This is a genomic window from Microcoleus sp. w1-18aA5 (genome assembly GCF_036701705.1).
GTDB lineage: Bacteria > Cyanobacteriota > Cyanobacteriia > Cyanobacteriales > Microcoleaceae > Microcoleus.
Window position 1 is genome coordinate 54,346 of sequence record NZ_JAUPTE010000002.1, and the last position, 57,671, is coordinate 112,016.

At 46.3% G+C, this 57,671-nt stretch carries 39 protein-coding genes and 1 pseudogene (1 of these 40 running past the window's edge); 22 read left to right on the forward strand and 18 right to left on the reverse strand.

The annotated features are described in order from the left end of the window. The 3 genes from Q5691_RS01325 to Q5691_RS01335 all read right to left on the reverse strand — a co-directional run. On the reverse strand, positions 1 to 198 hold a 198-nt coding region (locus Q5691_RS01325; RefSeq protein WP_333311721.1), incomplete at its 3' end, for a hypothetical protein. Between the two features lie 34 nt (positions 199 to 232). Then, positions 233 to 3,469 (reverse strand): Ig-like domain-containing protein, encoded by a 3,237-nt coding sequence (locus Q5691_RS01330; RefSeq protein WP_333212186.1) that lies wholly within the window; start codon positions 3,467 to 3,469, stop codon positions 233 to 235. A gap of 377 nt (positions 3,470 to 3,846) precedes the next feature. Then, complete coding sequence (locus Q5691_RS01335; RefSeq protein WP_333343776.1) at positions 3,847 to 6,057, reverse strand: recombinase family protein; 2,211 nt, start codon at positions 6,055 to 6,057, stop codon at positions 3,847 to 3,849. Positions 6,058 to 6,109: 52 nt separating this feature from the next. Between Q5691_RS01335 and Q5691_RS01340 the strand changes: the two genes are divergently transcribed. Continuing rightward, positions 6,110 to 7,474, forward strand: coding sequence for a proton extrusion protein PcxA (locus Q5691_RS01340; protein ID WP_333311725.1), 1,365 nt, complete (start codon positions 6,110 to 6,112; stop codon positions 7,472 to 7,474). A gap of 470 nt (positions 7,475 to 7,944) precedes the next feature. Here the strand turns inward: Q5691_RS01340 and rodA are convergent, their stop codons facing one another. From rodA to Q5691_RS01355, 3 genes are all read right to left on the reverse strand, one after another. Further along, positions 7,945 to 9,204 (reverse strand): rod shape-determining protein RodA, encoded by a 1,260-nt coding sequence (gene rodA / locus Q5691_RS01345; protein ID WP_333212181.1) that lies wholly within the window; start codon positions 9,202 to 9,204, stop codon positions 7,945 to 7,947. Between the two features lie 330 nt (positions 9,205 to 9,534). Continuing rightward, positions 9,535 to 9,882 (reverse strand): VOC family protein, encoded by a 348-nt coding sequence (locus Q5691_RS01350; protein WP_190661613.1) that lies wholly within the window; start codon positions 9,880 to 9,882, stop codon positions 9,535 to 9,537. 61 nt (positions 9,883 to 9,943) lie between these two features. After that, positions 9,944 to 12,355 (reverse strand): tetratricopeptide repeat protein, encoded by a 2,412-nt coding sequence (locus Q5691_RS01355; protein WP_333343777.1) that lies wholly within the window; start codon positions 12,353 to 12,355, stop codon positions 9,944 to 9,946. Positions 12,356 to 12,569: 214 nt separating this feature from the next. Here Q5691_RS01355 and Q5691_RS01360 point away from each other — a divergent pair, with 214 nt between their 5' ends. From Q5691_RS01360 to Q5691_RS01370, 3 genes are all read left to right on the forward strand, one after another. Further along, positions 12,570 to 12,782: an NfeD family protein gene (locus tag Q5691_RS01360; RefSeq protein ID WP_333311323.1), complete on the forward strand. Its 213-nt coding sequence runs from the start codon at positions 12,570 to 12,572 to the stop codon at positions 12,780 to 12,782. Positions 12,783 to 12,811: 29 nt separating this feature from the next. Then, on the forward strand, positions 12,812 to 12,994 hold the full coding sequence (locus tag Q5691_RS01365; protein WP_333212176.1) for an NfeD family protein: 183 nt from the start codon (positions 12,812 to 12,814) through the stop codon (positions 12,992 to 12,994). Between the two features lie 545 nt (positions 12,995 to 13,539). Continuing rightward, positions 13,540 to 14,241: a polysaccharide deacetylase family protein gene (locus tag Q5691_RS01370; protein ID WP_333212174.1), complete on the forward strand. Its 702-nt coding sequence runs from the start codon at positions 13,540 to 13,542 to the stop codon at positions 14,239 to 14,241. 441 nt (positions 14,242 to 14,682) lie between these two features. On the opposite strand, the gene Q5691_RS01375 is transcribed toward Q5691_RS01370, so the two are convergent. Further along, positions 14,683 to 15,897 (reverse strand): lipid-A-disaccharide synthase-related protein, encoded by a 1,215-nt coding sequence (locus tag Q5691_RS01375; protein ID WP_333343778.1) that lies wholly within the window; start codon positions 15,895 to 15,897, stop codon positions 14,683 to 14,685. 122 nt (positions 15,898 to 16,019) lie between these two features. Here Q5691_RS01375 and Q5691_RS01380 point away from each other — a divergent pair, with 122 nt between their 5' ends. The 9 genes from Q5691_RS01380 to Q5691_RS01420 all read left to right on the forward strand — a co-directional run bounded on the left by Q5691_RS01380 (position 16,020) and on the right by Q5691_RS01420 (position 35,650). After that, positions 16,020 to 17,183: a GuaB3 family IMP dehydrogenase-related protein gene (locus Q5691_RS01380; protein ID WP_333085617.1), complete on the forward strand. Its 1,164-nt coding sequence runs from the start codon at positions 16,020 to 16,022 to the stop codon at positions 17,181 to 17,183. A 777-nt stretch (positions 17,184 to 17,960) separates the two neighbouring features. Further along, on the forward strand, positions 17,961 to 18,284 hold the full coding sequence (trxA, locus tag Q5691_RS01385) for a thioredoxin (protein ID WP_006631199.1): 324 nt from the start codon (positions 17,961 to 17,963) through the stop codon (positions 18,282 to 18,284). 189 nt (positions 18,285 to 18,473) lie between these two features. Next, positions 18,474 to 19,541, forward strand: coding sequence for an LOG family protein (locus Q5691_RS01390; protein ID WP_333212171.1), 1,068 nt, complete (start codon positions 18,474 to 18,476; stop codon positions 19,539 to 19,541). 360 nt (positions 19,542 to 19,901) lie between these two features. After that, entirely contained in the window at positions 19,902 to 21,107 is a 1,206-nt protein-coding gene (locus tag Q5691_RS01395; RefSeq protein WP_333212170.1) for an urease accessory protein UreH domain-containing protein, read from the forward strand. Beyond that, complete coding sequence (locus tag Q5691_RS01400) at positions 21,082 to 21,555, forward strand: hypothetical protein (RefSeq protein ID WP_333212168.1); 474 nt, start codon at positions 21,082 to 21,084, stop codon at positions 21,553 to 21,555. Before Q5691_RS01395 ends, Q5691_RS01400 begins: the two co-directional genes overlap by 26 nt. A 273-nt stretch (positions 21,556 to 21,828) precedes the next feature. Next, complete coding sequence (locus tag Q5691_RS01405; RefSeq protein ID WP_333343779.1) at positions 21,829 to 23,271, forward strand: cytochrome ubiquinol oxidase subunit I; 1,443 nt, start codon at positions 21,829 to 21,831, stop codon at positions 23,269 to 23,271. A gap of 8 nt (positions 23,272 to 23,279) precedes the next feature. Beyond that, positions 23,280 to 24,293, forward strand: coding sequence for a cytochrome d ubiquinol oxidase subunit II (cydB, locus tag Q5691_RS01410; protein WP_333212164.1), 1,014 nt, complete (start codon positions 23,280 to 23,282; stop codon positions 24,291 to 24,293). A 435-nt stretch (positions 24,294 to 24,728) separates the two neighbouring features. Continuing rightward, complete coding sequence (locus tag Q5691_RS01415; RefSeq protein ID WP_333343780.1) at positions 24,729 to 30,110, forward strand: AAA family ATPase; 5,382 nt, start codon at positions 24,729 to 24,731, stop codon at positions 30,108 to 30,110. Between the two features lie 164 nt (positions 30,111 to 30,274). Beyond that, positions 30,275 to 35,650, forward strand: coding sequence for an AAA family ATPase (locus Q5691_RS01420; RefSeq protein ID WP_333343781.1), 5,376 nt, complete (start codon positions 30,275 to 30,277; stop codon positions 35,648 to 35,650). Between the two features lie 86 nt (positions 35,651 to 35,736). On the opposite strand, the gene Q5691_RS01425 is transcribed toward Q5691_RS01420, so the two are convergent. Together Q5691_RS01425 and Q5691_RS01430 are read right to left on the reverse strand one after the other, a co-directional pair. Beyond that, positions 35,737 to 37,959: a PAS domain S-box protein gene (locus tag Q5691_RS01425; RefSeq protein WP_333343782.1), complete on the reverse strand. Its 2,223-nt coding sequence runs from the start codon at positions 37,957 to 37,959 to the stop codon at positions 35,737 to 35,739. A 409-nt stretch (positions 37,960 to 38,368) separates the two neighbouring features. After that, positions 38,369 to 39,847 carry a leucyl aminopeptidase gene (locus Q5691_RS01430; protein WP_333343783.1) on the reverse strand — a complete coding sequence of 493 codons (1,479 nt, stop codon included), beginning with the start codon at positions 39,845 to 39,847 and terminating at the stop codon, positions 38,369 to 38,371. A gap of 337 nt (positions 39,848 to 40,184) precedes the next feature. Between Q5691_RS01430 and Q5691_RS01435 the strand changes: the two genes are divergently transcribed. Next, a complete protein-coding gene (locus Q5691_RS01435) occupies positions 40,185 to 42,383 on the forward strand; it encodes a transglycosylase SLT domain-containing protein (protein WP_333343784.1) in 2,199 nt (732 codons plus the stop codon). A gap of 186 nt (positions 42,384 to 42,569) precedes the next feature. Here Q5691_RS01435 and Q5691_RS01440 read toward each other — a convergent pair whose 3' ends face one another. Continuing rightward, positions 42,570 to 43,067, reverse strand: a complete 498-nt coding sequence (locus Q5691_RS01440; RefSeq protein ID WP_333343785.1) for a pentapeptide repeat-containing protein — start codon at positions 43,065 to 43,067, stop codon at positions 42,570 to 42,572. 109 nt (positions 43,068 to 43,176) lie between these two features. Between Q5691_RS01440 and Q5691_RS01445 the strand changes: the two genes are divergently transcribed. Further along, positions 43,177 to 43,545 (forward strand): phage holin family protein, encoded by a 369-nt coding sequence (locus tag Q5691_RS01445; protein ID WP_333083388.1) that lies wholly within the window; start codon positions 43,177 to 43,179, stop codon positions 43,543 to 43,545. A gap of 4 nt (positions 43,546 to 43,549) precedes the next feature. Here the strand turns inward: Q5691_RS01445 and Q5691_RS01450 are convergent, their stop codons facing one another. Beyond that, a complete protein-coding gene (locus tag Q5691_RS01450; protein WP_333343786.1) occupies positions 43,550 to 44,347 on the reverse strand; it encodes a cobalamin biosynthesis protein in 798 nt (265 codons plus the stop codon). 120 nt (positions 44,348 to 44,467) lie between these two features. On the opposite strand from Q5691_RS01450, the gene Q5691_RS01455 reads away from it, so the two are divergent. Continuing rightward, positions 44,468 to 44,830 (forward strand): hypothetical protein, encoded by a 363-nt coding sequence (locus tag Q5691_RS01455; RefSeq protein ID WP_333212150.1) that lies wholly within the window; start codon positions 44,468 to 44,470, stop codon positions 44,828 to 44,830. Positions 44,831 to 44,880: 50 nt separating this feature from the next. Here the strand turns inward: Q5691_RS01455 and Q5691_RS01460 are convergent. Next, a pseudogene (locus Q5691_RS01460) lies at positions 44,881 to 45,102 on the reverse strand (TetR/AcrR family transcriptional regulator); the annotation flags it as partial. A 98-nt stretch (positions 45,103 to 45,200) separates the two neighbouring features. Between Q5691_RS01460 and Q5691_RS01465 the strand changes: the two are divergent. Further along, positions 45,201 to 45,563: a hypothetical protein gene (locus Q5691_RS01465; protein WP_333212148.1), complete on the forward strand. Its 363-nt coding sequence runs from the start codon at positions 45,201 to 45,203 to the stop codon at positions 45,561 to 45,563. An 84-nt stretch (positions 45,564 to 45,647) separates the two neighbouring features. On the opposite strand, the gene Q5691_RS01470 is transcribed toward Q5691_RS01465, so the two are convergent. Beyond that, positions 45,648 to 46,265, reverse strand: a complete 618-nt coding sequence (locus Q5691_RS01470; RefSeq protein WP_333212146.1) for a helix-turn-helix domain-containing protein — start codon at positions 46,263 to 46,265, stop codon at positions 45,648 to 45,650. 312 nt (positions 46,266 to 46,577) lie between these two features. On the opposite strand from Q5691_RS01470, the gene Q5691_RS01475 reads away from it, so the two are divergent. Together Q5691_RS01475 and Q5691_RS01480 are read left to right on the forward strand one after the other, a co-directional pair. Next, positions 46,578 to 48,173: a pitrilysin family protein gene (locus tag Q5691_RS01475; protein ID WP_333343787.1), complete on the forward strand. Its 1,596-nt coding sequence runs from the start codon at positions 46,578 to 46,580 to the stop codon at positions 48,171 to 48,173. A gap of 137 nt (positions 48,174 to 48,310) precedes the next feature. Then, the gene (locus Q5691_RS01480) at positions 48,311 to 49,792 is read left to right on the forward strand and encodes a pitrilysin family protein (RefSeq protein ID WP_333343788.1); all 1,482 of its coding nucleotides are present in this window, start codon (positions 48,311 to 48,313) and stop codon (positions 49,790 to 49,792) included. Positions 49,793 to 49,887: 95 nt separating this feature from the next. Here the strand turns inward: Q5691_RS01480 and asnS are convergent, their stop codons facing one another. Beyond that, positions 49,888 to 51,279 (reverse strand): asparagine--tRNA ligase, encoded by a 1,392-nt coding sequence (gene asnS / locus Q5691_RS01485; RefSeq protein ID WP_333343789.1) that lies wholly within the window; start codon positions 51,277 to 51,279, stop codon positions 49,888 to 49,890. 109 nt (positions 51,280 to 51,388) lie between these two features. Further along, complete coding sequence (locus Q5691_RS01490; RefSeq protein ID WP_333212137.1) at positions 51,389 to 51,754, reverse strand: DUF2203 domain-containing protein; 366 nt, start codon at positions 51,752 to 51,754, stop codon at positions 51,389 to 51,391. A gap of 204 nt (positions 51,755 to 51,958) precedes the next feature. On the opposite strand from Q5691_RS01490, the gene Q5691_RS01495 reads away from it, so the two are divergent. Further along, entirely contained in the window at positions 51,959 to 52,234 is a 276-nt protein-coding gene (locus Q5691_RS01495) for a DUF6439 family protein (RefSeq protein WP_333212135.1), read from the forward strand. Between the two features lie 272 nt (positions 52,235 to 52,506). On the opposite strand, the gene Q5691_RS01500 is transcribed toward Q5691_RS01495, so the two are convergent. Beyond that, complete coding sequence (locus tag Q5691_RS01500; RefSeq protein WP_333083403.1) at positions 52,507 to 52,995, reverse strand: anti-sigma regulatory factor; 489 nt, start codon at positions 52,993 to 52,995, stop codon at positions 52,507 to 52,509. A gap of 696 nt (positions 52,996 to 53,691) precedes the next feature. On the opposite strand from Q5691_RS01500, the gene Q5691_RS01505 reads away from it, so the two are divergent. Both Q5691_RS01505 and Q5691_RS01510 read left to right on the forward strand, forming a co-directional pair. Further along, positions 53,692 to 54,585: an alpha/beta fold hydrolase gene (locus Q5691_RS01505; RefSeq protein ID WP_333212133.1), complete on the forward strand. Its 894-nt coding sequence runs from the start codon at positions 53,692 to 53,694 to the stop codon at positions 54,583 to 54,585. Positions 54,586 to 54,728: 143 nt separating this feature from the next. Beyond that, positions 54,729 to 55,715: an aldo/keto reductase gene (locus Q5691_RS01510; protein ID WP_333343790.1), complete on the forward strand. Its 987-nt coding sequence runs from the start codon at positions 54,729 to 54,731 to the stop codon at positions 55,713 to 55,715. 351 nt (positions 55,716 to 56,066) lie between these two features. Here the strand turns inward: Q5691_RS01510 and Q5691_RS01515 are convergent, their stop codons facing one another. Both Q5691_RS01515 and Q5691_RS01520 read right to left on the reverse strand, forming a co-directional pair. Then, the gene (locus Q5691_RS01515) at positions 56,067 to 56,207 is read right to left on the reverse strand and encodes a hypothetical protein (protein ID WP_006631167.1); all 141 of its coding nucleotides are present in this window, start codon (positions 56,205 to 56,207) and stop codon (positions 56,067 to 56,069) included. A gap of 108 nt (positions 56,208 to 56,315) precedes the next feature. Then, a protein-coding gene (locus tag Q5691_RS01520) for a transglutaminase domain-containing protein (protein WP_333343804.1) crosses the window boundary here: on the reverse strand, positions 56,316 to 57,671 show its 3' portion. 336 nt of this gene lie beyond the right edge of the window; the window shows 1,356 of its 1,692 coding nt (coding positions 337-1,692); its start codon lies beyond the right edge, outside the window — the gene reads right to left on this strand; its stop codon occupies positions 56,316 to 56,318.

Below are 57,671 nucleotides of genomic sequence, written 5' to 3' on the forward strand. Positions count from 1 at the left end.
CGGCTCCGTCCCCGTCATCATCGGCTCCGTCCCCGTCATCATCGGCTCCGTCCCCGTCATCATCGGCTCCGTCCCCGTCATCATCGGCTCCGTCCCCGACGACGGCGTAGGCTGCGGCACCGTGCCACTATCCAAACTATCCGCGTTCTCATCGGGTAGCCGCCCTTCGAGAAAAATTAGTGGTACTGCACTTGGCATTGTTCCGACTCCTTGCGACGCTACTCAAAAACTACTAAATAAACTTAAAGTCAGATGCAGTAATGACGGTGCTGAGCGCTCCCGGCACTGTAGGAATAGAATTCAACACTGCCAAATCGAAAGCTGGGAGACTGTCATCTGCCACATTCGGGTCGAAGCCGAGAACGTACTTGTTAAAAGTATTGTTCAGGTACACGAAGAAAGCTCCCGTTTTGCTCGAACCCTTTTGATTCTTCAACACTGCATTTATGGCTTGAGCGTTATCAAATTTAGATTCAAACAAAATGACTGATTGCTTGCTGATGTCGTCGCCGCTAGACCCGATATTCCTGACGATAAAACTGGTGAAATCGAGAGTAGTTCCTGAATTGGTTAAACCTGCGAAATTTGACGACCTGAACAAAAATCTGTCGGTCTCGCTGCCGTTAGCGTTAAAGTCAGCAATCACGTCCACGCCTTCGCTGGGAGTTTCATAGTAGAAGAAGTCATTGCCAGCATCGCCCGTGAGCAAGTCAGAACCGTTGCCACCGCCCAAAATGTCATTGCCTGCACCACCGGAAAGCGAGTCGTTGTCATCGCCGCCCAATACCAAGTCATTGCCGAAGGCGCCGCTGAGACAGTCACTGCCGGCACCGCCGTCGAGAGTGTCGTCGCCCGCTTGGCCGTCGAGGGAGTCGCTGCCGGCCTCGCCCAACACGTAGTCATTGCCGGAACCTCCTAGTCCCGTGTCGTTGCCTTCTCCACCCAACATCGTGTCATCGTTGTCGCCGCCCAAGATGGAATCGTTATTGATACCGCCGTCGAGCAAGTTTCTGCCCAATCCACCGTCTAGGATGTCGTCGCCGGCACCGCCGTCGAGGGAGTCGTCGCCAATGCCACCAAGTAAGGTGTCAATCCCGGCGCCACCAAGTATCGAGTCCTCGCCGGATTCTCCCAATATCGAGTCATTGCCTGTTCCGCCGTCAATGGTGTCGTTGTTGTCACCGCCGCCTAGGATGTCATTGTCATTGCCACCGAACATCAGGTCGTTGCCCAGTCCGCCGATCAGCGAGTCTATGCCGTCTTGGCCGTCAACAGTATCGTTGCCCAGTCCGCCGTCAAGGGTGTCGTTGCCGATCGCACCCACCACCGAGTCGTTGCCTGCTTCACCGAATTCGAGGTCGTTGCCGCCACTGCCATCGATGATGTCGTTGCCGTCGCCCCCAGAGAGGGTATCGTCGCCGGCCCCGCCGAGGATGAAGTCGCTGAGGTTGCTGCCTGTAAAGCTGCTGGCCGGGAGTGCGCTGCGATCGACAATATTATCTACCACCGTAATGCTGAAGGATGCCGGCCCGATAGTTGCAGACCCGTCGGAGGCTGTAAACGTGAAAGTGTCGCTGCCACCTGCTGCCAGCAAGTTGTATTTGACGATGTTGTTGTTGATATCGTCTTGCGTGAATTTGCCGCCCACGTTGAGAAAGGTGCTACCCCTTTGGACAAAACCTCTGGTAGCATCGGGGGCTTTAGTAATCGTGTAAACGATTTCCAAGGGGCTGTTGTCGGGATCTGTGATTAACAAATCGGCGGCAGTAATTGTCTGGGTAGGATTACTTTTGGCAACCACCACACCGTCGTTAATTATTAGCTGCGGGGGGCTACTGACGTTGATGGTTACTACCGCCTTACTTGTGCCGCCGCTGCCGTCTGAGATCGAGTAGCTGAAGCTGTCAGTACCCGAGAAGCCCGGATTCGGGGTGTATTTGAATACGCCGCCGCCCACGGGAACCAGGCTTCCTTTGCTTGCTGGAGCAAAAGTCGTGACAGTCAGAGCGCTTTGTTCCTGGTCAGTGTCGTTCAACAGAACGTTGAAACTGAGTTCTTGACCCGCAACCGTGGTGAAGTTGTCGTTAACTGCTCTTGGAGGTTGGTTAAAGATGGGCGTCGGGAACGTCGGCGTCGGACTTCCTGTCGGCGTCGGACTTCCTGTCGGCGTCGGCAAATTCGGCGTCGGGAACGTCGGCACCGGCTCGTCTGGTGTCGGACTGGTTGTCGGTGTCGGACTGGTTGTCGGTGTCGGACTGGTTGTCGGTGTCGGACTGGTTGTCGGTGTCGGTAGGGGAAGCGGAGTTGCGCTGCCGGGAACTGTGGGGGCAATTACAAATGAGCTTCGCCCTAGGGTTCTGCTGTCTACTCCGGGCAATACTGCTAAAAAGTCGCCGCTGACACCGTTGCGAATAATCGTACTGCCGGCTTTGGTCTCGGTGCTTTGGAAGATTACCAAATCTTCAAACTTGAGGTCGCCACTTAACCCGATTAAATCTTCGCCTTGGCGAAAGTCTGTGAAAATGTCGGCATCAGCGAGATCGGGGCCGCCTGTGGTGATAAATGCCGCGTTAGTGCCGTCGCTGCTGCCGCTGGGGGAACTGAATGCACCGATGACGAAGACATCTCTGCCTTCGCCTCCTGCCACTACGTCTTTGCCTGCTTCGCCCCAAATAACGTCGTTGCCAGCACCGGCGTCCACGATGTCGTCGCCGTCACCGCCGAATACTATGTCATCGCCGTCGCCGGCAAAAATTGTGTCCCCGCCGGCGTTTCCGTAGAGCCAGTCGCCTCCTTCGTTGCCAAATAGCAAGTCTTCGCCGTCACCACCGAAGAGCGAGTCGTTGCCTTGGTCGCCCCACAGAATGTCGTCGCCTCGATCGCCCAAAAAGCTATCGTCGCCAGAACCGCCACGCAAGCTGTCGCTGCCTTTGCCGCCGTAAGCCGTGTCTCTGCCTTCGCCTCCGATTACCGTGTCGTTGGCGTCATTGCCATACAGCAGGTCAGGGTTATTTCCCCCATCGAGGGAGTCGTTATCTTTGCCTCCGTACAGGGTATCGAGTCCTGAACCGCCATCAAGAACGTCGTTGCCCTCATTGCCGAACAGCACGTCGTCATCGTCGTTGCCAAATAGTAAATCGTCGCCTCCGACTCCTTGCAAGGTGTCGTTGCCTTGCAGCCCGGAAATCACGTCTGGGCCGGGACTGCCAGCTAAGGAGTCGTTGCTTTCTGTGCCGCGGACTACGCCGCCGATGATTCCGGGCGAGGTACCTTGGCCTCCGCCCCCTGTGTCGTCTATGTCGCCAATTGTGTCGTCCCCGGAGGGAGGTGTTGGAGGTGTTGGAGTCGGAGTCGGAGTTGGTGTTGGCGTCTCTGGTTCTGGCGTCTCTGGTTCTGGCGTCTCTGGTTCTGGCGTCTCTGGTTCTGGTGTTGGAGGTGGTATAATTACTAATGGCACTGCACTTGGCATTATTTTGGCTCCTTTAAACGACGATCCCGATTTACTTTAAGAACTGATTAGTATCAGTTTGTTGCCACCAATCTGGCTTAAAATTGATTAATAACCCCATCATTTCTAACATACTAAATCAAAACTGCCACGGCTATAGATATTTTTTAAGCCGGGCATCTTTTGATCTCAAAATATTAATGATTGCACGTTTTGATGCCTATGTTGGGTATACTTTAATATCGCGCCAGTTCGAGAGAACCTAGAAGTCGCGCTTGGAGTGAGCCCGGTGTATTTATCCAGAATCAGAAAAAATAAAAATCTTCGCCGTCATAATTTTTTCTTTCCGAATGTCGAATGCTGAATACAGATTTGCCTTTTGCCTGCAGAAGCGAAGGTTATGCTGACTGCTGACAAGAAACAGAGCTGTTAATTAGGGGCAGAAGCGGCCCGGTTTGTTCTTGTCCACTGACGGATAGTTCGCTGTGGCAAAGGTAAAGCAGGGAACAGCGACTTAACAAATCTAGCAGAATTCGCCGCAGTCGCTGTTGGTCGGCCGCCGTTTCCTCTTCGGTTTCCCAGGGACGCCCCTGTTGCGATCGCAAAAATAAGGGAGCGCCAAACAATGTCGCCGCACCGCCGCTCAGCCACAGGGGCGAGCCTGCATCCAGCCAAAAGTGCCATTTGTGGGCGCGGCGGCTGCTGCGGTATTGGAAGATGTTGGCGAGGGTGACGGCTCTAGCTGCTGGGCCTTCTGGACGCACTGGAAAGGGGTTGGCGGTGACTGTTCCTTGGCGCAACAACTGGATGAACCGGGCGATCGTTTCTGAGTCGCCGCCATTTGTTGGTTCTACGCGCTGCATTCGCCCGTTGATTTCCCAGTAGTGGGTGGCGGTTTCCATTAACTCTCGCAGGGCTGCTAGCCGATCGTAGGGGAGGTATCTGTCGTTCATGAGAAATTTCTGGATGGCTCGATCGAGCAGGGCAATTGGGCTCGGCAACAGCCGATCCTGCTGTTGCGATCGCTGTTGTTCGATCCACTCGACAATGTGCTCGTAGGCCCTGGCTGCTCGGTGTCCCAGTCTGTCCCACCGGGGAAAAGCTGTAATTGGCAGCAGTTGAGGTCGATCGATATCTGGACAAAAACAGTGATCGGCGATTAAACCTGCTCTCACTTGGTCGATCGATTTTTGATGGTGAATTTGAGATGTTAGATTGAACATCGAGTTGGAATCTTCTGTTTCCAATGAACGGTGTTTCTGGCTGCCCAACACTACCAGCATTTCGGCTGTGCCGTCTCGATCGACTAAACGGCCGAGTCCCGGATAAACTAAGGCTAACAAAGTGAGTAAAGCTCGAATCTCTGGGGTAGTCGAGAGGGGACGTTGATCGTTGAGAGATACGGTGGCGATACCATCTCGCGCGAGAATTTCCGTTAAACTGTAACGGGCGATCGCATCCATCCCAGGGGCAATTACAGCGATTTCCTGCGGTTCCACGGCTTGTGACTTCACCGCATCGACGATGATTTCGGCGGTTTCTCGCAGCAGTTGAGCCCGGGAAGTGGTTTGGAGCGATCGAACTTTACCGGGCAAACTCAAGCCTAAAGGATAAAAACCCTCAGAATTAACTGCTAAACTTACCGCTAAATCTCCAATCTCTGGGGCTAAACCTGCTGTTGCGTCCAAATTTTCCACGCTTTGACAGCGGCTTTCGAGTCGGGCTAGGTATTCCGTGTCAGCCCCCAAGCCCAAACGCACTCCTCCATCCTGATTGTAGGAGAAAGCCCCCACTGCACCTTGGTCGAGCATTCGATCGAACAAATGGCGACTTATCGCCGGATAATCGTCAACATCGTCTGCGATCACAGCTTGGTATCTAGAGGCCAAATGCTTCTGGTAACTAACATCCGGCAACAAATAGCGCCAGTAGAGTTCGCAAACAATCCCGTAAGTCAGGAGCCCCCGCGTCAAGCACCATTCCCGCCACCTTTCCAGCAACTCTCCCATGCTAGTCCACAGGTTGATCGAGCCACCGTCACCAGCAAATCCCTGTTCCAGAATGCTAGGAATCTCTTCTCTCGGTGTACCGCTGACAGCAGCAAGTTGTAATAAGTCTAGTGTTCGACGCACCATTCGGTTTGGACTTACCCCTGTTTTTTGCAAAATCCCTTCGTCTAATTCGCGACGCCAGAGTCTCGCGGCAAGTTCCAGTTCTGTTTCAGGTTGCAGTCGCAAGGGAAATTGAGCCCTCAAATCCAGCGACTGAACTAGCAGGGGCCAAAATAACAATACCTCCTGCTCAAAAAAACCGAAGGGCGTTGTCGAGTGAAAGGTATATTTTCCTTCGGTAGCGACGGCGATGCGATCGGCCAATTCTAGCCGGTTGTCTCCGTTAGCTGCTAAGACTAAAATTGCTGGGGCAGTTTGTCCAGCCCGCCGCCGCCCGGAACTCGATCGCCCTGAAACTGTTGCAGGAAGAGGCTTGACAGTTTTGCTCCAAATGCAGAACTGCTCGACTAAACGAGTGGTTTTGCCGCTTCGGGCAGATCCTACAATCCAAATTGAATCTTCGGTGGCCGTTCTCAATTTATGTAAATTTGTTACCATACCGTGAATACTTTAATCACTAATGTCTACAGCCAACTAACCAGCTTTAGCTATGAATACTTCTCCGTGGAACAGGATTGTAAAATATCTCTACAGCCTTCACCAATGGTATCGAGAAACCCCTGAGAGGGCTCTAGAACAGGCCTACGATGCTGCGTTAGCAATTAAGGCGATCGAAGACGAGCATTTTGGCGGCCAAGGAATCTCTGAGCGATCGGGAGATTACGGACAAAGCACACTGTCTTACTTTAAATCCGAACTGGAAAAATACCTCAAGGTCATCCAAACCCGAATGGTTGAGTTTAATGCTAGCCGTTCTTTTTTAGAACTGCCGGAGCGAGTGGGGGCTAAACCCAAAACGGGGCGCAGCGCTGATTATTACCAGCACGGATTACATCTCAACAATAAAGATAGAGCCTCCCTTATATTTGAGAAGCTAGAGTTTATTGATGGAGTCATCGACAAGTATATTAATAATAGTAGATCAACGGCAATTGTTCCGGTTGTCAGTTCGGTAAATGTGCAGGCAAAATCTACAAATAGCAGTTCTCCACCTGACCCCAAAAATAAAGGTTCAGCTAATTCTGTTCAAATTCACGATGGTGAGGTTGACACTAACTATGAAGAAGTCAATTTATTACCGCGATCGCTTTTGGGGACTTTGAATCGAATCACTAAAGATTTAGACCCGGGAGCTGAAAAAGAAGTAGTCAAGAATTTTCGCAATTCCAAAGTCAAAACAATTATTTCTCTCAGATTTATTTTGCTTTTGATTTTGGTTCCGCTGTTGACAAATCAAATTTCAAAAAACTTTCTAGTCGGTCCGATCGTTGATCATTTGAGAGGTCAAGAAAATGCTTCACTTTTCATAAATGTTAACCTGGAAGAAGAAGCATTCCAAGAACTGGAGAGATTTGAGCAGCGCCTCAAATTTGAAAGGTTAATAGGCACGGCTCCCTCGCTTTCTTTAGAGGAAACGGAAAATAAGATTGCCGAAAAAGCAGTTGAAATAGCGGAGGAATACCGCGCTGAAAGTGGGGGAGCTATTAAAAATATTTTTGCTGATTTGATTTCCTTGATTGCCTTCGCTTCGATTATCGTCACTAACAAGAAAGAGATTGAGATTTTAAAGTCTTTCATGGACGATGTGATTTACGGTCTCAGCGACAGTGCAAAAGCTTTCGTAATTATTTTGTTTACAGATGTGTTTGTCGGATTTCACTCGCCTCACGGTTGGGAAGTAATTCTCGAAGGTTTATCGAGGCATTTGGGACTGCCAGAAAATAGGCAGTTCATATTTTTGTTCATTGCAACTTTTCCAGTGATTTTGGATACGGTATTTAAGTATTGGATCTTCCGTTATTTAAACCGGAGTTCGCCTTCGGCTGTTGCTACGTACAAGAATATGAACGAGTAATCAGAGGCGAAGGAAGTTCGGCAACGAGTAATGTACGGGATGTAACGGATGTAACGGATGTCAGAAAGAAGGAAGAAGGAAGAAGGAAGAAGGAAGAAGGAAGAAGAAAAAAAGATGTAATAATAGCAATGGTTTCAGGCATTGATAACGTCCTCATGAGGGCGTCCACTGCACAGATAGTGGCTTACCCATAGCGCATAAAACCATTTATTTTTTGCGTCAGGAGTGGTTTAATTAAGTTGATCTACTTAAGCTGTTAGGACTCTAAATTTTATTGTTGGGCGGGTTCTCGCCGCGCGCGCCAGACAATAATTGTATCAAACTTGACACTCATCAAGGCTCCGCTCAGGAAGCGTAAAATTTAGATGCGCCTTGGCAGATCAAAAAAAAATGCGATCGCCCGCAGAATTTCTCGAAAGAAATCAAAAGGGCGATCGCATTCCCAAAACTCATTAGCCATTACCAATGACCTAATTCCAACGCTTCTTGCGCTGTCGTTGGCTGGCCACCGCCTCCACCAGCCCCAGGGCGAGAAAATTACTCAGCAGCGACGCATTCCCGTAACTTAGGAAAGGCAGCGGAATGCCCGTAACCGGAGCCAAGCCAATGTTCATCCCAATATTGACGAATACCTGAAAAATCAACATTGACAGTACGCCGATTGCCAGCAAAGAACCAAAATTATCGTTAGCAGTTTGAGCGATCGTCACCAACCGGAAACAAATTATCCAGAATACCAACAACACGCTAATACAGCCAATAAAACCCAATTCTTCGCCAATAGCTGAAAAGATAAAGTCCGTATGCTGTTCGGGAATAAAGTTAAGCTGAGTTTGCGTTCCCTGAAACAAACCCCGGCCCTTCAGTTCTCCAGCGCCAATAGCAATCCGAGATTGAATCAAGTGATATCCGCTGCCTAAAGGGTCTTTCTCGGGGTTTAAAAACCCTGTCAGACGCATTTTTTGATAATCCTTGAGCACATTCCAAAAAATATGTCCGAGGTGTCCAGAAACAACGTTCACCAACACAGCACCGAAAGTGCCTAACCAAGGCCAAGGCAGGGTTCGCCAAGCAATAATACCCGCAACAACTACCCAGGCTATCCAAATCGGTGTAGACAGGTTATTGAAGAGAACTGAGATGAGAGGAGAGAATAGCAATATTAGCCAGCCGGGATTGACATTACCCCAGTAAAACATCCCCATTGTGATTGCGCCGAAGACTAAGGAAGTACCTAAATTTGGTTCGGCAAAGATCAATCCCCAGGGTACAGCCATAATCGCCAGCATCCTCAACATATTACCCACCGTGGGGACAGCCTTGTCGTGCAGGAGAGCTGCTAAAGTGACAATCATGCCTACTTTGGCAAATTCTGAGGGTTGCAGGTAGAAGCCGCCGATGTTGATCCACCGCTGGGCACCGAGCCCGGTAGTACCGATAAACCGCACTGCGATCAGGGACAAATTGATTAATATGTAAATCAGCCATTTCCACTCAAGCAGTATTTGGTAGCGACAGCGGGAAATGATGATGGCGAGGAACAAACCGACTGCCCCAGTTACCCAGTGTCGCCACCAGTCGATCAGCCCCTGGTTGATTTCGACGCTGCGGATCATGACTCCCCCGAAGATGGTGAGGGCGATGCAAGCGCCAAACAGCCAAGGGTCTGCTTCTTCCCAGGGTTTGAAGATTGATTTCCAGCGGTTTCTGACTTGTATTCTCTGCAACATGAGGATTTTAGATTTTAGATTTTAGATTTTAGATTATCGAGCCGATTTTCGGAAGTTGTGGATATATTTCGGATTCACAGCCTGCACCTTACTTGAGAAGCCTCGGTGTTAGTACCTCAGATTATTCGGGGAGTTGTAGGGATGTTCCGGGAACGGAAGAAGGAACGCCCAACCGGGTATCTGGTGTATTCTATTTTTTTCTGGGCGCTTACTTAATTTAGTTCGCGCACGTGGTCAGAAACCGGGTTTTTGTCGAGAAGACGCACTGCAACTTGCAGAAACCGCTAAAAACCCGGTTTTTTGGGTTTTGATTCGTAAGCCCTAGAATCGTCAGGCCGGTTCGTAAAGGTATTCAAAACCGTTCCCATCTGGATCTCTGCCGTAAAAAGATGCAGTACCGTCGCGGTGTTCGTGGATGTGGGTGACGGAAACACCATCGGCTTTGAGTTGTTCGTAGGCGGATTCCATTTCGGTACGATCGTCAAATACAAACCCAAAATGCGGCCCTGCTTGGTCGTAACTCGGACTCAACAGCGCCAGTCCGTCCTCTCCTGCTTTCAAATAAGCCCAGTCTGCATCTTTCCAAACTAACTCCATACCCAAGTTGCGGTAGAATTCAGCAGACTTCTCTATGTCTTGCACGCAGACGGCTACGTGTCCCAATCGTTTTAGTTTCATATCTACAAAGTTTATGGTTGTTCTTTCATTTATTGTATCTATTTTATGATTTTTTGCTCGATTAATTAGCTATTTTTTCTGTTTTTTTTGTTGCGGCTAACTGTACTTTTTCTACTTGTTTGCTGGCGTCCATTTCGCTGAACAGTTGAATGGCGCACTCAAAATTTTCTTGACTTTTCTCGATGTTACCAAGTTTTTGTTCTGTTAGTGCTAGTTGATAGCAAGCTTCGGCTCGGTCTAATTTAGCGCTGGTTCGATCGAGTATTTCTATTGCTTCTGTATGGTGCTGCAGGGCTTGGTCAAATTCTCCCTGTTCTCGGTACAGTGCTGCTATACCGCTGAGAGCCTTGGCTTTGATGGTGCTGTACAGGTTTTGGTCGGCTTGGGCGATCGCTTGGCGGTACAAGCTCAAAGCTTTCTCTGTCTCTCCCAGGTTTTGATAGGTGGCGGCGAGAAAAACTAACTTGTATCCAGTACCCACCAACTGACTGTTTTCCCGCTCGGCATAAAGTTTTTCGGCGAGTTCTTCCGCCTCTTTTTTTGCTCCCACACAGGAGTTGAGGAAAGCTAAGCCGACATTGATTGAATAGCTATTAATCCCGATTTCGTCCCGCGAAGTTTTCAGCTTGACAAATATCTCCATAGCAGATTCTAATTCGCCCATTTCTATTTGACAAAAACCTATATTAATTGCAGCGTTAACTTTCCAGAATTCCAGATTAGCTTGTTTGCCGTTTTCAGGCTCGCTGCTTTTCGCTATAATTTGCAAAGATTTAGTTGCTTTTATTTCTGATATTTGATGGCATTCTATGGCTTGATTTATTTCGCCTAAAATCCGGTAGCAAATGCCTAAAATACTGTATAAGCCACTCAAATAGTAATCAGAAGTCACATTGTTGACGATGCGAGTAGTGGCTGAAATTATGGGGTGCAAGAAACCTAATTTGTATAGTGCTCTACCGAGCTTGTAATCTTTGGCAAACTGGATATGGATTTTTTTGAGGATGACGCTAGCGGCCTGCTCGAAACAGCTAATTGCCACATAATGATAGTAAGCTTCAAAAGCTTTCAGCGCATCTTCTACAGTCTCAATATTGTCAACACTCTCTGTCCAGAACTCGGCGGCTTTGCGATTGGCAGTCTCCCAGTCTCCGGGCGATAGCCGATCAACCGCTTCTTCCCGAATTGCTGGATGCAGCCAGTATTCGCCCTTCTGAGACTCAACTAGCGATCGGTGCAACAGCGATTTAATGATTTGTCGGCGTCCGGCTTCGGGCACGTCCCACAGCAAACACAAAAGTCCGTCAGTAGGGACTGTCGGCACGTCTTGATAGCGGTAACAGCCCAAGCGACACAGGAGTTGATAGGCTTCGGCATCGAGTTCTTGCAGGCGGTTGAATTGACTGGTAACTAAATTTTTTAAGTCTGTTTCAAGGAGGGGATCTTCGCTGTTTTCTAGCCAGTAAGCTGCCATATCTCCGTCAAAATCTTCTCGGATCGTGCCGCAAATAATGCCCATTGCTTTGGCATTACCGCCGTAAACTTTGTGCATTTCCTTGAGGGCGACATCATCTATATTGATATTGCGGGCGCTAAAAAACTGCCGCCAAACTTCAACTTCCAATCCTGGAAGCAGGTAGTGTTCGACGGTGACATCAGAATCGCACAGTCGATCGCGACTGGTAATCAGCGTTACTGACTGCACCGCTGCGTCAGCCAAAACTCGCAACAGTTCCACGTAAAGCCGATGGGGTTCAATAAACTTACCTTGTCCGTCGAGTGCGGCTTCCAAATTGTCAATCAATACGCCGACTTTGTGAGTCTGAAGCTGCCGCTTCAGTCGCCCCAGGGTGACGCCAAAGTCTGGCCCTGGTTCTTCCTGAAAGTCTTGCTTGAGCCATTCTTCGATCGCGCTTTCCAAAGCTGTGATATTCTCTGTCTCTTTTGCCATCAACAGTTCAATTACTCGATCGAACCCTTGAGATTTGAGATACTGTCTGGCCAAAGTCGTTTTGCCGATACCGCCGGCACTTTGGATGACAATCACTTTTGCACCTTGATCGACAAGAGTATTGAGATCTTCGATCGCCCCGAACCGGCCCAAAAAATTCGGGTTTTCGATTTCCAAATCCGCATCAAGTCCGAGAGATACTTGTGCCGGAACAGTTTGTCCCGACTGCGGTTCTACTTTCGAGTAGCTACGCCAATAGCGCTCTACAACCGCCTGAAGGTTGTCTCTTTTGACTTTTTCTCCTTCTCCAAACAGCGCTGAAAGCCGCTTCCACAAATTAGAGGCAGCATCCTTAACAGTCCCTACTCCATACCCTTCACTATCTGCAACCTGTTGGTACGTCCTGCCTTGCACTCCCATCCAAGCTTCGCGAAATATCGCGCTGTCAAGGTTGTCGAGAGTTTTCAGGTTTCGAGCCACAAGTAACGAGTTGGTAAAATCCAGTGCACGATCGGCTTCCATTGAGTCACCAGGTTTAGCGTTACCAATATGACACAACTTTAACAGACTTTTTCCGACTCGCTTACACGCTCAAACAGTGGACTTGTATAGACTTTTACCGACTGACACGGCCGAGGTTGGCCGGGGATACTGTTGAGTGTGCAGGGGAAGTTGACAGACAAGCTTCTAACTTACACACCGATCGAGTCGAGTTTATATTTGGGAGCAAGCAGCGATGTCTATTAACGATGTTGATGTTGAAACAGCGATCGTAGATGAACAAATTCGCCCTCAAGAATGCGGCCGGGTTCGTTTCCAAAACAGTTGGTGGCCGGCGAAGTGCGATCGAGACATGACTTTTGAACCCGGTGAGGTGGTTCGCGTCGTGGGGATTGAAAATATTACTTTGATCGTTGCAGCGTCGTTTGCGATCAATGCTGAAAGTTAAGGCAAATCTACAATCGGGAGAAAGTAATCATGACTGTCAGCCATTTGGAAAGAGCGATCGTTGAAGAAGAAATTAAACCCAATCAGTCCGGCAGTGTGCGATTTCAAAGCAGTTGGTGGCCTGCCAAATGCGTTCGAGAAATAACTTTGCAACCGGGTGAAATAGTTCGCGTCGTGAGACTTGAGAACATTACTCTGATAGTTGAAGCGTAGTGGGGAAGTAAGGAGTTAGCGAGTCGAGCTATAAGTTGCTCGCATCTCCAAGTTCCGCCAAACTGGGTATTATGAACCCAAAATCATGATTTTCGGCTATTTGGAAAAAGCGATCGTAGAAGAAATTCCGTCTGACAAATGTGGCTTCTTTCGCTTTTAAAGCAGTTGGTGGCTTGATTGGGTGCGATCCTCTTCGAGGGCTTCGCTAACGAGGCATAATTTTTACACTGGCGAAACTCGTTTAGGTGGTGGGAATTGACAAGATTACCTTGCTGCTGGAGGGTATGGCTTAAAGTGTCGGAATTTGCGATTGCGCTGCCATTTAGGTGGATATCTCTTCAAATCTCTTCACAGGCGCGATCGCTCTTCTCACCTCTGTTTGCTTTGATATTTTAGCGTAGAAACTCAACAAGGAATCTCCGTCGGCAGTAGTGCTGACATTTTTTTGAAGACGGGACAAGCGCGATCGATATTAATGCCATCCGCCGCAAATTGTGATAATCTGACAACAATCCAATTTCATTCTCGATCGAGTGCGTGCAGCTATGCGAATCGGTAAAAATTTACAAAACTTTCTGCTTTTCACAATAGCATTATTTTTCGCAGTATCGCTGTTGATTAAAGTTACTAAATTTCATAATTATTTCGGCATCAACCGCGCCGATACCGACGTGAAAGTTGTTGCCCTCACCTACGATGACGGGCCATATCCTCCATATACAAATCAGCTTTTAGATATCTTAGACCGCTATCAAGTTAAAGCAACTTTTTTTGAAATCGGCCGCAATATTGAGAAACATCCAGAAATCGTAAAAATGATTGTCGCGAGGGGAGATGAGTTGGCAAACCATTCCTACTCTCACAAAGACATGATGTTTAAACCCCAGGAATTTTTGCTGTCTGAGATTGAAAAAACAGACAAACTTTTGCAGGAAGTTGGGGTTAAGCAAGACAGTATTAGTTTTCGGCCACCTTGGGGTCGGCGATTTGTAGTTTTGTCTTATTTGCTATCCCAAATGCACAAAAAACTGATTATGTGGGATGTGGATTCCCACGATTATGAAAAAACACTCACGGCGGAAGATATCGCAAATCGGGTGATTGACAATGTGCGATCTGGTTCGATTGTGGTGATGCACGACGGCGGGGGCGATCGCTCGAAAACCGTAGCAGCAACTGAGATGATTGTCAAGGATTTGCAGTCGAAAGGTTACGAATTTAAAACTGTTTCTGAGTTGTTGAAATAGCAGTAGGGTGCGTCAGCCACAATTATTTTTGCGACAACAAATCAACACTCTCGTACTGACGCACCAGGAAATAAATAGTGCGTCAGAATTAGACTTTTCGTGGCGCTTGAAAATTTTAAACCTGACCGAAAGCATCCAGGATACAAGCCCCCGGATTCATTCCGAAAGCAGACTCAGAACCCAGAAATAAAAAACCTGTATCCGATGAAACTTACCCCCCGAATTTATCCCTGGGGTCAGTCGGTTTTCGATTTTAGATTTTCGATTTTCGATTCTCGATTTACCCCACAGATAAATCTGGGAGCTTGAACTAGGGTCGAAAATTTTTATCTTTCCACGACTCCTGTACGTGGCAGCGTATCCGTTTTTGGGCTGGGTCAATGCTTCAATCTAAAATCTAAAATCTAAAATCTAAAATCTAAAATCGATTGACGCACCCTACTACAATCCATAGCGAAGATAGTTTGCCACATAATTAGCAATTTTTATGCTGCCGCCCGATCGCCCCATTCTCTCTAAACCATTTTGAATGCAACTGGCTAAATATTTATCATCTTGTAAAGTGCGATCGACTGCCAAAGCAGCTTCCTTGAGAATATCAGAATTTGCTGGTTGTGTGCCAATAACCTGCACCGAATCACCTAAAAGCCGATTTTGAGCCTCCGCAAATCTATAGGTAAAGGCAGGGCCGTTTCCCGGTACTGCAATTACAGGTTTTCCCAAGCCCACAGCTTGTTCGACAGCAGTTCCCGTCATCCCAATTACTAAACTCGACTGCTGCAAAATATCGGCAAAAGCATCGGCTGAACACATCACTTCGACTAAGTTTTGTTCATAAAAAGACCGTTTGATTGCTGGAAACATGAGCTTGCCCGATCGCATTTGCCATGCGGATAGCGCCGCAATATCATCTAATTCAGGCATCAAAGCTGGAACTAAAGCAGCCCGAAACTGCACCGGTAAAGTAGAGTTACTAGCAATTTCTTTAACCAGTTCCAGCAGCAAAACGAGGTTGTCGGTGGCTTCCGGGAGGCGAGAACCGGGGAGAAGGGCGATCGTCCGAACTCCGGGTATTAACTGCAAATCTTTGCCCGTAGAATTGATGTTGTCCATGACAGGATTGCCAACAAACTGAGCTTTCTTTAAACCCTGTTGGTTTAAGTCAGCAGCAGTCAAAGCATCTCTAGTAAAAACCGCCAGACATTTCTCTGAGCAAAGCAACTGCCACAAGATTAAACCCAAATTGACTCGCCCCTCGTAATAACTAGAATGAGCCGATAGAAAAATTATATAGGGGCGGTTGCTGGCATGGGCGATCGCCCCGGCGACAATATCCCCAGTCGCCACCACCAAATCGCAGTGGCGCGAATGCGTCCAAACAGCTTGCAATTGCTGCCAAGTCAAAGCAATCAGCCCCGCCCCAATATCTTTGAGGAAAAACAGGGGATTCATGTAAAAAACTCCCCCAGACGGCATTTGACTGGTGGGCCCAATAATTGGCACGGTCGATCGGCGGTAAGCAGCCCCGTCACCGACAACCGGCATCGCCGAAACATCAACATCCGCGCCAGATCCTCTCAAAGCTTTGATAATTTGACAGTTAATCGCGTCTTCCCCGTGTCCGTTGCTGAGGAAAAGTATCCCCTTCGATTTCATATAATCAGAATACAATCAGAATCAGTGCCGAGCTTTTTTTAAAGACAGCCGTGCGATCGCTAAACTCGGGCGGGCTAACTTTTTGTTAGTCTAATTTAAATACATTGTGGAAGTGAAACAGCGTGAATATTGAAATTGGGCGGGGCAAAAGCGCTCGCCGAGCTTACGGCATAGATGAAATTGCGCTTGTACCCGGACAGCGCACCCTCGATCCGAGTTTGGCAGATACCAAGTGGCAGATTGGCGGGATCGATCGAGAAATCCCGATCATCGCCAGCGCCATGGATGGAGTAGTCGATGTCCGCATGGCCATTTTGCTGTCAGAATTAGGAGCAATGGGCGTTCTCAACCTAGAAGGAATTCAAACCCGCTATGCCGACCCCCAGCCAATATTAGAGCGCATCGCCAGTGTGGGGAACCACGAATTTGTTTCTCTGATGCAGCAACTCTATGCCGAACCCATCAAGCCAGAATTAATCGACCTGAGAATTAAAGAAATTAAAGCAGGAGGAGGGATTGCCGCCGTCAGCGGTACACCAGCCGGCGCGAGCAAATACGGCCGGACGGTTGCTGAATCTGGAGCCGATATATTTTTTGTGCAAGCAACAGTAGTCTCGACAGCTTTCCTTTCCCCTGAAGCGATCACGCCTCTAGACTTAACTCAATTCTGTCAAGAGATGCCGATCCCAGTAATTTTGGGCAACTGCGTGACCTATGAAGTCGCCCTGAATTTAATGAAAACTGGCGCTGCGGGCATTCTCGTGGGCATTGGGCCGGGGGCTGCTTGCACATCTAGGGGCGTATTGGGTGTCGGCGTGCCCCAAGCCACAGCGGTAGCAGACTGCGCCGCCGCGCGGGACGACTACTATCGCGAAACTGGCAAATATGTGTCGGTGATTGCTGACGGCGGTTTAATTACCGGCGGCGATATCTGCAAGTGCATTGCCTGCGGTGCCGATGCAGTGATGATTGGTTCGCCTTTTGCCAGGGCCGCCGAAGCTCCTGGCCGCGGCTTTCACTGGGGGATGGCGACTCCCAGCCCGGTTTTACCGCGCGGCACTCGCATTCGCGTGGGGACTACGGGTACTGTGGAGCAAATTTTGCGGGGGCCTGCGGTGCTAGATGACGGTACGCACAACTTGCTCGGAGCTCTGAAAACTAGCATGGGTACCTTGGGTGCTAAGGACATTAAGGAGATGCAGCAAGTGGAAGTGGTAATTGCTCCTTCTCTGCTGACTGAGGGTAAAGTCTATCAAAAAGCTCAGCAGTTGGGCATGGGTAAGTAGATTTACCGATCGAATACCAGCATACCTTGACAAAATTTGTTCCACAGTCTCGAAATTTACAGAATTATTGTGGAATTATCGAGAAGGAGATGTCACAATAGAAGAAGCGGAGACGCATGTTTCCGTTCACTCCTCACACCACACTCCGCCCGGACTACTGTTCGGGCGGTTCCTTTTTTGCCGGAAATCTTGGCTCTTGCTTACTAGATACACAACTGAGGCTTTTACCTCCGGAGAGGGGGAGAGGGGGAGAGTGGGAGAGTCTGGGGGTGGGAGAATTTTTTTTCTACATAAGTGCATTCTGCCTTGGGAAACATCAGTGCCTTGGGAAACATCAGTGCCTTGTTCCTTCAGGAATGAGAATTAAATAACTTCCACTCTTGAAAGTGGGATGGGCCTAAGAGCCCGTCCAAAAAAGACGGGCTCTTAGGCCCATCCCACAATAACAATTAAAATTGTAAGTTATTTAATTCGTGATCCTCAGAAACCTTGTGCCTTCTTCCTTATACCGTCTTCCCTCTTCCTTCTTCGTTCAGAAGCCTTCTCTTAAAATCGTTGACCGAAAGCAGACTCAGGACCCAGAAATAAAAAACCTGTATCCGAGGAAACTTGCCCCCCGAATTTATCCGTGGGGTCAATGCTTCAATTCTAAAATCTAAAATCTAAAATCTAAAATCTAAAATCTAAAATCTAAAATCTAAAATCGATTGACGCAAGTGGTTACATTTTTTGCTAGACTTGTTATCCGAGAAATAGTATTTACAAGGATGGCTAGGGATGTCAGCAGCCGCGCAAGTAACCGACTCTACCTTTAAGCAGGAAGTGCTCGATAGCGAAGTTCCAGTTCTAGTGGATTTTTGGGCTCCCTGGTGCGGGCCCTGTCGGATGGTGGCACCCGTCGTAGACGAAATTGCCCAGCAATATGAAGGGCAGGTCAAGGTAGTAAAAGTTAATACCGACGAGAATCCTAACGTGGCCAGCCAATACGGTATCCGCAGCATTCCGACGCTGATGATATTTAAGGGGGGTCAACGGGTGGATATGGTGGTAGGGGCAGTTCCGAAAACTACTCTAGCCAACACTCTGGAAAAGTACATTTAACTGAATTGCGAGCGGTTTCGCGCTGTTCTTTGTGGGCCGCGAAAGCTAACTCGCTTCAGAACCGGGGCAAAGCTACGGGAAAAGTTATTAGTGGTCAGCAGGGCAATTTGCTGGTGGCTATTGACTTCTAACTTTGGCTTGCCCCTTAATTTTTAGTAGCGACAATTTGTTACCGTTTCGGAAAAATTCATGATTCGTTCTGGGTCTGGTCAAGGTTTTGAGTCCCTCCAAGCTGAATTGATCGATTTGCTCGATCGCTTGCCAATGTTGAAGCACTCTGAGTGGATCGAACGATCGCTCTCTACTATAGTGCAAATGGCCGGAGAGGATCTCGATCGCCTAGACTGGAAAATTATTGCGGCGTCGCTCCGAGATATGGAGAGCGCTTTTGAGATGTTTTATCCTTACCGACACGTTCGCAAAATTGTGATTTTTGGTTCGGCGAGGGTGTCACCGCAATCGGCAGAATATTTGATGGCCAGAGATTTTGCGCGGGCGATCGCCCAGCAGGGGTTTATGGTGATTACTGGCGGCGGCGGAGGAATTATGCAGGCGGGGAACCAGGGGGCGACTGCTGAACGTTCTTTTGGGCTGAACATTCAGTTGCCTTTCGAGCAGAGTTCTAATCCTTTCATTGCCGGCGATCCCAAATTGCTCAATTTTAAATATTTTTTCACTCGTAAGTTATTTTTTCTCCGGGAGAGCGATGCTTTAGCTCTGTTTCCGGGCGGTTTTGGCACTCTGGACGAGGCTTTTGAGTGTCTGACTTTGACTCAAACTGGCAAGTTCGGACCGGCTCCTGTGGTATTGATCGATCGACCGGGAGGAGATTATTGGCACGATTGGAATTATTTTGTACAAAAACAATTGCGCGGCCGGGGTTTGATTTCAGCCGACGATCGCAGCCTGTATACGATTACTGACGATATAAATGTCGCTTGCGAGGCGATCGGTAGTTTTTATCTGGTTTATCACTCCTGCCGCTACGTGCGCGAAAAACTGGTAATTCGCTTGAAGACACAGCTTTCTGATGAGAATGTCGATCGGATAAATACTGATTTTAGCGATATTGTTGTCACCGGAAAAATTGAAAAAAGTCAAGCTTTGCCGCCGGAAATTGGAGATGAAACTTTCGATATGCCGCGCCTGACTTTGCATTTCAACCAGCGGGATTTTGGGCGGCTTTATCAGCTAATTGCTGCTATTAATCAAATGGGTGCAGCTTCGCCGACGGCGGCCCATCCAGAACAAAAGTAGTTATTAGTCATTAGTCATTAGTCATTAGGGGCGGGTTTCACGAGAAATATTTGTAACTAACTCAGGGGATAAATAAACCCGCCCCTCTGATTGAGATAAATTTGACCACGAAATTCAAAGGTGATACCCGCCACGTGATTTATCCGTGGAATCAATCCAAAATCGAAAATAGAAAATCCTCAAGCCCCCGCATTTATCTCGCGCAAGTCAATCTAAAATCTAAAATCTAAAATCTAAAATCGATTAACAGACTGTCTTTTGACAAAATCGATAGGCTACATTTATGATATTCAACACTCATCAATAATCAATCAGCAGTAAAAAAACTAATAACTAATGACTGCTGACTACTGACTCCAGATGCTAGACCTGCTGCTAATTGCAATTTTGGGATTTCTCGGCAGTTTCGGTCACTGCGCCGGGATGTGCGGCCCGCTGACAATGGCGTTTTCTCTTTCTAATTCCCGCAACGATAAATTAGCTGCTTTCCGCTTTCATTTGCTGCTAAATTTGGGGAGAATTACTGCTTACGCTTTGGTTGGTGCTGCAATTGGCGGGCTGGGTTCGGTGTTAATTGCTGGCGGACTTTTGGCCGGTACGGGTAGCGAATTGCGGCGGGCGATCGCACTTCTGACGGGCACGATGCTGATTTGGTTCGGAGTAGTGCAAATTAAACCGAACTTGCTGCCGGAATTGCCGCGGTTGCACCCGCTGTCGCACGATCGAGTCGGACAAGCAATGAGCAAGCTTTCGGCACAAAAAAACTGGTGGGTGCCGGTTGCTTTGGGTTTGCTTTGGGGTTTGATCCCCTGCGGTTTCCTCTACGCGGCGCAGATTAAGGCGGCGGAAACGGGAAACCCGGTTTTGGGTGCGGCGACGATGCTGGCTTTTGGACTCGGCACGCTGCCAACTATGCTGGGAGTGGGTTTTTTTGCTGGCAGATTGAGCGCGGACAAGCGCAGTCAACTGTTTCGTGCGGCTGGTTGGGTGACGGTGGCGATCGGGATTCTTACCTTGTTGCGAACCGATGAAATGGTTGATTTTACTGGCCACGCAGCGCTGCTGTGCTTGATGCTAGCACTGTTGGCGCGTCCGGTTAGCAAGTTTTTGCCGCAACTGTTGCGCTACCGCCGCGCTTTGGGTGTGGGCGCGTTTTTCCTCGCAGTCGCCCACACGTTTCATATGCTGGATCATACGCTGAAATGGAATTTTGACGCGCTATCTTTTATGTTGCCGCAGCATCAGTTGGGAATGGCGGCTGGGATGCTGTCGCTGCTGTTGATGTTGCCGGCGGCGGTTACAAGTTGCGATCGTATTCAAAATTATTTAGGCCCACTGTGGCGAATGTTTCACCTGTTAAGCGTTCCAGCTTTCTTGCTGTGCGCTGTACACGCGGCACTCATCGGTTCCCACTATCTCGGCGGTTTTGAATGGAAGTTGCACAATCAACTGCTGACAGCGGTGTTAGCGGTGGTTGTGGTGTTAGTTATGTTTGTACGATCGCGCTTCTTTTGGTCAGTTTTATCACTGGAGAATTTCTATGTTTCGCCTGTCAAACAAAAGTAAAAGTTTGGGATTGTTAGTTTTTTTAGGATTGCTAATTGAAGCAACAATTCCCAATGCGCCGCAGTTAAACTCGATTTTAGTTTTGGCGCACGAAGTCGAAGTATCGGGAGATGTCGCCGCTACCTTTCACCTAGAACCCAACCACAATCCCCGCGTCGGACAGCCTGCGAGAGTGTGGTTTGCGCTCACTCGCAGGGGCGGTCAAATTATCCCGCTAGAGCAGTGTAATTGCAAATTGGCTGTTTATCCTAAAAATCGTAAAGAGGGGGATAAGCCGCTGATGCAGCCGCTTTTAACCGCCATATCTGCCGAGAAATATCAAGGGATTCCGGGAGCTGATATCGTGTTTCCCAAGGCTGGAATTTATGAACTAGAATTGAGCGGAACAGCCAAAAATAAAGCTAACTTTAAACCCTTTAAACTGACTTATACAGTCACGGTTCGCTAAGATAATCTTTCCCTCACCGAACATAAATCTTGTAGGGCGGGTTCACCAACAATAAATGCCTCAAACCCACAATCTCATAAACCCGCCCCCACCCAAGGGCAAATCCTAATCTACCTATTTTAACATACAAAAAAATACAACCGAAATCTGTATAAAACCTTAAAAGTTGCCCACTCTACAAAATGTCACAAATTTTTACACTACATTATAACCAGTGTCCCTTATGGAATTTGTGCAAGCTAACCTCTCTTGAACTGAGCAAAAAATATAACGATGGATATCTTATCTAACACCGTGGCGCTATCGCGGATGCAATTTGCGCTAACCGCCATATTCCATATGCTGTGGCCAGTTCTGACTACGGGAATGGGAATTTATCTGGTAATTGTTGAAGGAATGTGGCTGAAAACTCGCAATCCCGACTACTACCATCACGCTCGTTTTTGGTCTAAACTCTACGTCCTCAACTTCGGTATTGGAGTAGCTTCAGGAATTCCGATGGAATTTCAGTTTGGCACAAACTGGGCACCATTTTCGGAAGCGGTTGGTGACTTTTTTGGCAGCATTTTAGGCTTTGAAGCTTCCATGGCATTTATGCTAGAAGCCGGCTTTTTAGGCATTATGCTGTTTGGTTGGGAGCGCGTTCACCCGATCGTCCATTATTTCGCTACAATCATGGTAGCCTTCGGCGCTAACCTATCCACAGTCTGGATTTTAGTCGCTAACTCTTGGCTGCAAACTCCTGCGGGTGGAGAAATGGTCAATGGCAAGTTTATTGTCAGCGATTACTTTCAAGCAATTATGAACCCGTTCGCATTAAACAGCATTCTCCATATGTTTTTTGCGACGTTAGAAACTTCGCTGTTTGTCATTGGCGGAATTAGCGCTTGGTATATTCTTAATAAGCGCAACCAAGCGTTTTTTTCCAAGTCTTTAAAAATTGCCATAGCGACAGCAATCGCCGTTGCACCTTTGCAGATATACATCGGACATTTGAGCGCCGAACAGGTTTATCACTACCAACCCACTAAATTAGCAGCAATCGAAGCTAAGTGGGAAACTTCACCAGCGGGAGAGTCAGCCGATTGGACTTTGCTAGCTTTGCCTAATGAAAAAGCCCAAAAAAATGACTGGGAAATTAGCGTACCCAATGGCTTAGGCTACGTTCTGGAATTCAAGCAAAAACTCTCCGAACCCGTACTCGGATTGAAGGAATGGAAGCCAGAAGATAGACCCCGGATGGTGGGTTTAATCTATTATTGTTTCCGCATCATGTCCGGGATTGGGTTCTTCTTTTTAGCACTGATGCTGTTCAGTATAATTCAGTGGATGCGAGGCAAACTTTCTGCTGAAAATATTAGCAGTCAACCTTGGCTGATGCGCGCTTGGGTATTAGCTGCTCCTCTGGGATATATTGCTGTAGAATCCGGTTGGATTGTCCGCTGTGTCGGCAGACAACCGTGGGCTTTATACGGCCAAATTCGCACTGCTGACGCGGTGTCAAACATCCCCGCCAGCAATGTTTTAACTTCTCTCAGTTTCTTTGCCGTTATTTACAGCTTTTTGTTTGCTTGTGCCTTGTATTTTGGCAGCAGAATTATCCGCCAAGGGCCTAATTTAAGTCTGCCGGTACCGGGATTAGACAATGAACCTGCAATCGAAAGTCAACCCATAGAACACATTCCCGATCAACGTCCCTTGGAAGCACAACAATAGGAGATTTTATGCAAGCTTTGGAGCATTTTCTCCCACAAGTTTGGTTTGTTGTTTTGGCTTTGTTTCTCCTGCTATATGTCATGCTAGACGGTTTTGACTTAGGAGTAGGCATCCTGTCTCTGACTGCTTCCGATGAGGAACGCCGGGGCATTTTAATGACGAGTTTGGGTAACGTTTGGGACGCTAACGAAACTTGGCTGGTGTTAATGGGTGGCGCTTTATTTGGCGCATTTCCCCTCGCTTACGGTACGATTTTGACAGCGCTGTACATACCGATTTGCATGATGCTTTTTGGTTTGATATTTCGGGCTGTAGCCTTTGAATTTCGCGAGCATTCTAATCGCAAGTTATTCTGGAATTATGCCTTTGGTGCTGGCAGTTTTTTAGCAGCTTTAGCTCAAGGATTTGCCCTCGGTGCGGTGCTCGAAGGCATTGCGGTTGATGAAGCTGGTCACTTTGTAGGTTCTACTTGGGATTGGCTGGATTGGCGATCGATCTTGGTTGCTTTGACGCTGATTCAAGGCTATGTTTTGATCGGTTCAACCTATCTAATTATGAAAACGGAGGGCGAACTGCAAACAAATCACTATCGCACGGCTAAAATTGCGGCGGTGACGACTTTAATCGGAGCAGTTTTAATTACGATCGCCACTCCGATTTTTTACGAAAGTGCTAGATCCAGGTTGTTCGATAAACCGCTAGTTTATGTGTTTGCCACGATTCCTTTGTTGGGAGTGCTGTTGGTGGGGCTACTGCTGAAAAGTCTCGCAAACAAAGAAGAACGCACGCCGTTTGTCTGGACGATTCTGATTTTTTTGCTTACTTTCATCGGCTTGGGATTGATTGTTTTTCCCTACATTATTCCCTCACAAATCACGATTTACCAAGCCGCAGCTTCGCCCAGCGCCCTGGTATTTATGATTGTGTTCATGGGCGTTCTGCTCCCGATTATGATTTTTTACAACATCTACAATTATGTTGTGTTTCGGGGTAAGGTTGTCGGCGGCCACTACGGGGAATAAAACATAATACAACCGCAGATGCAGGCAAATATACGCAGACAGTATCAAGTTTATATACTGGTTAATCTGCGTATATTTGCGGTTAAAAATTACAAATAATTGTTTTATGATACCATCACAACTTACGAAACTATACTATACATACCATAGAGCCAATAGTGCAGAATAGAGAAAAGAACAGGTTGAGAATTAGCGATCGCACCTCATGCGATTTGAGATTTGAAATTTGAGATTGAACTCACGGATGAGTCCGGGGGCTTGTCACCACATTGCTTGGTTGTCAAATAATAGTTGATAAACATAGGGAAAAAATTACAGTTAATTCTGTACCTAGCGAGGGTGCAGAGTGTGCGATCGCTATCTTTGTCAAATAATAAAATACAATGGAATAGAAGGTTTTAATTTAACTGTTTTATAATAAAGGGTTAATAAGTTATGGATGCGATCGCAAATTTGTCAGGTTATGAAATTACAGAGAAACTTTATGTAGGTACACGTACCTTAGTCTATCGAGGCATCCGTACCCGTGACCAGTACCCAGTCGTCGTCAAACTGCTGCGAAACAAATACCCCACCTTCAACGAGTTCGTCCAGTTTCGCAACCAATATACCATTGCCAAAAATCTCGACTTCCCTCACCTCGTCAAACCCCTGACGCTGGAAGTATACCAGAATAGCTATGTCCTAGTAATGGAGGACTTTGGCGGAGTCTCCCTATCTACTTATCTCAAAACCGCAACAAATGAAACCGAACCATCTCAAGTTTTACCTTTAGCAGAATTTCTCCAACTCGCCATACAACTAACAGACATTATCCACTATCTATACCAAAAGCGAGTCATTCACAAAGATATTAAACCCGCTAATATTCTCATTAATCCAGACACCAAACAAATCCAACTAATTGACTTTAGTATTGCCTCCCTCCTACCGCGAGAAACGCAAGAAATACAGAATCCCAATATCTTAGAAGGAACATTAGCCTATCTCTCTCCCGAACAAACAGGGCGGATGAATCGAGGCATTGACTATCGGAGTGACTTTTATTCCCTGGGTGTGACTTTTTATGAATTGTTGACAGGAAGGTTGCCATTTATCTCCGATGATCCGATGAAATTGGTGCATTTCCATCTCGCCACACCGTCGAAACCGATCCATGAAATAAATCCAGAGATACCCGTAATTTTATCGCAACTTGTCAGTAAGCTGATGGCCAAAAATGCCGAAAAACGCTATCAGAGTGCATTAGGACTCAAGCACGATTTAGAGATTTGTTTAGGTCAGTTACAAAAAACAGGCCAGATAGAATATTTTGAACTCGGAAATCGAGATATTAGCGATCGCTTTACTATCCCTGAAAAGCTCTACGGTAGAGAAAAAGAAGTTGAGCAACTATTAGCTGCCTTTGAGCGAGTCAGCACAGGTAGCACCGAAATGATGCTAGTAGCAGGTTTTTCGGGAATTGGGAAAACCGCCGTTGTCAATGAAGTTCATAAACCGATTGTCCGTCAGCGCGGTTATTTTATCAAAGGCAAATACGATCAATTTCAACGCAACATTCCCTTCAGTGCCTTTGTGCAAGCTTTCCGCGACTTAATGAGTCAATTGCTATCAGAATCGGATACCGAACTGCAAACATGGAAAACCAAGATTTTAGCAGCAGTAAGAGACAACGGACAAGTCTTGATTGACGTGATTCCTGAGTTAGAAGGTATAATTGGCGCTCAACTTCCTGCAACAGAATTGTCAGGAAGTGCCGCCCAAAATCGCTTTAACCTGGTAATGCAGAAATTCGTGCAAGTTTTCACGAGCAAAGAACATCCTTTAGTGATGTTTTTGGATGACTTGCAATGGGCGGATTCAGCATCCTTGAATTTGCTACAATTATTGATGAAGGATACAGGATATTTATTAGTATTGGGGGCCTATCGAAATAATGAAGTTTCGCCAGCGCATCCATTTATCTTAACAGTGGATGAGATAGTTAAAACTGGGGCAACAGTTAATACGATTACTTTGCAACCCTTAAGCGAAACTGACATGAATTTGTTGGTGGCGGATACGCTGAATTGCGAATCATCACTTGCCCAACCTTTGACAAAATTAGTCTATCAAAAAACTCAGGGAAATCCTTTCTTTGCCACTCAGTTTCTCAAGGCATTACATGACGATCAGCTAATTAGCTTTAATTGGGATATTCGGCATTGGCAGTGTAATATTGCCCAAGTTAAAACCTTAGCTATCACTGATGATGTCGTTGAATTTATGGCATTACAGTTGCAGAAGTTTCCCAGAGAAACTCAGGATGTTCTCACATTAGCTGCTTGTATAGGAGCGCAGTTTGATTTGAATACCTTAGTAATTGTCAGTGAGAAATCTGCTGGAATGACGGCTACCGCTTTATGGAAAGCATTGCAGGAAGGTGTGGTGATTCCCACAACCAAAATCTATAAGTTCTTTACCCAATCGGATAATGATGAAGTTTTCCAGGCTTCAGCTAATCCAACTTATCGATTTTTACACGATCGCGTCCAGCAAGCCGCATATTCACTCATTCCCGATTCACAGAAAAAAGCAACTCACCTCAAAATCGGACAATTACTTCAGCAAAATTTTTCAAAAATAGAGCAAGAAGACAAACTGTTTGATATTATCGGGCATTTAAATCGAGGGATTGAGTTAATTACCCAACCTAGCGAACGAGAAGCCTTAGCTAAACTGAACTTGGCAGCCGGTTGTAAAGCCAGAAATTCTACCGCCTACATGGCAGCTAGAGTTTATCTGCACACAGGCATTGATCTACTAACAGCCAACTGCTGGCAAAGGCAGTATGAATTAACCCTGAACCTCTATGTTGCTGCTGCTGAAGCTGCCTATTTGAATGCTGACTTTGACGGCATGGAAGAGATAGCAGTACAAGTGTTGCAAGCATCCCAGACAATCTTAGACAAAATCAAAATTTACGAAATTCAAATCGCTGCCCAGACAGCACAAAGCAAGTCACTAGAAGCCATTGCAGTAGCAAGAGATGCACTCTGGCAATTGGGGATTGAACTACCCACTGCACCTGACGAAGCCTTGATTAGCCAAGCGCTACAAACCGTTGCTAGCCAACTCCAAGGTAGAACGATTGAGGAACTGGTGGATCTGCCTGTGATGAGTGATCCTCAGACTCAGGCAGCTATGCCAATATTGGCCATGTTATTTGCACCCATTCTCCAGGGAATTCCCGGCTTAGTGCCCCTACTTAGCTCCACGATGGTAAGTTTATCGCTCTCGTTTGGGAATGCACCCGCATCGACGGTGGGCTATGCGATTCACGGACTTGTATTAAGTGCTTTTTTGGGAGAGGCAAAAACGGGTTATAGCTTTGGTAAATTGGCACTCTCATTGCTCGATCGGGTAAATGCACGAGAATTTAAGTGCATTACTCATAATATGTTTGGGGCATTTATTCAGCATCATCAAAATGCTATGAGGGCAGGGCTACCAACGCTGAAAGAAGGCTTTTTGGCGGGCATGGAAACTGGCGATTTTCTTAACGCTGGCTACAACATAGCTACTTACAGCTACATCAACTTTTTCGCTGGCGTAGAACTGGATACTTGGGAACCGGAACTTGCAGTCTACAGTGCTACCTTGGCTCAGGTGAAGCAATATTCGGCTCGGACTTATTTGCATATGGAGTGGCAGATGTTGCAGAACTTGAGGGAAGTAGTGAATCAACCGGATTGCTTAATCGGCTCTGCCTATGATGAAACAGTGATGATTCCTAAGCACTATCAAGATCGTGAATTCAGTGCGATCGCCCTTGTCTACGTCTACAAACTACTGCTTGCCTATTCCTTTGGTAATTATCCGGCTGCTCTAAACTACATTAGCTCAGCCAAAGAGTGTGTGATGGCAGTATCGGGATTAATTATTGTTCCTATTTTCCATTTCTATGCAGCCCTGACGTACCTGGCAGTGTTTTCCACACAGCCAGAAATTGAGCAAGCTGATATTCTCGCCTCTGTGGAAATCCATCAAACGACTCTGCACCAATGGGCGCAAAATGCTCCCATGAATCATCTGCATAAGTGGTATTTAGTTGAAGCAGAACGGCAGCGGGTTTTGGGCAATAAAGCAGATGCACTGGACATGTACGATCGCGCTATCCAACTCGCTCAAGAAAATCTATTCATCAACGAAGAAGCTCTCGCCAACGAACTAGCAGCCAAATTCTACTTAGAATGGGGCAAAGAAAAAGTAGCTCAAGCCTACATGATTGAAGCGTATTATTGTTATGCCCGATGGGGAGCTAAAGCCAAAATTGAGGATTTGGAAAAACGTTATCCTCGCCTACTAGGTATTATCCTTCAACAACCTCAATCCTTTAGTTTATTAAAGGAAACGATCGCCCGCGGAACAATTACTTATAATACCAACTCTTCTAGCAGCCACTCGAATTTTCTAGATTTGCCTACTCTGATCCAAGCCTCTCAAGCCATTTCTGGGGAGATTGAACTAGATAAACTTCTGACTACTCTCCTAAAAATAGCGATCGCGAATGCTGGCGCCACTAAGTGCGTCTTATTACTCAAACAAAAACAGTATTTACAGGTAGCGGCTCTTGTAGCAGAGGGACAGGAACCTAAGCTATTACCATCAATACCTCTAGAATCTAGTCAGGATGTAGCAATTAGTTTGGTTAACACTGTCAAGCGTAGTTTGAAACCTGTGGTAATAGTTGATGCTAGGGTAAGTTTCCAGGTTGCTAGCGATCGCTATATTGAACAGCACCAGCCGATCAGTGTTCTTTGTATGCCCATTCTTAATCAAGGGCAGTTGATAGGAGTTTTATACCTGGAAAATAACCTGACGGTTGGGGCATTTACGAGCGATCGCATTGAAATGCTAAATTTGCTGGCTTCTCAAGCTGCTATTTCTTTAGAAAATGCCCGTTTGTATCAAGAATCTCAACAAGCATTTACCGATTTAAAACAGGCACAGATAAAAATAGTTCAAAGCGAAAAAATGTCAGCATTGGGAAACTTAGTGGCTGGGGTTGCCCACGAAATTAATAATCCAGTTGGTTTTTTAGTTGGTAATATTCAACCCGCCTTAGATTATATCAAAGATTTGTTTGGATTGCTCGATTTGTATGAACAAAAATATCCGCAACTCGATCCAGAGATTCAAGAAGAAATCGAGAACATCGATCTGGAATACATCCGGGAAGATTTACCGAAATTAATAGGTTCGATGCGGGAAGGCGTGAAGCGGATTCGGGATATTAGTACCAGTCTACGGACATTCTCCCGTGCCGATACTAACTATCCCGTAGCTTGCAATATCCACGATGGCATCGATAGCACCATTATGATTCTGAAACATCGCCTCAAGGCTAACGATACTCGTCCAGAAATCAAAGTGATTAGGGAATATGGGAATTTGCCACCCGTGGAGTGTTATGCCGGACAGTTGAATCAAGTATTTATGAATTTGTTAGGTAATGCGATCGACGCTTTGGAGGAATCAAATCAAGGACGACATTATGCAGAAATTGCTAATGAAATTACCATTAAAACCGATATTTTTCGGGACAACAAACAAGCGAGAATTTGGATTAAAGATAACGGTGCGGGCATGAGTGAAGTTGTGCAAGAGAAAATTTTTGATGAGTTATTTACTACCAAGGAAGTAGGGAAAGGCACGGGATTGGGTTTGGCGATCGCACGGCAGATTGTGGTTGAGAAACACGGCGGTACAATCGAGGTAAATTCTGTATTGAGAGCAGGGACGGAGTTTACAATTTTATTGCCGATGAAAGGATAAGACTATTATCTTGATAGAGCGCCATCTTTCTCTTCAAAAGTGAAAAAGAATAAAAGCGGTAGAGTCTGTCGCTTGGGGATTTCGCAGTTTTATTTTCCTCAGACTAGACCAATAAAAGTGTATAATTAGTTACAATAGTCAATGTCTGAGATGGGGTAATCCAGATGAGTGCAGCAGTGGATTTGACGAAGCGAGTTTCAGGATATCATCTGGTTGAGCAATTATACTGTGGTTCCAGAACCCTAGTTTTTCGAGCCATTCGAGAAACAGATCAGCTTCCGGTTGTCATTAAACTATTAAATCGAGACTATCCCAGCTTTACCGAACTGCTGCAATTCCGCAACCAGTACACCATCGCCAAAAACCTACGTCTGCCGGGAGTCGTTGAACCCTACAATTTAGACTCCTATCGCCACAGCTATGCCCTAGTAATGGAGGATTTTGGGGGCATTTCTCTGCGAGACTACGCCCAAGAGGCCTCGCTGACTCTGGCAGAAATATTGGAAATTGCCATTCAAATAACTGACATCCTTGACGGACTGTACCGAAACCGAGTCATCCACAAAGATATTAAGCCAGCTAACGTCCTAATACATCCGAAAACGAAACAAGTCAAACTGATTGACTTTAGCATTGCTTCCCTACTGCCGAGAGAAACTCAAGAAATTCAAAATCCCAACGTTTTAGAAGGAACCCTCGCCTATATTTCTCCCGAACAAACTGGACGAATGAACCGAGGCATCGACTACCGCACCGACTTTTATTCTCTGGGAGCCACCTTTTACGAACTGCTGACAGGAAAACTGCCATTTGAATGTGACGAACCCATGGAGTTGGTTCACTGCCATATTGCCAAACAACCTCCTTCAATAAACAGCAAACAAATCCCGCAGGTGGTTTCGGATATTGTGATGAAGCTGATGGCAAAAAATGCCGAAAAACGCTATCAAAGTGCATTGGGATTGAAGCATGACTTAGAACGGTGTTTGCAGCAGTGCCAAGAAACTGGAAAGATTGAAACTTTTGAGTTAGGAACGCGGGATGTATGCGATCGCTTCCTGATTCCCGAAAAACTTTATGGTCGAGAACGAGAAATACAGCAACTTTTAGCAGCCTTTGAACGAGTAGCACAAGGAAAAAGCGAAATGATGCTCGTTGCAGGCTTTTCCGGCATCGGAAAAACCGTTGTGGTCAATGAAGTTCACAAACCAATTGTCCGAAAGCATGGCTATTTCAGTAAAGGTAAATTTGACCAGTTCAATCGCAATATTCCCTTTTCGGCATTTGTGCAAGCCTTTCGCGATTTAATGACACAATTACTGAGTGAAAGCGATCTTCAAATCCAAGCATGGAAAACCAAAATTTTAGCAGCCCTTGGTGACAACGGACAAGTCATTATTGAAGTCATTCCTGAACTAGAACGGATTATCGGACAACAACCCCCAGCCCCAGAATTATCAGGGATAGCTGCTCAAAATCTGTTCAATTTACTATTCCAAAAATTTATCTCTGTCTTTACCACAAAAGAGCATCCCTTAGTAATGTTTCTGGATGACTTACAATGGGCTGATTCGGCATCTTTAAAGTTGATGCAGTTGCTCATAGGTGAATCCCAATCCAGTCACCTGCTATTAATTGGAGCCTATCGAGACAATGAAGTTTCCCCTGCCCACCCCTTGATGTTGACTTTAGATGAAGTCACTAAAACAGGGGCAACTGTCAATACCATCACACTGGCACCTCTGGCTCGAACCAGTTTGAATCAATTAGTAGCAGATACGCTGACTTGTTCTCTTAACTTAGCAGAACCGCTGACGGAATTAGTGTATCAGAAGACAAAAGGAAACCCATTTTTTGCGACGCAGTTTCTCAAGGCATTGCATCAAGATGGATTAATTATTTTCCATCTCCAAGGAGGCTATTGGCAGTGCGATATTAGCAAAATTACAGAAGCAGCACTGACGGATGATGTCGTTGAATTCATGGCGCAGCAGTTACAGAAATTACCCGTTAAAACTCAGTCAGTTTTAAAATTAGCCGCTTGCATTGGCAATCAGTTCGATCTGACCACATTAGCAATTGTTTCCCAAATATCTGAGACTGAAACGGCAACGGCTTTATGGAAAACTTTACAGGAAGGTTTTGTTTTACCTCAGAGTGAGATTTATAAATTTTATGTAGGTGAAGAAGACAATATCGATCGAGCTACTTCTCAAACAGTTTCCTATCGCTTCTTGCACGATCGCGTCCAGCAAGCAGCTTATTCTTTGATTCCGGAAGAAGAACGCGCGATCGCCCATTATCAAATCGGGCAATTACTCCTGCAACAAATTTCAGCCGAAGCCAGAGAAGAACGCATTTTTGAATTAGTCAATCAGTTGAACTACGGAACCATAATGGTTGTAGAACAGCAGGAAAGGGAGGAACTCGCCCAACTCAACCTCACTGCTTGCCGCAAAGCCAGAGCAGCCACCGCATATCAAGCCGCCCGCGAATATGCCACAGTGGGCCTGAAACTGCTGGGAACAGACGCTTGGCAACGGCAGTACGAAATGACCCTATCTTTGTACGACTTGGCTGCCGAGGTGGCTTTTTTGGCAGGCGATTTTGAGCAGATGCACCAGTGGATTGAAGCGGTGATTCATCATGCGAAAACACCTTTAGAGCAGGTGCAAGTTTACCAAGTAAAAATCCAGGCATTGGTCGCCCACAATAAATTTGTCGAGGCGATCGCGATCGGTCAATCAGTCTTCCAAATGTTAGGCGTCAACCTACCAAATGAACCAACCCTAGACGATATTCGGCAGTTGAAGCAGGAAATTGATGCCCTAATTGAGGGTCGCTCAATTGAGACATTCATTCATCTGCCGAACATGACTGATGCCCAGCAGTTAGCAATTATGCAAAATGCGGCTCGTCTTACACCCGTCTGTTACATGACAGGCTCAAAGCTCTATTTCCTAATAGTTGCTCTACAGGTCAAATTATCAATTCAATTTGGAAATAGTCCTGTTTCGCCCTATTGCTACGCTGGTTACGCCTTCCAACTGAGAATTCTGTGGGGAGACATGACAAAGGTGCCTCAGTTTGGGCAATTAGGATACCAACTCGCCTCAGAGCCAGATGCCAAAAATATTCGAGCCGCAACAGCCCTGTTAATGGGGGGATATGTTGGTCATTGGACGACCCATCTACAAGAATCGCTGCCCATTCTTCTCGATGGCTATCAAGCTGGATTGGAAACCGGCAATCTAGAATTTATGGGCTACGACGCCCAGTTGTACTGCTTTAATGCTTATTGGTGCGGTCAACCGCTAAGTGAACTCGAACCCCAAATTCGCGCCTATTACCAACAGTTGTGCGACCTCCACCAAGTCACAGCAGCAAACTGTGTTTTGGCTTACTGGCAAGCTGCTCTCATTCTGCTGGGTGAGTCAGAGAACGAGATTCCCTTACGCCAAGATTCATACGAAGAAAAAATCCTGGATGAGGCCAAAGTCGATTTTTACCGACTATCCTTCTTTTATCTGTATCGATTCACATTAAATTACTGGCTCCAAGACTTTGCCCAAGCGGAACACGATGGGGCTCAAACCCGACAGTATTTGGCCGGAGGGATGGGAAGTGTCGTGGAACCGATCTTATATTTCTATGATTCTCTGACCGTGCTGGCTACTCCTGGTGAATCGAAAACTGAGTCGGAGCCTCGATGGCAGCGAATGCAAGAAAATCAAGAAAAGTTAAAAGAATGGGCGCATTATGCTCCCATGAATTACTTGCACAAGTACCATTTAGTTGAAGCCCAAAAGCATCAACTCCTCAATTGCAAAACAGAAGCTCTAGAATTTTACGATCTAGCAATTCAAGGAGCCAAAGAAAATGGTTATATCCAAGAGGAAGGATTAGCCAACGAACTCGCAGCAAAATTCTACTGGGAATGGGGCAAAGAAAAAGTCGCCGCCAGCTATATGCAGGAAGCATATTACTGTTATGCCCGTTGGGGTGCACTAGCCAAAGTTGAAGACTTAGAACAACGCTATCCCCAATTACTTCATCCCATCCTGAATCAGCCCAAACTTCGCTTTAATCCCCTAGAGACGCTGGCAACGATGAGCCCGTCTTCACACACTTCCACCAGCAGCAGCACGAGTATTTCCGATGCCCTTGATTTCGCCTCTATTGTGCAAGCGGCTCAAGCTTTATCCAGTAAAATTCAGCTTGATGAATTACTCGACACCCTCAATCAAATTATTTTGAAAACTTCTGGGGCAGAAACGTGTGCTTTGCTACTCCCCCATCAGGATGAATGGCAAATCCGAGCAATAACTCACCTCAATCCAGATAACGAGTTACCCACAACCCTGCTGCAAACCCAACCTATAGATGGCTCGGCGGTGATTCCGCTCAAGCTTGTTTATTATGTCAAACATACCCTGGAAACTGTGGTTATTGAAGGCGGCAAAACCAATATTCCGGGTTTAATGAATGACTGTACGCTCCAGTATCAGTCTCAGAGTATGCTATGTAGTCCAATTGTCGATCGCGGGAACTTAGTTGCGATACTTTATCTCGAACATCGATCGACAAAAGGAGTGTTTACTCGCGATCGGCTCCTCGTCCTCAACTTCCTCTGCACTCAGGCTGCCATTTCCTTAGAAAATGCGCGACTGTATCAGCAAGCGCAGGACTATGCCCACCAGGTTGAACAATCTCAACTGCAATTAGTGCAGAGCGAAAAAATGTCGGCTTTGGGCAATTTAGTAGCCGGGGTAGCCCATGAAATTAATAATCCAGTCGGTTTTATTTCTGGGAATATCCATGAAGCGATCGCCGCTGTCAAAGATCTGACCAAATACCTGCAAGTCTACCAAGAAAAATTTCCCCATCCTGGGGATGAAATCGAGCAAATAGCAGTAGAACTTGATATTGAATATCTCGTAGAAGATTTACCCAAAATGTTGAATTCGATGCAAATCGGGTGCGATCGCATCCAAGGTATCAGCACCAGTCTTCGCACCTTCTCCAGAGCAGACAAAGACTACAAAGTTCCTTTCAATATTCATGACGGAATTAACAGTACAATTTTGATTCTCAAACACAGATTGAAAGCGAACGAACAGCGTCCAGCGATTGAAGTTGTGAAAGAGTACGGCAACTTGCCATCAGTTGATTGTTTCCCCGGACAATTAAATCAGGTGTTTATGAATATATTGGCGAATGCGATTGATGCAGTGGAAGAATCAAATCGCGAAGCAGGTTTAGAGAAGATTAAAAACCCAGCTAATTGCATCACGATTCGGACAGAAATGAAGTCTTCTGAGTGGGTGACGATTCGCATTTATGACAACGGCCCAGGGATATCCGATGAGATAAAAGGTCATATTTTTGACCACTTATTTACAACCAAAGGTGTAGGGAAAGGTACAGGGTTGGGTTTGGCGATCGCACGGCAGATTGTAGTTGAGAAACACTCTGGTATGCTAGAAGTCAACTCAACTTTAGGTCGAGGTACAGAATTTACGATTTCACTACCATGTTGATTATTACCTTGGTAATTTATAGCCAATTTTTGGATTTTTTTTGAAAATGGATTTTTTTTTACAGCCCACTTGACAATCGCACTAATTCATAAAGGAATTTCGATCGCAAATTCCGTACCTTCTCCTACGGTGGAACGGCAGCTCAAGGCTCCGGCGTGTTTTTCCGCGACAATTCGGTAACTGATGGCTAACCCTAAACCAGTGCCTTTTCCCATCGGTTTTGTCGTGAAAAACGGGTCAAATAATCGGCTCCGCACGTCTTCTGTCATGCCGATCGCATTATCGGCAATGCGGATACAAATACTATTTTCGTTCAGGGCTTCTGTGCGAATGCTAATAGTTGGTTTCCAATCGTCGCCGACTGCCGCAGATCGCCTTTTTTGGTTGCAAGCATCTTCCAAGGCGTCAATACTGTTGCTAAGCAGATTCATAAATACCTGATTGAGCTGACCTGCATAACATTCTATTAAAGGGAGTTGACCGTAATCTTTGATTATTTTTATTTCGGGATAGTCGCCTCTGGCTCGGAGTTTGTTGTGCAATATTAAGAGGGTATTGTCTATGCCTTCGTGAAGGTTAGTAGGTTTTTTTACCGAGTCGTCTAAACGGGAGAAGTTTCGCAAACTCAGAACTATTTCGCGAATGCGATCTGCTCCCATTTTCATCGAAGATAATATTTTTAGCAAATCTTCTATCAAAAACTCTAAATCGATATTATCAATACATTGTTGAATTTCTACCGCTGGCTGAGGATAGTGTTTTTTGTAAAGTTCCACAAGCTGCAACAAATCTCTGATATATTGGCTAGCATAGGAAATATTGCCGTAGATAAAACTGACAGGGTTATTAATTTCGTGAGCTACTCCAGCTACCATTTGACCGAGACTTGACATTTTTTCGGTATGAATTAGGTGAGCTTGAGTTTCTCGGAGTTCTTTGAGAGCGATTTCTAGCTGCTGGGATCTGTTGTTGGCGATCGCCTCGGAGAGCCGCAAAGCATCCTCCGCTGCTTTGCGCTCTGTTATGTCAAAAATGGCGCCGTTGAGGGATAAAACTTTACCGTCTACATTGAAAAGGGCTTGACCTTTCTCTACAACCCACCGCACATTTCCGTCGCAGTGAATTAGGCGATATTCGATGATGTAAGGTTGTTTTGTTTTAATAGCCCGATCGATAATTGTCTCGATATGCTGCACGTCATCGGGATGAACTATACTCGGAAAAGCCTGCACCGGTTTTTGCATAAAGTTAGCTGCGGGATAGCCGGAAATAGCTTCTATGCCACTGCTGATAAAAGTTAGGCTCGATCGCCCAGCAGCACTACATCGGTAAACCGCACCGGGAATGCTAGAAACTAATGACCTAAATTCTTCTTCCCTTTCTCGCAAAGCTGCCTCAATCCGCTTACGTTCGCTAATGTCACGAGCAAACGCGCACTGATATTCTTTGCCGTTAAATTCCAAATGATCGATCGTAATTTCTACCGGAAAAATGCGACCGTACTTAGTGACGTGGTGAACTTCAATATTAACCGAACCGCAGCGTTTTAAGACTTTCCAGTGCAAACTCCAAGCAGTTTGGGGAAAATCTGGATTGATGTCGTGTACTGTCATCGAAAGCAATTCTGCTGCAGAATATCCCAATGAAGTGCAAGCAGAGTCGTTGACGTACAAAAATTTACCGTCCGACCCGATCCAGAATACCGCATCTGCCGATCGGTCGATCGCAAATTGAGTCAGTTGCAACTTTTCCTCAACCCGGTGGCGATCGGCAATTTCTTTTTCTAACTGTTCATTAAGCGAATTGAGAGCTAAAGTGCGATCGACAATCGTATCTGAAGGATAAAACTTGAGCGATTGTTTTGCCAATTCTCCTTTCTCTATATCATGCGGGTGGTGATTTTCTTCTACCTGTTTTAACGACTGTTGTTGAAATTTTTCTTTTTGATTGAAACCAGACTCGGCAAGTGCTTTCGGCATGAGGGCGAGGGCGATTGCGGCTAAAAGCCAAGAAATCAAAGCACTTGTAGCTTTGAGAGTTACCGACAGCCAATATATGGAATGCCAAAGCGTCCAAACTTCCGTCAATTTAGCCGCACCCCAGGCAAAAAAAACAACCGCAAACAGCAGGAAAATCTTGCGGTGAGAACCTTGGCGGGTAAAATAAACTAAAGATAGGGCGATCGAGCAATAAGCCAGTGCCGTCAGCGAGTCAAAAACAGCGTACAGTCGCAACTCCGGTACCACGTTGCAGGCGAGTCTAGAAGATACAGCAAGTGTGGAAAAAAAAATTGTTAATTGTTCTTGCATAAAGTTCAAGAAAAAAATTATCTGTACCAATGCAAATCCGATCAAATCTAATTATTTGATTTCGGCTAGTGAAATATTTACATAATTATATACTTTTTTCATTTATGAAACAGCTATTTTTTCAGGAAATGTCAAAACTGTCGAGGTGGCGCCCTGAGAACGAAGCTTTTCTCAAATATGAGCAATGGTGAGCGTCACGGCTAGCAACGCTTACCTTGCTCCCTGTGACGGAATACATAGGTTCGCGTACTGATTGCTTCAGAAACATTTAAATTGTTAATGATCGCTATTAAATTTTCTTTTAGATTACTTAGGCAGTGAGCCAGGGGTTTTTAACCGCTGGCTCACAGATGGACTAGCAGACTTTTAAGGCAGAGAAAATCTCAATTTTTGGGCTGGAAATCCACAATTAAGCGCCGCCCAGCGCCCAATGCACCAAAGTCCGAACTCCAAAACCGGTAGCCCCAGGGCCATTGTAGCCATTTTCTTTGTCAGTCCAAACCGGGCCGGCAATATCTAAATGCGCCCATGCAGTATCCTTTACAAACTGCTTCAAAAATAGCGCCGCCGTAATCGAACCACCGGGACGTGGGCCTGTGTTTTTCATGTCGGCGTGCAATGCTTTCAAGCCCTCAAAATATTTTTCTTCCATCGGCATTCGCCAAAATTTTTCGCCTGCCAATTCTGAGGCGGCGACTATTTCGGCGGCGACGCTATCTTGAGGACTCCACAAACCCGCGATATCGTCGCCTAAAGCAATGACGCAGGCCCCGGTGAGAGTTGCTAAATCGACAATCGCGTCAACTCCCAGTTTATCAGCAAATACCAAAGCATCAGCCAAGGTTAAACGACCTTCTGCGTCGGTATTGTTGACTTCAATTGTTTTGCCGTTGGAAGCTGTAAGGATGTCTCCAGGGCGCATGGCGCGGCCGCTGATCATGTTTTCAGTGACGGCGCTGATAAAGTGAACTTCCACATCGGGTTTGATGTGTCCGATCGCCTTTGCCGCTCCCAAAGTAGCCGCAGCGCCGCCCATATCTATTTTCATCATTTCAATGCCGCTGCCCGCACCTTTGATGTTCAAACCGCCAGAATCAAAGGTCAATCCTTTGCCCACAATTGCTATTTTGCGGCGCGGTGTGCCTTCGGGTTTGTAAGTTAGGTGGATGAATTTTGGCGGTAAATCAGATGCTAGGGCTACGCCGAGAAAGGCTCCCATGCCGAGTTTTTCACAGTCTTCCCGCTCCAATATTTCTAATTCTAAACCGCATTCGGCAGCTAGACTTTGAGCAGTTTCTGCCATGGTAATCGGGGTGACAAAATTTGCCGGCGCTGCGACTAATTCCCGTGCTAAAATGACTCCGGCAGTGATTTGGCGGGCGCGGGCGATCGCACTTTCGGTATCGGCAAAACCAAACAAATGAATTTGTTCGAGTTGCGGGCTTTTGTCTTCCTTTTCCGATTTGAAACGGTTGTCTTGATTCAGGGAGAGTTCTACACCTTCGGCGATGGCGCTGGCTGTAGAATCCGGCGCGTTTTTCCACACCGGAAAGCTAATTCCGAGGGTTGTGCATTTCTCTTTTTTGGCTAACTTGGCGCAAACGCCCGCAGCTTGCCGCACGGTGTCTAATTTTAAGTCCTCTGTTTTGCCCAAACCGACGATCGCAATTTTGCGAATGGGATTATTGCCGCCGACGCGGGTGATGGCGCTCGTGCCCACTTTGCCCTTAAAATCTACTTCCAGTAGCAGCTCTTTCAAAGTACCTGCAAGCTTTTCATCTAATTGTGCCAGCTCGCCGGTGAGTTCCAAGCCGTCCTCAAATAGACCAATTGCCAGGGCGTCTCCTGTCCAAACAGAGCGGGGCGTATCGGTGACTAGAAATTCCATGTTTTGATTTACACTTTAGATTTTAGATTTTTGATTGTACTTTGCAGTGGGTGGTTTGTGGTTTTTCGTTGGTGCGGGTAAATAGATCGATCGCACAAATTTTCGGCTCCACATCAAAATAAATTCTGCTACTATATCAGCCAAGTCCGCCTGCGATCGGATCTTCCACAAATCTCAATCATCTGTTTGGGGGTCGGCTGTCCGTTTTTGCCCCACTATTAACATTTATTTCTCGTTGAACAGGCATCCTGCCTGCGATGGCGTAGAACATCCATCCTGCCTCTGAGGGCTCTTGACAAACGATCGGTTATCTATTGTTATTCTCTTAAATTTTCCCATGCTAAAACGACGCCGGGCCCGATTTTCTGTTTTAATAAGCGTTTCAGTTTGCGTTATTGCGATCGGCTCTTTGGTTGCTGCGATGAAATTGATGGGTTTGGGCTCATCCCAGAAGGCTCAGCAGCCCCTGAATGCAGCGAATTCCGAATCGCAAGTCAAGATGTTGGTATCGCTATCACCGAGCGAGCGCTCGGCGAAATTAGTTGAACTCGCAACCACTCAGTCTGCAAGTACGAACCCGCAGCAGGAAATCTCCCCTCAAAGCCGTGCCCGCTACCTGCTGGCCAGCGATTTAATCCAGCAAGGAAATGCCGCCAAAGCATTAAAATTATTGGACAAATTAGAGCAAGAATATCCGGTTTTAGCTGCTCACATTGCCCTAAAAAGGGCCCAAGCCTACCAATTGAGCGGCGACAAAGGCAAAGTCCAAAAAGCTTGGCAGGAACTACTCAAAAACTATCCGAGCGACCCAGTAGCAGCGGAAGCTTTATATGTTTTAGGCAAGTCAAAACCGGAATATTGGCAACAGGCAATTAGTGAATTTCCTGGTCATCCCCGCAGCGTAGAAATTGCCCTCCGCAAGTTAAAAGAAAACCCTAATCAGCCGCAGTTAATGCTGCTCGTAGCAAAATACGGTCATTATGTCAAAGATTACGGGACAATTTTGGAACAACTGGTGCAGCGAAACAGCGCCGGTTTGAAACCGGAAGATTGGGAAGAAATTGCCTTTGGTTATTGGGAAAAACAAGATTATGGCAAAGGAGCTATTGCTTACGGGAAAGCTCCCCGCAACGCCAAAAATCTTTACCGCAAAGCTCGCGGTTTGTGGCTCGACGGAAAAATCCCGGAATCGAGAATTGCCTATCAAGAATTAGTGCGCGAGTTTCCTGATGCCGAAGATACTGGTTTGGGTTTAATTCGGCTGTCGCGGCTGAGCGAGCCAAAGGATGCGATCGTTTTCCTCGATCGAGTTATTAGCAAATTCCCCAATTATGCCCCCGAAGCTTTGTTAGATAAATCCCAACTTCTCGACAAAGCACGCAGTGGTCAATCCGCCTCAGATACCCGCAAATTGCTATTGACAAAATACAACAATTCTGATAAAGCAGGCGAACTGCGGTGGACGATCGCCCAGCAGTATGCCAAAGGCGGAGATTTAAAATCAGCTTGGCAGTGGGCGAGAGAATTAACCACCCACAATCCCGACAGCGAACAAGCTCCAGAAGCAGCATTTTGGGTCGGGAAATGGGCACAGCAACTCGGCCGCCAACAAGACGCCAAGACTGCATTTGACTACACGATCTTACGCTATCCCGAATCATATTTTGCGTGGCGATCGGCTGTACTTCTTGGCTGGCCCGTAGGCGACTTTACCACAGTCCGAGATTTGTCTCCCAATGTAGCGCGGCCGCCTCAGCGCCCCGAACCCACTGCAGGTTCTCCTGCTTTGAAAGAACTCTATCAATTAGGTCAAGATAGAGATGCTTGGACGCTGTGGCAAATAGAATTTATCGACCGCGTAGAGCCAAGTATTGCCGAACAGTTTACCGACGGTTTAATGCGAGTTGCAGTCGGAGACAATTTAGACGGTTTGTGGATGGTTGGGAGTTTGCGGCAGCGCGATAAACCCGATGATAGAACTCAATACCTCGATCTCAGACAGCAACCGATTTATTGGCAAGCACTTTATCCTTTTCCTTACTTAGAAACCATTGTCAAGTGGTCAAAAGAACGCACAATAAATCCAGTATTAGTAACCGCATTGATCCGGCAAGAATCCCGGTTTATGCCCTCCATCAAATCATCAGTTGGCGCTACCGGTTTAATGCAAGTAATGCCGGAAACAGCAGCTTGGGTTGCTCAACAAATCAGCCTCAAAAAGTATTCATTGGAGAATGTGGACGACAACGTTAAACTCGGTACGTGGTATTTGGATCACACTCACGACGAGTACAAGAATAACTCGATGTTAGCTGTGGCGAGTTATAATGCCGGGCCAAATGCAGTATCAGATTGGTTGAAGAGGTTTAGTTTTAGTGATCCGGATGCTTTTGCGGAAAAGATTCCGTTTCCTGAAACCAAAGGATACGTGAAATCGGTGTTTGAGAATTACTGGAATTATCTGCGGATTTACAATCCCGAAGTTAATCAGTTAATGAGTGAGCATTATGCGGCTGCTCAGAAAAAAGCAAAGTGAATTATTCGTGGTGTGGGGGCGGGTTTATCTAAATTGTTGGTAATCGTTATATCTTTTTGGTGGAACCCGCCCCTACCAAATATGGTTTCGTAGCGGGTTCCACCTACCATAATCGCCCCAAACAAACAATCTCAAAAACCCGCCCCCACCCAATAAACAATCATCAGTAATTGACCGGAGATGATATCAGCGGCATCCCAAAGAATCGCGAGTAGAAATCCCAGTTTGAGAATTAATCCCGGTTGCCTTTGTGCACAATTCTTTAACTTGTGACCCGTCCATAATTGCGTCGGTAAAGTCAGCGCCGGTGATATCAACTCCGTCAAAAGTAGAACGCAGCAAAATTGTTTCCGCTAAAATGGCATCACTTAAATCGGCATTAGTAAATTTAACTTGATCAATCATTGCATTAGTTAAATTGGCGCCGTGCAAATTCGCCTGAGTCATCACCGAAGCGCTCATAATTGCTCCCCGCAAATCGGCATTAGAAAAATTAGTCAAGTCCATATTAGCGTTAGAAAACTCAGCGGCCCGCAGCATTTGACCAGAAAAATCGCGTCTTGTCAGTTCGGCGTTGCTAAAGGACAACGGCGGAGCGTAATATTTAGATTGAGCCAGCGCTGGCTGCGGCAGAATGAAGATAGTTAGCGCCAAGAGCAATGCTGCTAGTTGCCGGAGTTTCATAAATCTGATATTCTCGCAAGGTGGATATTTCGTAGTGTATCCCGAACTTTGGTCGATCGACTAAACAGGTACAATCTTAATTAATAGTGATGGAGATGGAAAAAAAGATATGCTAAGTTTTTTCTTAACTTGGATAGTAGCAGCGGTGTCGCTGATCATTACCGCTAACATTGTACCAGGTATTTCGGTGGTTAGCTTTCCGGCTGCGATGGTGGCTGCTGTTGTTATCGGATTGGTGAACGCGGTTGTCAGACCGATTCTTACATTGCTGACGCTGCCTTTGACCATTATTACTTTAGGTTTGTTTTTATTCGTTGTGAATGCAATTTCGCTTTCCCTGGCTTCCTGGTTGGCGGGTGCGTTCAATATCGGCTTTGCGGTTAACGGTTTTTGGCCGGCTTTGTTTGGTTCCATTGTGTTGTCATTTGTTTCTGGGTTGATTGGTCGATTTGTGAATGCCAATACTTTGTCTCAGTAATACATTATCCCAGATACTCGATCGCGGAAACTGCAACCGCTACTGTTACCGCAGAACCCGCCCTAACCCCTCCTTGTGAAAGGGGGGGATTTTTGTTGCGAAATATTTGTTTAGGGACTAAAAGCCTTTCACGGGCGCGTAGGATACCCACCCCACAACCAGATTCACTCTTTGTGGAACAGGCATCTTGCCTGTTGTTGAGAATGGTACAAGATATCAGTTCGATCGCACAAAGTGCCGCAGCTTCTGCTACACTAGGCGTCCCGACTTGTTTGACTACAATATTTGAAGGATTGGGGACTTCTACGGAACTTAAAATGTCAGCAGCAAAGGTTTTTAACGGCCAATTTCGCTCTTGACAAAGTTCCAGCAAGCCGACTTCACCTGCTTTAGTGTCTATTGTAGCAATACCTGCGATCGCACTTTCCGCTAAATGATAACCGCGACATACATTTTGAATCGCAGTTTCGATTAATTCTCGCCCTGTTCCGCGTTCGCAACCTACCCCTATCCACAACACTCTTGGATGCCACTGAACCTTTGGCAAAGCAGATTCCGGCGAAAATCTTCTCTGGGTGAAACTAATCCAAATTCGGGCTTTGATAGTTGATATATTTTCGCCATCCCAATACAAAGAATGTTTTTCGGGCAGGCTGTTGTGCCACAAAGTAGAACCAACTTCTTGAATTACTTCGACAGTTTCCCCTCTAGCAAGAGCCGCCGCCACTCCTGTCCAGTCACCTTCGCCCCGGCTCCAACCGCTGGGAATGTCTAGCATATCTAAAGTAAATTCATCGCTCATTATTCAGTTATCTATTCTGTAGTTTCACTGCGACCGCAATCTAAAAAAAAACTTAACACTCTGTTGAGTGAAAATTTTGGTACAATTGTAGCACAAACTACAAAAAACCCAACATTTAAGATGGTAGAACTAAATCAGTTACTGTTAGAGTTTGAAAGCAACCTCAAATGGGAAGGAGTTACACAAAAATGGATAGAGCGCCGGGAAAGTTGGGTGAGCGATGTTGCAGCATCAGTTAACCTGACATATCTAGCAGAATTGCTAGTTGAATTGGAATCTAACTTGCAGTGGGAATCGGTGGATATTCAGTGGCAAGAGCGTCGAGACCGTTGGGTAGAAGAATGTCTGGGAGCATCGATTGTTCAAGAAGTATCAAGTTTATTGCTGGAACTTGAAACCAATACCAATTGGAAAGCTGTGACAGATGAATGGCAGCAAAATCGCGAGAAATGGGTGCAGGAAATGCACAAGTTTAACGAGTAGTTTCGAGGGTTTAGAGCCTGCAAACATGCGTTTCCTGGCTCTAAAATTTCCTAATGACTAATCACTAATTCTTGATATTTCAGCAAAACCCCATTCAGAAAAATATCTGCGAGTCCTTCAGCCATTTCCTGCATTTGCGGCCGAGAAGCATTCGGCTCCATAATCGTATTTTGACTGAAGGGCGCGACTGCCAACATTCCCAAAAATACCTGAGCGACAATTCTCGGACTCATCTTTGGATAAACTTGTTTTCCCATCGCCGTTTCCAAATAAAGCCTCAGCTACATAGCTAATTATAAAAAAACCAACACTCTCAATCAATAAAATTTGTACAAAAATAGCACAAACTGCAAACAAGACAAAATTTAATATGGTAGAACTAAATCAATTACTGTTAGAGTTTCAAGCCCACCTAAACAGGGACGCAGTGACGGAAGAATGGAAAGAACGTCGCAACTGTTGGATGAGCGAGGTGTTAGCAGCAAGTGACGAAAAACACCTCGCCAAATTGCTAGTTGAATTAGAATCAAATTTTCAGCGAGAAGCAGTACAAAGCCTCTGGAAAATGATCCGTGAAAGTTGGGTAGAAGAATGTCATATAGCATCGACGCTAGAAGAAGTATCAAGTCTCTTGCTGGAACTTGAAAGCAATACAACTTGGGAAGTAGTGACGGATGAATGGCAGGATTATCGGGAGAAGTGGGTGCAAAAGATGTACGAGTTTATAGAGTAAGTGGGGAGTGGTGACTACTTATTGGTTATTGGTTATTAATTATAATCACCAATAAGTAACAACCAATAAATAACCCATAACTAATTATTGATCTTTCAGTAAAACCCCATTCAGAAAAATATCAGCAAGTCCTTCAGCCATTTCCTGCATTTCTTGCGGAGAAGCATTCGGCTCCATAATCGTATTTTGACTGAAACCCGCGACTGCAAACATTCCCAAAAATACCTGAGCGACAATCTTCGGATTCATCTTTCGATAAACTCCTTTTTCCATCGCCGTTTCAAAAAAAGCCTCAGCCACATCGCTCATTTTTCCGATGACTTCCAACTGAATTCTGTCGCGCAAATCCGGGTGAAATTGCGCCTCCAAAAAACACACCCGCATCATGTCGCTATTCTCGCGGATATTCAGCATCCGCCGCCGCATCACCTGAGCCACTGCTTTGTAACTGCCCATCTCGCTCAATTCAGTCAGCAAATCCGTCAGCAACTCCACCCATCCTTCCGTCGCCACCTCAATCAAAATCGCTTTTTTATTATCAAAATGCCGAAATAGCGTACCCTCGGCTACCCCCGCCGCCGCTGCTAAATCACGAGTTGTCGTGCCGTCGTATCCGCTGCGGGCAAACAACCGCTGAGCTGCTTGTAAAATTCGCTTCTTAGTTTCTGTTTCAGAAGGAGGAGACTGATTAAAAATTCGCATGGCTTTGCAATCGGTAATTGGCTACTTGGAACTACGGGAGCTGGACTGAGGGACTAATTGATGTTAAGTTTTAAAAAGAATCTCTGGCATTGAGGGCAAACATTTTTTTGTTTGACAATCCAAAATCCAAAATCTAAAATCTAAAATCGAATGACCCTTTTTGAGATTTGCTGTATCAGCCTAACATCTGCGGCGCAACAGATCGCTTATGCCTCAAAAAATCTTTATCCTGAGAAAAGAATCTCTGGCCACCGAGCACAAACATTTTTTTGTTTGACCATCCAAAATCTAAAATCTAAAATCTAAAATCGAATGACCCCGCAGTTCCAAAAACCCTGTGAAGCGAAGCTATCCCGTAGGGAATCGCCCGTGAGCAAAACTCGATTCATTGCCTCCCTGCTGGCCGCTGTACTGCTGTGGTGGGGACTTTTCCCGGAAATCGCCCTCGCCCGCCCCAACCCCGCTAGCGGCTCCCAAGCAGTCTCTGTTCAACCGTCGCTCGATCGAGTAATCAGCCAAGTCAGCGAATTTAAGCTCGACAACGGCATGAAATTTATCGTACTCGAAAGGCCCAGAGCGCCCGTAGCATCGTTTCTGATACACGCCGATGTCGGCGGCGCAAACGAACCCGACGGCCAAACCGGAGTCGCTCACTATCTCGAACATTTAGCCTTCAAAGGCACGCCAAAAATCGGCACTACCGACTACCAAGCCGAAAAGCCGCTGCTAGAAAAACAAGACCAACTCTTCGAGCAAATGCAAGCAGCCAAGGCCAGCGGCAAAACTGAAGAAGTCGCCCAATTAAAAGCAGAATTTGACAAAGTTGAAGCCGAAGCTTCGCAATTTGTCAAGCGCAATGAACTCGGCAAAATAGTGGAACAAGCAGGCGGAGTCGGACTAAATGCCGCTACTTCCACCGACGCCACAATGTATTTTTACAGCCTTCCAGCTAACAAGTTAGAAATGTGGATGTCGCTGGAATCCGAGCGATTTCTAGAACCAGTATTTCGGGAATTTTACAAGGAAAAACAGGTAATTTTAGAAGAGCGCAGGCTGCGAACCGAGAATTCTCCGATCGGACAAATGGTTGAAGCTTTTGCCAACAAAGCTTTCTCTGTTCATCCCTACCGCCGCCCTGTAATTGGCTCCACTGAAGACATTCAAAACCTCCGCCGCAGCGACGTGCAGAAGTTTTTCGAGACTCACTACGTTCCCAGCAAGCTGACTGTGGCGGTGGTAGGAGACGTGAAAGCTTCGGAGGTGAAGCGACTAGCTCAAATTTATTTCGGCCGTTACAAGGCCTCACCAGCGCCTCCAGAATTGCAGATTGTCGAACCTCCCCAAACGCAAACGAAGGAAGTCACGCTGAAATTAAAAACTCAACCTTGGTATTTGGAAGGGTATCACAAACCGGCGATGAATCATCCCGACAATGCCATTTATGAAATGATTGGTTCTTTGCTCAGCGATGGCCGCACTTCTCGGCTTTACAAATCTTTGGTAGAAGAGCAGCAATTGGCGCTGGCTGCTCAAGGTTTCAGTGGTTATCCGGGGGAAAAGTATCCGAATTTAATGTTATTTTACGCTCAAACTGCTCCGGGCCGCACGGTTGATGAGGTGGCGGCAGCTTTGAGCAAGGAAATCGATCGCCTGAAAACAGAGCCGGTTTCTGCTTTGGAATTGGAGCGAGTGAAAACTCAGGCGAGAGCCGATTTGTTGCGATCGCTCAATTCTAATATGGGCATGGCATTTGCGCTGGTTGACTATCAAGTGAAAACTGGTTCGTGGCAAAATTTGTTTAAGGAATTGGATGCGATCGCCGCTGTTACTCCCGCTGACATTCAGCGTGTCGCTCAGGCAACTTTCCGCCCGGAAAATCGCACGATTGGTAAGCTTTTGCCGCTTTAAGGAAGTCAGTTGTCAGTTGGCAGTTGGCAGTTGTCAGTTGGCAATTGTCAGTTATCTGTTGTCAGTGGTGAGCTTTTCCGCAAACAGCCAACAGCGAACAGTCAACATTTGTCAGAATGTATAACTTAGGAGAAAGAATGAAAAGGACTAAATTGAGACTGAAAAAAGTAAAGTTATTTCTGCTGTCGCTTTGCTTTTTTACTGTTTCACTGGGCACGTTTAATTTGTTACCTTCCTTTGCGGCTGCACCCAAACACTACGACCAATTAACCTTTCCCCCGCTGTCAGAAATTAAACTGCCTAAATACACTCGCTTCGAGCTGAAAAATGGCATCCGGGTGTATCTGATGGAAGACCGGGAACTCCCGTTAGTCGGGGGAACGGCGCTATTTCGCACGGGCGAGCGTTTTGAACCTGCCGAGAAAATTGGATTGGGAGGTTTGACGGGAGAAGTGATGCGAACTGGCGGCACGAGTCGGCATACGGCTGATGAATTAAATCAGTTGCTAGAACAGCGAGCAGCTTCGGTAGAAACGGGGATTGATGTTAGTTCTGGGAGCGCTAATTTTAGTGCTTTAGCTGAAGATTTGGAACCCGTATTTGACTTATTTGCAGAAGTGATTCGGGAGCCAATATTTGCTAAGGAAAAGTTGGATTTAGCCAAGAACCAAACTCAAGGTGCGATCGCCCGCCGCAATGACGATCCTGACGGTATTACCGGCCGCGAGTTTCAAAAATTAATTTATGGCGATCGCAGTCCTTACGCGCGCACGGTAGAATACAAAACCCTCGCCAATATTTCCCGCGACGATTTGGTGAGTTTCTACCAGAAATATTTCCATCCCAAAAATATGATTTTGGGTATTTCTGGCGATTTTGATACAGCTAAAATGCGATCGCTCGTCGAGCAAAAATTCGGCAACTGGCAACCGAGTCAAAGTGCAGAAGTGCCTGCACTACCAACCGTAGCGCCAGCAAATGGGGGCGGCGTATTTTTGGTAAATCAGCCGCAATTAAGTCAAAGTTACGTGCAAATGGGACATTTGGGCGGAATGCTCAGCAGTCCAGATTACGGTGCTTTGGATGTGATGAATGGGGTTTTGAACGGTTTCGGTGGCCGTTTGTTTAATAACGTGCGATCGCGCCAAGGCTTAGCTTATTCAGTATACGCGGCTTGGAGTCCGAGATATGACTATCCGGGGGTGTTTGTCGCAGGAGGCCAAACGCGATCGGATGCCACAGTACCATTTATCCAGGCAATTCGCGCCGAGATCGATCGTATCCGCACCGAACCAATTACCCCGGAAGAATTAGCTTATGCTAAAGATTCCACCCTGAATTCTTTTATCTTCAAATTTGAAAATCCCAGTCAAACTTTGTCGCGATTAATTCGCTACGAATACTACGGTTATCCCGAAGATTTCATTTTTCGCTACCGCCGCAGCATCGAAACAGCAACAATTGCCGACGTGCAGCGCGTAGCCAAGACTTACTTGAAACCGGAAAATTTGGTAACATTAGTAGTGGGAAATACGGAGGCAATTCAACCGCCGTTATCGAGTTTGGGAACTTCAGTCAAAGTGGAATCTGTTGATATCACAATTCCCCCAGCGACTTAATCGGTAACAAAGGCTTGCATTCCTCTGTTTTCAGGAGACGGCAATGCCTTGTCCTCCGCCCAAGGTAAGGACACGGCAATGCCGTGTCCCTACTACTAAAAATCAATGCTCAAAGGTGCTCTCGGAAATGGAATCACATCCCGAATATTCCCCATTCCCGTCATAAACTGCACTAACCGCTCAAATCCCAAACCAAACCCAGCGTGAGGCACAGTACCGTAGCGGCGCAAATCCAAATACCACCACAATTCCTCCTTATTCATACCCTGGGCTTCCATGCGCCGCTCCAACACATCCAGCCTTTCTTCCCGCTGCGAACCGCCGATAATTTCCCCAATATTAGGAGCCAAAACATCCATTGCTCGCACGGTTTTTTCGTCATCATTTAAACGCATATAAAATGCTTTAATCCCGACGGGATAATCGCTGACAATCGTCGGCTTTTTAAACAAGTCCTCAGCCAAATAACGCTCGTGTTCCGACTGCAAATCTAAACCCCAACTTACCGGGAAATCAAACTTTTTGTCGGCTTTTTCCAAAAGTGCGATCGCCTCCGTATAAGTAATCCGCTCGAACTGATTATTAATGATATTTTCAGCAGTAGCCAAAACCGTTTTGTCAATGCGCTCATTGAAAAACTCCATATCTTCCGGGCAACGCTCCAAAACGTATTTAAAAATGTACTTTAAAAACGCCTCAGCCAAATCCATATCTCCCTGCAAATCGCAGAAAGCCATCTCCGGTTCAATCATCCAAAACTCAGCCAAATGTCGCGAAGTATTAGAATTTTCCGCTCGGAAAGTCGGGCCAAAAGTGTAAACGTTGCCGAAAGCCATCGCCATAACTTCCGCTTCCAACTGGCCGCTAACTGTTAAATAGGCGCGCTTTCCAAAAAAGTCTTTAGCATAATCAACCTCTTGCGAATCAGTGCGCGGCACATTCTTTAAATCAAAGTTGGTAACGGCGAACATTTCCCCCGCACCTTCGCAGTCGCTAGCAGCAATAATTGGAGTGTGAACCCACAAAAAACCACGTTCTTGAAAAAATTGGTGTACCGCCGCCGAACAAGCATTTCGGACTCGAAAGACAGCACCGTGGGTGTTTGTGCGCGGCCGCAAATGCGCGATTGTCCGCAAAAATTCAAAGGAATGGCGCTTTTTTTGCAACGGATAAGTTTGCGGGTCTGCATCACCGTAAACTTGTACTTGTGAGGCTTTCAACTCAATTCGCTGTCCTTTTGCCGGAGATGCTACCAGCACTCCCGACACTTCTAAAGATGCACCTGTATTCAGTTGTTTGAGTACATTTTCAAAGTCTGGCAAATCGGAATTTATGACTACTTGCAAGTTAGCCATCGCCGAACCATCGTTGACTTCGACAAAGGCAAATTCTTTCAATTCGCGCTTAGTGCGAACCCAACCTTGAACAGTTACAGTTTCGTCGGGTTCACCTGCGCGCAAAATTGCTGCTATTCGTTGATTTGTCATATTCACTCCTGTTTATTTAATATTTTGCACCATATTTCTCTCTTTTCTCTGACTCTGCGCCCTCTGCGCCCTCTGCGGTAAATAAAAAAATCATAAATCTCAACATAGTTCAACCTGCATAGGATTTCAAAATCCAACCCATCAAAATACCGAGTCCCCCAAAGCGAACTGCTTGCCAAAAAGGTTGTTTTATGCTTCCCCAAGAAAACAGGCTGCTTTCTAAATTCAACTCGATTGTTTCCAATTCTTGCTCAATTTCCCGCAATTCTTTTTTGAGTTGCGGCAATGGATTTTGGCGTTTGGACTGGCGGATTTCTTCGCGGCGATGGCCGAGTTCGACTTGGCGCTGTCGATCGACCTGAATTTGAGTGTACCGTTCTTTGACTGCCGCGAGCGATCGCTCCACTGCTGCGATCGCTTGAACAAACTCGCTTTCTTGCTCTTCCGGATTTAACTCTGACGGCTGTTGAGGCATTTCGATCTGCAAACCTGACAATAATAAAAAAAACCGATTTCCAATTAAATTGTTATTATATGCAGTATATTTTCTAAATTAACGAACTCTAGCCAAATAGACATAAGTATAGCAACTTTATCGGCATTTAAAACGTTTTTAATTGCTGAAACCCTTGATTTTCTCGCATTTTCCTTCTTCCTTCTTCCTTCTTCCTTACCACCTATGCTTGAAAATACACAAACAACCCAAACTGTGAACCTCAACGAGCTGAGCACGGTAGAACTAGCCCAAGCTCTAGCCGCGCGCCTCGCCATCCACGAAAAAGATTGGCACCGCCTCAAAGCAAACCGTTCTGCGCGGGCCTGTGAGCAAGCTGCGGCCGCTTTGGTGTTTTTGCTCAAAAAACAGCCTGAAGAAGCTCTCCCGCGCTTACAACAAGCAGCAGGATGGCTGGATCGATCGATATCTGCTCCTCCCTGTCCCACCCACGGCAAATGATTAGATTGCTTCGTTGTTCCTAACGCTTTGCGGTTTTGATTCTGGAGTTTTGACTTGATTAGTCGCTCAAAACTTAGACAATCGCGCCCCTCGATCGAGCAGCGCGATTGTGAGTTCAAAAGATTTATACTTTTTTAACTCAAAACTAACATTTTGCATTATGATCAGCTATCAATAGCCAGAGAGTTCAAATTCTCACTGCAAACTTCAGTCCGGGAACGAAAAAAATTCTAGGTCTAGCTGAGGTAAAAACTGCTGCTTTCATAGCAGTTCTAGCGCAAGCGAGGCAGCCGATAGCGACTGGGAAGTTCTTTGCACAGCCGTAACTCTGTACCTTGAGAATTCCACTCTACCCGATCGAATATTTGGTAAAGAATAAACAACCCCCTACCGCATTCCTGTTCCACATGGGGTAGTCCAGAGTTATCTGCAACGTCCTCTGCTAGGAGACTGTCGCAATCATCGGTATAAAGGTTACAACTGCAAGGGGCCTTAAAGCCAGAACCTTCATCCGATATCACCCACCAATATTGGTTTTGGACGATCGAAAAACGGACTCCAACAGTTTTACCGGGGTCTAACTTGTTTCCATGCTTAGCAGCATTTACCAAAGCTTCTTGAAGCCCCAACCGCAATTCCGCTTGCCAGTGATCCGGAAGCTCTGCTAGGAGCAGATCCAAAATAGGACAAAGGTATAGGGTAGAAGCGAAGCTAATCGTAATCCAATTGCGTCCGACGGGACGAGGTGAAATAGCAATCACTCAGAAAACTCCCTAACTTTCAGGTGGATAAAGTTCACACCCTGCATAGTTGGCTCCCTAGTATTCAAAATGCTAATTAATTGAGCGGCGCAGCTCTACTTCTATCTTAGAGTATCCAAGCAATTAAGAACAGCAAACCACGTCACAAAATATTCAGCGATTCTGAGAAACTTCTGCAGAGAACCATCAGTAATTTTACTTATAGGTTCTCCCAGCAGCGAAATTTTTGATCTCGGCTTTGGCCAACTAGCAACCAAACGGCTAGCTGCCCCCCGAAGCCGTCAACACATCTTGAACAAACGATCCCCACCTGGAAAAGCTCGCAAATAACTATAAAAAAGTCGATCCCTTGACCCTCCCCAATCAGGTTCGACCGTCGCACCCCTAGGCAAGCGCCATCGCCCAGAACTTCCTCAGACCGCCAAACAGCCAAATCATCATACCTAGGTATGTTGCAGCCAAAACCCGATTTATTATCCCAAATGCGACCGGGCAAAATATCTCCCATTGCTGCGCCCCTCCTAAAATCAATAATTGTTACAAAACTTATTAATCCTGAGTACGGGAGATCGCGATCTCCCGTACTCGCCCAAATTGACCAATCCTTTGCTGGCGGAACTCCGAGGCGTTGGTCAAACTATATAAATCTGAATATCGCGATACAATAGTTAAAGTAAATAATTATTTCTTTACATTATGCAAACAACCCCAGCCATCACCGCAGCCCCCATAGCCGGCACTTACTGGCAGTGGCGGGGGCATTCAGTGTACTACGTTCGATCCAGCGATCGGTATCCAGAACGCCCTCCCCTGCTGTTAATTCACGGTTTTGGAGCATCCACAGACCACTGGCGCAAAAATATCAGCGGCCTGAGCAAAGATTTTGAAGTCTGGGCGATCGACCTTTTGGGATTTGGGCGATCGGCAAAACCCGAATTACAGTACAGCGGCGACCTCTGGCGCGACCAACTCCACGACTTTATCACCAACATCATCGGCCGGCCCGCCGTACTAGCTGGCAACTCCCTCGGAGGCTACGCCGCCTTGTGTGTAGCTGCCCAGCGCCCCGAATCAGCCGCGGGACTCATATTAATCAACAGCGCCGGCCCCTTCAGCGAACCGCAGCCCGCACCCGAAGCCCCGCCCTTGCAAAAAGCCATATCTGCAGTAGCTAAAACCTTATTTCAGCAAGATTGGGCAAGTTTTCTGCTGTTCCAGTACGTGCGCCAGCGATCGACAATTCGGAAAACCCTAGAAAAAGTTTATCTCGACCAAAGCGCCGTCACAGACCAATTAGTAGAAGAGATTTACCTTCCCTCCTGCGATCCCGGTGCCCCCAAAGTATTCGCCTCCGTATTCCGAACACCCCAAGGCGAAAAAATCGACGTATTGCTAAGTCAATTAAACTGTCGGTTGCTAATGCTGTGGGGAGAAGGCGATCCGTGGATGAATTCCGCAGAAAGAAGCGCCAAATTTCGCAAACACTATCCAGAGTTGACAGAACACTTTATCAAAGCCGGTCACTGTCCCCACGACGAAGTACCAGAACAGATAAACGAACTGATTCGCGCATGGATAATTGACCAATAATCGATCGGCACATAGATAATTTTCTCCCGGCCCTCTCCTCCCTCGGAGAGGGGGAAAATTATCTGATTTGCAGTAAAATTTTATATATTGTGCCAACACAAACGCGGTTAATTTCTCTCATATATTCTGAGGAGACGGAAACAATGACCCGCAAAAAGACTCGCCGCAATTTTATATTGAGCAGTATAGTTGTTGCCAGTGGCATTGCAGGTGCTAAGGCGATCGAACAGCAGGATCGGGAAATCGCAGCCGCACCCAATAACCAGGCGGCCGCCACAGTAAAAATGCCAGAACGACTGTTAGGCAACACCGGCGTGAAAGTGCCGATTTTCGGTTTGGGGGGAGGCGGACAAACACCGCTGTCGCAGCCGGGAAGAGAAGCAGAAGCGGCGGTACAAATTGAACGCGCGATCGAACTAGGCATTCGCTATTTTGACACGGCGGCCGAGTACGGGCCCAGCGAAGAAAACTTAGGAAAAGTTTTGCCCAAATATCGATCGCGCATATTCCTAGCCACAAAAACCTCCGCCAGAGACAGAGATGGCGCGTGGAGAGACTTAGAACAATCGCTCAAAAGATTGCAAACCGATCGACTAGACTTGTGGCAACTCCACCACGTCTCATTCCAAGCCGAATTAGACCAAATTTTCAGTACCAAAGGAGCAATAAAGGCGATAGAAGAAGCCAAACAGCAAAAAATTATTCGTTTTTCCGGCATCACCGGACACCACGAACCTGCTATCATTGTGGCAGGCCTGGAGCGCTATCCTTTCGACACAACATTAATCTCCCTCAACGCCGCCGAAAAACATCATCCGCGCTCCTTTGTTACCAGCGCTTTACCAGTAGCCAAAGCCAAAAACATCGGCGTCATAGCCATGAAAATACCCGCTTACGGCAAATTATTTCAAAACGGTGTTTTAGATGGAATGCACCAAGCAATGGGCTACACGCTTTCACTTCCCGGCGTGCACTGCTGCATCATCGCCGCCGACTCAGTAAAGCAATTAGAAGAAAACTTAAAAATTGCCCAAGCATTCCAACCCCTGAACACAACAGAAATGGCAGCACTTGAAAAACGCACCGCCGCCGCTTGGCAAGAAAATACATTTTTCAGACAGTGGACTTAAGATCTCAACTCCAAAATTCCCTTTTTCATCTGTGTTTATTTTAGTGTTTTTATTGTGGCGCGGGCGTCCCGCCCGCGATCTCAAATCCACGCTTCATCGGAATTATTCATCTCTCTTGTCTCCCTCTGTGTTCTCTGCGTTCTCTGTGGTTAAATCCTTCCGATCCAAGCGGAAACGATATGAATCATAGTTTTGTATGAAAACTCAAGTCCTCACTACGAACCTGCAACGTTTATGTTACCAAACTTGATATCATCTGCGGTGAAAGTACCTCAAATCACAAAACAAGGCGAGCCAACCCGGTCGCCTTGTTTATTATCATAAAAAATGCACTTTGTCAACAGCAAAAAGCTACTTTTTTTTCCGTTTCGCCTTATCTAACCGCCTGCGATCGCGCCACTCAACAGAAGTCAAATAAGCGACACCGCCAGTCACAGTTAGCAGCAGTACAAAGGCAACTAAAACGAGAATATTAGCAATCGAAAATTCCACAACCCCTCTTCCTCTGATTTTACATTTTCTACTTTCGATTTTAGATGAAAAATGTTAACAATTAACAGTTGAATATAGACGGCTAACTGTTAATTGTTAACACTCGATTCAAACTGCTGGCAAATCTTCCAAAATTGTAAACCTCACATGATTAATTGCCAGACTCCCCACGGAAACATCCTCCTTGTTCAAAGGGAGACCGCCGCTCGTGAGACTTTGAAACCGAATTCCCTTGCCAATCTCTACGTGATACCAAGCCAAACCCATAAAAAATCGCAAAGGATAAGGGCCTCTGTCTTGAATATCATCAGGATTAGATTCCATCGGCACCCAGCCAAAACCCGGAATGTAAAACTCCAGCCAAACGTGATTGAAATCCGGCTCCAGCGACACACCTTTTCTGTCAGCAAAAGCGGGGCACTTGTAGCGCCCGATCGTGCGGCAAGCAATCCCGTTTAACCTAGCCAAAGCCAACAACAAGCCCACGTACTCGCCACAAGAACCGATGCCCCGGCGTAATACAATATCTGGAGTGTCAATGTGAGGCCTAATCCCGTAAGAAAGTTGGTCGTAAACAAAATTGCGAATGCTCAGTAACTGCCTCAGAATATTAGTTTCTGAGCCAATGGCAGCCACAGCAGCCGATCGCACAATTTCCGTATCCATCGCCAAATTGTCATTATCCACCAAATACTTAGCTGCAAACTCCGGTGACAGCTTAGGAATCTTTTCCACATCCCTAGGTGACAACTGATACTTAATCGATCGAACTTCTAACAATGCCTTCCAGCCAAAAATTCGGCGTTCCCCAGGGTGCAGCCGATCGAACTTAAACACCGCCACCCGTTCTCCTTCCTGAATTTCCTCAGTAAAAGGCATTCCAATCGGCGTAATTTTCCTGACCTTTTGCCGGTGAGTTTCCGAAGGCAAAGCAATCCGCCATTCCAAATTTTCGATTTCTACCTCATCGAGAGGAGACAGTTCCTCCACATAAGACATTTCCATCAAAAAACCGTTTGACAAAGCGTAGCGGTCAGCTTCATTGTAGTGAAAAGACAAGGGCTGAATAAAAGTGCGATCGCGCTTGGTCAACTGAAAAGGATCTTCCGAATTCGGGTCATCCCGGATGTAAAGTTCATCCCCGGCATAAGCCACGTACAGAACCTCATCCCCCGTTTCGGAATCCTTGTGAAAAGCCAAACCAGAAGGCGACTCAAAGGGAGTCAAAACGCTAAATTTAATCTCCCCAGTTCCCCGTTCCAAACAGTAAACAGTTTGCTCAGTTTTGTCGCAAACCCAAATTTCCTCATCCCGGACTGTGATATTTTCTACCCCAATACCGGGAGCATAAAACCGAGTAATTTCCCGACCAGTTTTCAGGTCAAAAACCAGAATCGAGTTTAATCTCTGGCAAGTCACATAAAGCGTAGATTTCCAAACAGCAATCCCGTCAGCAGGATAAGA

Bases quoted from the DNA above. Each gene is read 5' to 3' on its own strand.
- Q5691_RS01330 (WP_333212186.1), bottom strand. From the start codon at position 3,469: ATGCCAAGTGCAGTGCCATTAGTAATTATACCACCTCCAACACCAGAA.
- Q5691_RS01335 (WP_333343776.1), bottom strand. From the start codon at position 6,057: ATGGTAACAAATTTACATAAATTGAGAACGGCCACCGAAGATTCAATT.
- Q5691_RS01340 (WP_333311725.1), top strand. From the start codon at position 6,110: ATGAATACTTCTCCGTGGAACAGGATTGTAAAATATCTCTACAGCCTT.
- rodA (WP_333212181.1), bottom strand. From the start codon at position 9,204: ATGTTGCAGAGAATACAAGTCAGAAACCGCTGGAAATCAATCTTCAAA.
- Q5691_RS01350 (WP_190661613.1), bottom strand. From the start codon at position 9,882: ATGAAACTAAAACGATTGGGACACGTAGCCGTCTGCGTGCAAGACATA.
- Q5691_RS01355 (WP_333343777.1), bottom strand. From the start codon at position 12,355: ATGGAAGCCGATCGTGCACTGGATTTTACCAACTCGTTACTTGTGGCT.
- Q5691_RS01360 (WP_333311323.1), top strand. From the start codon at position 12,570: ATGTCTATTAACGATGTTGATGTTGAAACAGCGATCGTAGATGAACAA.
- Q5691_RS01365 (WP_333212176.1), top strand. From the start codon at position 12,812: ATGACTGTCAGCCATTTGGAAAGAGCGATCGTTGAAGAAGAAATTAAA.
- Q5691_RS01370 (WP_333212174.1), top strand. From the start codon at position 13,540: ATGCGAATCGGTAAAAATTTACAAAACTTTCTGCTTTTCACAATAGCA.
- Q5691_RS01375 (WP_333343778.1), bottom strand. From the start codon at position 15,897: ATGAAATCGAAGGGGATACTTTTCCTCAGCAACGGACACGGGGAAGAC.
- trxA (WP_006631199.1), top strand. From the start codon at position 17,961: ATGTCAGCAGCCGCGCAAGTAACCGACTCTACCTTTAAGCAGGAAGTG.
- Q5691_RS01390 (WP_333212171.1), top strand. From the start codon at position 18,474: ATGATTCGTTCTGGGTCTGGTCAAGGTTTTGAGTCCCTCCAAGCTGAA.
- Q5691_RS01395 (WP_333212170.1), top strand. From the start codon at position 19,902: ATGCTAGACCTGCTGCTAATTGCAATTTTGGGATTTCTCGGCAGTTTC.
- Q5691_RS01400 (WP_333212168.1), top strand. From the start codon at position 21,082: ATGTTTCGCCTGTCAAACAAAAGTAAAAGTTTGGGATTGTTAGTTTTT.
- Q5691_RS01405 (WP_333343779.1), top strand. From the start codon at position 21,829: ATGGATATCTTATCTAACACCGTGGCGCTATCGCGGATGCAATTTGCG.
- cydB (WP_333212164.1), top strand. From the start codon at position 23,280: ATGCAAGCTTTGGAGCATTTTCTCCCACAAGTTTGGTTTGTTGTTTTG.
- Q5691_RS01415 (WP_333343780.1), top strand. From the start codon at position 24,729: ATGGATGCGATCGCAAATTTGTCAGGTTATGAAATTACAGAGAAACTT.
- Q5691_RS01420 (WP_333343781.1), top strand. From the start codon at position 30,275: ATGAGTGCAGCAGTGGATTTGACGAAGCGAGTTTCAGGATATCATCTG.
- Q5691_RS01425 (WP_333343782.1), bottom strand. From the start codon at position 37,959: ATGCAAGAACAATTAACAATTTTTTTTTCCACACTTGCTGTATCTTCT.
- Q5691_RS01430 (WP_333343783.1), bottom strand. From the start codon at position 39,847: ATGGAATTTCTAGTCACCGATACGCCCCGCTCTGTTTGGACAGGAGAC.
- Q5691_RS01435 (WP_333343784.1), top strand. From the start codon at position 40,185: ATGCTAAAACGACGCCGGGCCCGATTTTCTGTTTTAATAAGCGTTTCA.
- Q5691_RS01440 (WP_333343785.1), bottom strand. From the start codon at position 43,067: ATGAAACTCCGGCAACTAGCAGCATTGCTCTTGGCGCTAACTATCTTC.
- Q5691_RS01445 (WP_333083388.1), top strand. From the start codon at position 43,177: ATGCTAAGTTTTTTCTTAACTTGGATAGTAGCAGCGGTGTCGCTGATC.
- Q5691_RS01450 (WP_333343786.1), bottom strand. From the start codon at position 44,347: ATGAGCGATGAATTTACTTTAGATATGCTAGACATTCCCAGCGGTTGG.
- Q5691_RS01455 (WP_333212150.1), top strand. From the start codon at position 44,468: ATGGTAGAACTAAATCAGTTACTGTTAGAGTTTGAAAGCAACCTCAAA.
- Q5691_RS01465 (WP_333212148.1), top strand. From the start codon at position 45,201: ATGGTAGAACTAAATCAATTACTGTTAGAGTTTCAAGCCCACCTAAAC.
- Q5691_RS01470 (WP_333212146.1), bottom strand. From the start codon at position 46,265: ATGCGAATTTTTAATCAGTCTCCTCCTTCTGAAACAGAAACTAAGAAG.
- Q5691_RS01475 (WP_333343787.1), top strand. From the start codon at position 46,578: ATGACCCCGCAGTTCCAAAAACCCTGTGAAGCGAAGCTATCCCGTAGG.
- Q5691_RS01480 (WP_333343788.1), top strand. From the start codon at position 48,311: ATGAAAAGGACTAAATTGAGACTGAAAAAAGTAAAGTTATTTCTGCTG.
- asnS (WP_333343789.1), bottom strand. From the start codon at position 51,279: ATGACAAATCAACGAATAGCAGCAATTTTGCGCGCAGGTGAACCCGAC.
- Q5691_RS01490 (WP_333212137.1), bottom strand. From the start codon at position 51,754: ATGCCTCAACAGCCGTCAGAGTTAAATCCGGAAGAGCAAGAAAGCGAG.
- Q5691_RS01495 (WP_333212135.1), top strand. From the start codon at position 51,959: ATGCTTGAAAATACACAAACAACCCAAACTGTGAACCTCAACGAGCTG.
- Q5691_RS01505 (WP_333212133.1), top strand. From the start codon at position 53,692: ATGCAAACAACCCCAGCCATCACCGCAGCCCCCATAGCCGGCACTTAC.
- Q5691_RS01510 (WP_333343790.1), top strand. From the start codon at position 54,729: ATGACCCGCAAAAAGACTCGCCGCAATTTTATATTGAGCAGTATAGTT.